Annotated in this window: 60 protein-coding genes (1 of these 60 cut by a window edge); 31 read left to right on the top strand and 29 right to left on the bottom strand. The window is 58.9% G+C overall.

Features of this window, described 5'->3' with window-relative positions:
• Positions 1-49: 49 nt before the first annotated feature.
• The 6 genes from M2394_RS18020 to M2394_RS17995 are packed head-to-tail and all read right to left on the bottom strand — an operon-like array spanning position 50 to position 5,757.
• A complete protein-coding gene (locus tag M2394_RS18020; RefSeq protein ID WP_259173371.1) occupies positions 50-1,078 on the bottom strand; it encodes a glycosyltransferase family 2 protein in 1,029 nt (342 codons plus the stop codon).
• Complete coding sequence (locus M2394_RS18015; RefSeq protein ID WP_259173370.1) at positions 1,075-1,959, bottom strand: hypothetical protein; 885 nt, start codon at positions 1,957-1,959, stop codon at positions 1,075-1,077. The genes M2394_RS18020 and M2394_RS18015 overlap by 4 nt, the downstream gene beginning before the upstream one ends.
• A gap of 32 nt (positions 1,960-1,991) precedes the next feature.
• Positions 1,992-3,764 (bottom strand): ABC transporter ATP-binding protein, encoded by a 1,773-nt coding sequence (locus M2394_RS18010; RefSeq protein ID WP_259173369.1) that lies wholly within the window; start codon positions 3,762-3,764, stop codon positions 1,992-1,994.
• A 4-nt stretch (positions 3,765-3,768) separates the two neighbouring features.
• Complete coding sequence (locus M2394_RS18005; RefSeq protein ID WP_259173368.1) at positions 3,769-4,893, bottom strand: DegT/DnrJ/EryC1/StrS aminotransferase family protein; 1,125 nt, start codon at positions 4,891-4,893, stop codon at positions 3,769-3,771.
• Positions 4,890-5,354, bottom strand: coding sequence for an acyltransferase (locus M2394_RS18000; RefSeq protein WP_259173367.1), 465 nt, complete (start codon positions 5,352-5,354; stop codon positions 4,890-4,892). Before M2394_RS18000 ends, M2394_RS18005 begins: the two co-directional genes overlap by 4 nt.
• Positions 5,347-5,757, bottom strand: a complete 411-nt coding sequence (locus tag M2394_RS17995; RefSeq protein WP_259173365.1) for an FdtA/QdtA family cupin domain-containing protein — start codon at positions 5,755-5,757, stop codon at positions 5,347-5,349. Before M2394_RS17995 ends, M2394_RS18000 begins: the two co-directional genes overlap by 8 nt.
• A 928-nt stretch (positions 5,758-6,685) precedes the next feature.
• On the opposite strand from M2394_RS17995, the gene M2394_RS17990 reads away from it, so the two are divergent.
• On the top strand, positions 6,686-7,018 hold the full coding sequence (locus M2394_RS17990) for a ComEA family DNA-binding protein (protein WP_259173363.1): 333 nt from the start codon (positions 6,686-6,688) through the stop codon (positions 7,016-7,018).
• A gap of 17 nt (positions 7,019-7,035) precedes the next feature.
• Here the strand turns inward: M2394_RS17990 and M2394_RS17985 are convergent, their stop codons facing one another.
• Complete coding sequence (locus tag M2394_RS17985; RefSeq protein WP_259173362.1) at positions 7,036-7,614, bottom strand: TetR/AcrR family transcriptional regulator; 579 nt, start codon at positions 7,612-7,614, stop codon at positions 7,036-7,038.
• Positions 7,615-7,746: 132 nt separating this feature from the next.
• Between M2394_RS17985 and M2394_RS17980 the strand changes: the two genes are divergently transcribed.
• Both M2394_RS17980 and M2394_RS17975 read left to right on the top strand, forming a co-directional pair.
• Positions 7,747-8,391, top strand: coding sequence for a GntR family transcriptional regulator (locus M2394_RS17980; RefSeq protein ID WP_178919911.1), 645 nt, complete (start codon positions 7,747-7,749; stop codon positions 8,389-8,391).
• A 14-nt stretch (positions 8,392-8,405) separates the two neighbouring features.
• Entirely contained in the window at positions 8,406-9,254 is an 849-nt protein-coding gene (locus M2394_RS17975) for a DUF1989 domain-containing protein (protein WP_259173361.1), read from the top strand.
• A 6-nt stretch (positions 9,255-9,260) separates the two neighbouring features.
• Here M2394_RS17975 and M2394_RS17970 read toward each other — a convergent pair whose 3' ends face one another.
• Positions 9,261-9,428, bottom strand: a complete 168-nt coding sequence (locus tag M2394_RS17970; protein ID WP_003172675.1) for a DUF2897 family protein — start codon at positions 9,426-9,428, stop codon at positions 9,261-9,263.
• A 110-nt stretch (positions 9,429-9,538) separates the two neighbouring features.
• Positions 9,539-10,903 carry an ethanolamine permease gene (gene eat, locus M2394_RS17965; protein ID WP_259173358.1) on the bottom strand — a complete coding sequence of 455 codons (1,365 nt, stop codon included), beginning with the start codon at positions 10,901-10,903 and terminating at the stop codon, positions 9,539-9,541.
• A 413-nt stretch (positions 10,904-11,316) separates the two neighbouring features.
• On the opposite strand from eat, the gene kdpF reads away from it, so the two are divergent.
• The 6 genes from kdpF to M2394_RS17935 all read left to right on the top strand — a co-directional run bounded on the left by kdpF (position 11,317) and on the right by M2394_RS17935 (position 19,340).
• A complete protein-coding gene (gene kdpF, locus M2394_RS17960) occupies positions 11,317-11,406 on the top strand; it encodes a K(+)-transporting ATPase subunit F (protein ID WP_003218754.1) in 90 nt (29 codons plus the stop codon).
• Positions 11,407-11,415: 9 nt separating this feature from the next.
• A complete protein-coding gene (gene kdpA / locus M2394_RS17955) occupies positions 11,416-13,110 on the top strand; it encodes a potassium-transporting ATPase subunit KdpA (RefSeq protein WP_259173354.1) in 1,695 nt (564 codons plus the stop codon).
• 11 nt (positions 13,111-13,121) lie between these two features.
• Complete coding sequence (gene kdpB / locus M2394_RS17950; RefSeq protein ID WP_178919915.1) at positions 13,122-15,179, top strand: potassium-transporting ATPase subunit KdpB; 2,058 nt, start codon at positions 13,122-13,124, stop codon at positions 15,177-15,179.
• A 111-nt stretch (positions 15,180-15,290) separates the two neighbouring features.
• A complete protein-coding gene (gene kdpC / locus M2394_RS17945) occupies positions 15,291-15,836 on the top strand; it encodes a potassium-transporting ATPase subunit KdpC (RefSeq protein ID WP_178919916.1) in 546 nt (181 codons plus the stop codon).
• A 125-nt stretch (positions 15,837-15,961) separates the two neighbouring features.
• Positions 15,962-18,613, top strand: coding sequence for a sensor histidine kinase KdpD (locus M2394_RS17940; RefSeq protein ID WP_259173352.1), 2,652 nt, complete (start codon positions 15,962-15,964; stop codon positions 18,611-18,613).
• Between the two features lie 37 nt (positions 18,614-18,650).
• Positions 18,651-19,340, top strand: a complete 690-nt coding sequence (locus tag M2394_RS17935) for a response regulator (protein ID WP_259173351.1) — start codon at positions 18,651-18,653, stop codon at positions 19,338-19,340.
• Between the two features lie 118 nt (positions 19,341-19,458).
• Here M2394_RS17935 and M2394_RS17930 read toward each other — a convergent pair whose 3' ends face one another.
• Positions 19,459-20,496 carry a patatin-like phospholipase family protein gene (locus M2394_RS17930; RefSeq protein ID WP_178926036.1) on the bottom strand — a complete coding sequence of 346 codons (1,038 nt, stop codon included), beginning with the start codon at positions 20,494-20,496 and terminating at the stop codon, positions 19,459-19,461.
• Positions 20,497-20,713: 217 nt separating this feature from the next.
• Between M2394_RS17930 and M2394_RS17925 the strand changes: the two genes are divergently transcribed.
• The 3 genes from M2394_RS17925 (at position 20,714) to M2394_RS17915 (ending at position 22,686) form a co-directional block, all read left to right on the top strand.
• Positions 20,714-20,992, top strand: coding sequence for a hypothetical protein (locus M2394_RS17925; RefSeq protein ID WP_010176194.1), 279 nt, complete (start codon positions 20,714-20,716; stop codon positions 20,990-20,992).
• Positions 20,993-21,036: 44 nt separating this feature from the next.
• Complete coding sequence (locus tag M2394_RS17920) at positions 21,037-21,798, top strand: CHAD domain-containing protein (protein ID WP_259173349.1); 762 nt, start codon at positions 21,037-21,039, stop codon at positions 21,796-21,798.
• A 90-nt stretch (positions 21,799-21,888) separates the two neighbouring features.
• Entirely contained in the window at positions 21,889-22,686 is a 798-nt protein-coding gene (locus M2394_RS17915; RefSeq protein ID WP_259173348.1) for an acyl-CoA thioesterase II, read from the top strand.
• Positions 22,687-22,689: 3 nt separating this feature from the next.
• Here M2394_RS17915 and M2394_RS17910 read toward each other — a convergent pair whose 3' ends face one another.
• From M2394_RS17910 to M2394_RS17895, 4 genes are all read right to left on the bottom strand, one after another.
• Positions 22,690-23,052, bottom strand: a complete 363-nt coding sequence (locus M2394_RS17910; RefSeq protein WP_010566540.1) for an Mpo1-like protein — start codon at positions 23,050-23,052, stop codon at positions 22,690-22,692.
• A 296-nt stretch (positions 23,053-23,348) separates the two neighbouring features.
• Positions 23,349-23,750, bottom strand: a complete 402-nt coding sequence (locus M2394_RS17905; RefSeq protein WP_259173346.1) for an immunity 50 family protein — start codon at positions 23,748-23,750, stop codon at positions 23,349-23,351.
• Between the two features lie 483 nt (positions 23,751-24,233).
• Positions 24,234-25,715, bottom strand: coding sequence for a methyl-accepting chemotaxis protein (locus tag M2394_RS17900; protein WP_259173343.1), 1,482 nt, complete (start codon positions 25,713-25,715; stop codon positions 24,234-24,236).
• A 96-nt stretch (positions 25,716-25,811) separates the two neighbouring features.
• Positions 25,812-26,618: a TatD family hydrolase gene (locus M2394_RS17895; protein WP_259173342.1), complete on the bottom strand. Its 807-nt coding sequence runs from the start codon at positions 26,616-26,618 to the stop codon at positions 25,812-25,814.
• Between the two features lie 236 nt (positions 26,619-26,854).
• Between M2394_RS17895 and M2394_RS17890 the strand changes: the two genes are divergently transcribed.
• From M2394_RS17890 to M2394_RS17880, 3 genes are all read left to right on the top strand, one after another.
• Positions 26,855-28,276, top strand: a complete 1,422-nt coding sequence (locus tag M2394_RS17890; protein WP_259173341.1) for a transglycosylase SLT domain-containing protein — start codon at positions 26,855-26,857, stop codon at positions 28,274-28,276.
• A 103-nt stretch (positions 28,277-28,379) separates the two neighbouring features.
• Entirely contained in the window at positions 28,380-28,814 is a 435-nt protein-coding gene (locus M2394_RS17885; RefSeq protein WP_178924956.1) for a DoxX family protein, read from the top strand.
• A gap of 260 nt (positions 28,815-29,074) precedes the next feature.
• Positions 29,075-29,383 carry a class I SAM-dependent methyltransferase gene (locus M2394_RS17880; RefSeq protein WP_259173340.1) on the top strand — a complete coding sequence of 103 codons (309 nt, stop codon included), beginning with the start codon at positions 29,075-29,077 and terminating at the stop codon, positions 29,381-29,383.
• Positions 29,384-29,387: 4 nt separating this feature from the next.
• Here the strand turns inward: M2394_RS17880 and M2394_RS17875 are convergent, their stop codons facing one another.
• The 3 genes from M2394_RS17875 to M2394_RS17865 are packed head-to-tail and all read right to left on the bottom strand — an operon-like array spanning position 29,388 to position 32,719.
• Positions 29,388-31,055, bottom strand: a complete 1,668-nt coding sequence (locus M2394_RS17875) for a Gldg family protein (RefSeq protein ID WP_259173339.1) — start codon at positions 31,053-31,055, stop codon at positions 29,388-29,390.
• A 15-nt stretch (positions 31,056-31,070) separates the two neighbouring features.
• Positions 31,071-31,796, bottom strand: a complete 726-nt coding sequence (locus M2394_RS17870; protein ID WP_259173338.1) for an ABC transporter permease — start codon at positions 31,794-31,796, stop codon at positions 31,071-31,073.
• Positions 31,793-32,719, bottom strand: coding sequence for an ABC transporter ATP-binding protein (locus M2394_RS17865; protein WP_178924962.1), 927 nt, complete (start codon positions 32,717-32,719; stop codon positions 31,793-31,795). Before M2394_RS17865 ends, M2394_RS17870 begins: the two co-directional genes overlap by 4 nt.
• A 270-nt stretch (positions 32,720-32,989) precedes the next feature.
• Here M2394_RS17865 and M2394_RS17860 point away from each other — a divergent pair, with 270 nt between their 5' ends.
• Both M2394_RS17860 and greB read left to right on the top strand, forming a co-directional pair.
• A complete protein-coding gene (locus M2394_RS17860) occupies positions 32,990-33,934 on the top strand; it encodes a hypothetical protein (RefSeq protein WP_259173334.1) in 945 nt (314 codons plus the stop codon).
• A 131-nt stretch (positions 33,935-34,065) separates the two neighbouring features.
• Positions 34,066-34,539, top strand: coding sequence for a transcription elongation factor GreB (gene greB / locus M2394_RS17855; RefSeq protein WP_178924966.1), 474 nt, complete (start codon positions 34,066-34,068; stop codon positions 34,537-34,539).
• Between the two features lie 45 nt (positions 34,540-34,584).
• On the opposite strand, the gene M2394_RS17850 is transcribed toward greB, so the two are convergent.
• The gene (locus tag M2394_RS17850; RefSeq protein WP_259173329.1) at positions 34,585-37,095 is read right to left on the bottom strand and encodes an ABC transporter permease; all 2,511 of its coding nucleotides are present in this window, start codon (positions 37,093-37,095) and stop codon (positions 34,585-34,587) included.
• A complete protein-coding gene (locus M2394_RS17845; RefSeq protein ID WP_259173328.1) occupies positions 37,095-37,778 on the bottom strand; it encodes an ABC transporter ATP-binding protein in 684 nt (227 codons plus the stop codon). Before M2394_RS17845 ends, M2394_RS17850 begins: the two co-directional genes overlap by 1 nt.
• 10 nt (positions 37,779-37,788) lie before the next feature.
• Between M2394_RS17845 and M2394_RS17840 the strand changes: the two genes are divergently transcribed.
• The 3 genes from M2394_RS17840 (at position 37,789) to M2394_RS17830 (ending at position 39,797) form a co-directional block, all read left to right on the top strand.
• Complete coding sequence (locus M2394_RS17840; protein WP_178924972.1) at positions 37,789-38,394, top strand: arylesterase; 606 nt, start codon at positions 37,789-37,791, stop codon at positions 38,392-38,394.
• 58 nt (positions 38,395-38,452) lie between these two features.
• Positions 38,453-38,746, top strand: coding sequence for a hypothetical protein (locus M2394_RS17835; protein ID WP_016972348.1), 294 nt, complete (start codon positions 38,453-38,455; stop codon positions 38,744-38,746).
• Positions 38,747-38,828: 82 nt separating this feature from the next.
• Entirely contained in the window at positions 38,829-39,797 is a 969-nt protein-coding gene (locus M2394_RS17830; RefSeq protein WP_176998262.1) for a L,D-transpeptidase family protein, read from the top strand.
• A 122-nt stretch (positions 39,798-39,919) separates the two neighbouring features.
• Here the strand turns inward: M2394_RS17830 and oprI are convergent, their stop codons facing one another.
• Positions 39,920-40,171 (bottom strand): outer membrane lipoprotei OprI, encoded by a 252-nt coding sequence (gene oprI / locus M2394_RS17825; protein WP_003172710.1) that lies wholly within the window; start codon positions 40,169-40,171, stop codon positions 39,920-39,922.
• Positions 40,172-40,783: 612 nt separating this feature from the next.
• Between oprI and M2394_RS17820 the strand changes: the two genes are divergently transcribed.
• On the top strand, positions 40,784-41,065 hold the full coding sequence (locus tag M2394_RS17820; RefSeq protein ID WP_003189869.1) for a GNAT family N-acetyltransferase: 282 nt from the start codon (positions 40,784-40,786) through the stop codon (positions 41,063-41,065).
• 65 nt (positions 41,066-41,130) lie between these two features.
• Here M2394_RS17820 and M2394_RS17815 read toward each other — a convergent pair whose 3' ends face one another.
• A complete protein-coding gene (locus M2394_RS17815; RefSeq protein WP_010211874.1) occupies positions 41,131-42,207 on the bottom strand; it encodes a 3-deoxy-7-phosphoheptulonate synthase in 1,077 nt (358 codons plus the stop codon).
• Positions 42,208-42,338: 131 nt separating this feature from the next.
• Entirely contained in the window at positions 42,339-42,773 is a 435-nt protein-coding gene (locus M2394_RS17810) for a PilZ domain-containing protein (RefSeq protein WP_178924974.1), read from the bottom strand.
• Here M2394_RS17810 and M2394_RS17805 point away from each other — a divergent pair.
• The 5 genes from M2394_RS17805 to cysB all read left to right on the top strand — a co-directional run bounded on the left by M2394_RS17805 (position 42,772) and on the right by cysB (position 46,701).
• Entirely contained in the window at positions 42,772-43,158 is a 387-nt protein-coding gene (locus M2394_RS17805; RefSeq protein WP_178924976.1) for a co-chaperone YbbN, read from the top strand. The genes M2394_RS17810 and M2394_RS17805 overlap by 2 nt on opposite strands.
• Positions 43,155-44,117 (top strand): putative 2-dehydropantoate 2-reductase, encoded by a 963-nt coding sequence (locus M2394_RS17800; RefSeq protein ID WP_259173313.1) that lies wholly within the window; start codon positions 43,155-43,157, stop codon positions 44,115-44,117. Before M2394_RS17805 ends, M2394_RS17800 begins: the two co-directional genes overlap by 4 nt.
• Before the next feature lie 16 nt (positions 44,118-44,133).
• Entirely contained in the window at positions 44,134-45,051 is a 918-nt protein-coding gene (locus M2394_RS17795; RefSeq protein WP_178924980.1) for a 5'-nucleotidase, read from the top strand.
• A 70-nt stretch (positions 45,052-45,121) separates the two neighbouring features.
• Entirely contained in the window at positions 45,122-45,622 is a 501-nt protein-coding gene (locus tag M2394_RS17790) for a universal stress protein (protein WP_178924982.1), read from the top strand.
• Positions 45,623-45,726: 104 nt separating this feature from the next.
• Positions 45,727-46,701, top strand: coding sequence for an HTH-type transcriptional regulator CysB (gene cysB / locus M2394_RS17785; protein WP_003189876.1), 975 nt, complete (start codon positions 45,727-45,729; stop codon positions 46,699-46,701).
• A gap of 107 nt (positions 46,702-46,808) precedes the next feature.
• Here cysB and M2394_RS17780 read toward each other — a convergent pair whose 3' ends face one another.
• Positions 46,809-47,291 (bottom strand): transcription elongation factor GreAB, encoded by a 483-nt coding sequence (locus tag M2394_RS17780; RefSeq protein WP_178924984.1) that lies wholly within the window; start codon positions 47,289-47,291, stop codon positions 46,809-46,811.
• Between the two features lie 5 nt (positions 47,292-47,296).
• Positions 47,297-47,665, bottom strand: a complete 369-nt coding sequence (locus M2394_RS17775; protein WP_176998255.1) for a hypothetical protein — start codon at positions 47,663-47,665, stop codon at positions 47,297-47,299.
• A gap of 132 nt (positions 47,666-47,797) precedes the next feature.
• Here M2394_RS17775 and earP point away from each other — a divergent pair, with 132 nt between their 5' ends.
• The gene (gene earP / locus M2394_RS17770) at positions 47,798-48,931 is read left to right on the top strand and encodes an elongation factor P maturation arginine rhamnosyltransferase EarP (RefSeq protein WP_259173307.1); all 1,134 of its coding nucleotides are present in this window, start codon (positions 47,798-47,800) and stop codon (positions 48,929-48,931) included.
• A gap of 49 nt (positions 48,932-48,980) precedes the next feature.
• A complete protein-coding gene (locus M2394_RS17765) occupies positions 48,981-49,553 on the top strand; it encodes an elongation factor P (protein ID WP_003172723.1) in 573 nt (190 codons plus the stop codon).
• 64 nt (positions 49,554-49,617) lie between these two features.
• Here M2394_RS17765 and M2394_RS17760 read toward each other — a convergent pair whose 3' ends face one another.
• The 4 genes from M2394_RS17760 to M2394_RS17745 form a co-directional block, all read right to left on the bottom strand.
• On the bottom strand, positions 49,618-50,634 hold the full coding sequence (locus M2394_RS17760) for an alpha/beta hydrolase (protein WP_259173304.1): 1,017 nt from the start codon (positions 50,632-50,634) through the stop codon (positions 49,618-49,620).
• Positions 50,635-50,662: 28 nt separating this feature from the next.
• Positions 50,663-51,082 carry an organic hydroperoxide resistance protein gene (locus M2394_RS17755; protein WP_178924994.1) on the bottom strand — a complete coding sequence of 140 codons (420 nt, stop codon included), beginning with the start codon at positions 51,080-51,082 and terminating at the stop codon, positions 50,663-50,665.
• A gap of 319 nt (positions 51,083-51,401) precedes the next feature.
• Positions 51,402-51,854, bottom strand: a complete 453-nt coding sequence (locus M2394_RS17750) for a MarR family winged helix-turn-helix transcriptional regulator (RefSeq protein ID WP_178924996.1) — start codon at positions 51,852-51,854, stop codon at positions 51,402-51,404.
• Between the two features lie 80 nt (positions 51,855-51,934).
• Complete coding sequence (locus M2394_RS17745; RefSeq protein WP_178924998.1) at positions 51,935-52,885, bottom strand: LysR family transcriptional regulator; 951 nt, start codon at positions 52,883-52,885, stop codon at positions 51,935-51,937.
• Between the two features lie 109 nt (positions 52,886-52,994).
• On the opposite strand from M2394_RS17745, the gene M2394_RS17740 reads away from it, so the two are divergent.
• The gene (locus M2394_RS17740; protein WP_178925000.1) at positions 52,995-53,744 is read left to right on the top strand and encodes a sulfite exporter TauE/SafE family protein; all 750 of its coding nucleotides are present in this window, start codon (positions 52,995-52,997) and stop codon (positions 53,742-53,744) included.
• Here M2394_RS17740 and M2394_RS17735 read toward each other — a convergent pair.
• On the bottom strand, positions 53,734-54,615 hold the full coding sequence (locus M2394_RS17735) for a LysR family transcriptional regulator (RefSeq protein ID WP_178925002.1): 882 nt from the start codon (positions 54,613-54,615) through the stop codon (positions 53,734-53,736). The genes M2394_RS17740 and M2394_RS17735 overlap by 11 nt on opposite strands.
• 70 nt (positions 54,616-54,685) lie before the next feature.
• Between M2394_RS17735 and M2394_RS17730 the strand changes: the two genes are divergently transcribed.
• Positions 54,686-54,892, top strand: coding sequence for a DUF1127 domain-containing protein (locus tag M2394_RS17730; RefSeq protein ID WP_256732950.1), 207 nt, complete (start codon positions 54,686-54,688; stop codon positions 54,890-54,892).
• Positions 54,893-54,937: 45 nt separating this feature from the next.
• A protein-coding gene (locus M2394_RS17725) for a winged helix-turn-helix domain-containing protein (RefSeq protein ID WP_259173302.1) crosses the window boundary here: on the top strand, positions 54,938-54,965 show its 5' portion. 1,205 nt of this gene lie beyond the right edge of the window; only the first 28 of its 1,233 coding nucleotides appear in the window; its start codon is at positions 54,938-54,940; its stop codon lies beyond the right edge, outside the window.

The raw sequence follows: 54,965 nt of genomic DNA, 5'->3' as shown, positions 1-54,965 counted from the left end.
AGATAGTGTTGCTTGTGTTGCAGTATAGCGTGGGTATGTTTCTGTATTTTTATGGTGTTTCGTTTGTTTGTGAGGTGAGTTTGTTTTGCTGGTTTATTAGAAATGCGTTTGCTCTTTTTACAATTAAGTCATAGTGTGACTGGTGGAGGTGTGTGTCTGAGGGCGACTTTGAACATGCTTGTGTGATAGAGCGTAAATTGGCAATAATTTTAAAAAGATAAAGATAGTATCCGATGTTTAGGAGTTTTTTCATTGGTGTGTTATTAAGTTTGTAGCAATAGATCCTGTTTTTCAGGATGAGTCTATCCAGCCAGTTTTTTTCATTGGATAACATGTAATCAAAGGCTTTCAGTTTGTCTAGGTCGAAATCGGATCCTCGAACAAGATAAGTTGAGCCTGAGGTGCGTCTGTAGTAAATATAGATTTTCTTTGCTTGAGCGAAAGTGACGTTTTCGTAAGAGTTCGCGATCTTCACGATCATCGGGAAATCTTCAGTAACGCTAAAGCCATTTATGAAGTTTGACAGTTCGTTATCTTTTAAGAACTTTTTATTGCAAAATAAACTAGGTGTATTGATGCTGCTGATCCCTCTCAGGCGCTCTATAAGCTTTTTTCCTTTATAGATGACGTCGGTCGCCAATATGTGAAAAATCGTCGAGCGTGACTCTTCAATTTTTCCGTCGATCAGCAGCAGCGGTAAACCTGAGAAAAAGTCGTTATTTTTTAGGGTTTCAACTTCTTTGAAAAGATCGATACAAGAATAAATATCATCGCCAGCTGTTATTTTAAATAAGTCGCCTTCAATCAGTGGCCAGAGCCGTGTGTAGTTGAAGCAGGTGCCTTTATTCGATCCGTCAGCCAAGACCTTGATATCGGTAAACAAATCAGTGTTTGCCGATATCCACTGATTTGCCAGCTCAACGGTCCTGTCTCTCGAGCCGTCATCCGCGATGATTAGGTTGAAATGATAAGCGGCGCCGAAAGTTTCGATTAAAAATTTAATGCTTTCAAGGTGTTCAATTATATACGATTCGTGATTGTAGGTTAGAACCGCAAAAGTGAATTTGTCCTTGTTCATGCAGTGTACCTTTGAAAACGCTTATGGAGTTTTTTGGCCAAAACTCGGTAGAGAAAAATGAAGGCGCTCAATCCCACCATCTTGAAGCCCAATAAAAAGAAGTCCACTTTCCACTTCAAGCTGTATTTTCCATCTGATAGTGATTCGCTGGCGATGCCTCTGCGTCCGAGGTCCAGAGAAAGATTATATTTTTCTAGAACGGGGGTAATGACGCTTGGAACCCATTTGCCCCTGCGAATTGCGCCCCCTAGTGTGTAGTTATAGACAAAGGTATCTTCTTTGTCGATTTTGGCACAATAAAATTGACCGCTCTCACCATAAGTTCGCGCGCTGCCGAAGAACTCCCAAGCCCATGGTGAGTCCAATTCGCCTGTGAAGTTCAAGAGTTGTTGAGTTCTCCACAGTCCGGGGGCCGAGTTTAGTCGGTAGTCGTTTCGCTCCCCAATTAACTCAAAATCTTCATGCTCTGGGGGGAGGCTGTTAGTACCCGGAATGTTGTTAAAATAAAAAACACTTATCTCAGTGTTTTTTTTCATTTCTTGAATGCACTGGGCTAATTTTCTTATGTTGACCGGTGCTTCGAGGATAAAATCGTCAAATAGCGTGATCACGAACGCTGTATCGACCAAGGATAGCGCTTTGCGCAGTCGCCATCCCCACGGCTTCTTGCCGTCTGACGCGCTAAGGTTCAGTGAGACTATTTGCAGCCCTTCAAAACTGAAGCTCTTGTGTTCCGTATTCAGGATGATCTTGCAGTCGCAATCCGGCCACATAGCTTTGAAGGCACTGAAAAACGGCAGCCATACATCTTCATAGTTATCGCATGAGTTGATGATGAGGGTGCAGTCGTTTTTGCTTATAGGGTTAGCGTTATGAGTCATGAAATCTAAAGCCTAAGATTGAGAGCCGATACTTATATGGACTTTTTCACGGAGGCGCCACATAGGGATTCGTAGGAGCCGCTCTTGACGATTACACCATTCTCTATTTCAACCACTGTGTCACATCCCTGGAGTGTGTTGAGTCGATGGGCTATGACGATCAATGTTATATCCCCTCCCAGTCCTTCTACGGCTCGCATAACCTCTTGCTCGGTTTTACTGTCAAGGGCACTGGTTGCTTCGTCCAGGACGATAACCTGTGCTTCTTTATAAAAGGCTCTGGCAATCGCAATGCGTTGACGCTGCCCTCCCGATAGAAAAACACCTCTCTCTCCTACCGGCGTATCGTAACCGTTGGCCCACGACTCGATAACCTCGGCCATTTGTGCTTTTTCCGCAGCCCGTCGAACGCGTTCAAAGTCTATGTCCTGATAAGGTATTCCGAAGGCGATATTTTCGGCCACAGAGGCGTCAGATAGGAATATGAGCTGAGGCACGTGTGCGATATTTGCCTGCCAGTTGCGACAATTGGAAGCTGTAACCTGCGTGTTATCTACCAGGAAGCTGCCTTCGGTGGGCGGTAACAGCCCCATCAACATGTCGAGCAGAGTACTTTTACCGCTTCCTGTTGCCCCGACCAACCCAATACGACCACCTTTTGGGATAGTGAGATTGATATCCTTAAGAACCCAGGGCCCGTCTTCACCGTAGCGAAACGATACGGCATTAAGAGACAGCGATTCATTGAAAGGTTGATGGACTCGTGGAGTGTCAGTGTCGGGTGGCGTGTCGGTTTCAGGAAGTAGGTCGAGCACATCGAGCAAGGAGTCATGGGCTCCTTTAATGCATGCCCACGCAGCGTAGGACTGTTGCAATACTGGCAGTAAACGTTGCGCTGCCAAGGCCAGTGCCCCAAGCATCGGTATCGAGGCTAATAAGCCTCCCGGTTGTTGTGCCAGCCAGTACGCGAACACGGCCACCATCAACATGCCAAACGATTCGATCGTATACCGCGGCGCGTTTGCGATAATTTGTATGTTGGCTTTGGCTCGACGCAATTTTGAATCGGCAGCGTCGAAGTCTTTCCGGTAATTCAACTGAGAAGAGTCGATGATAACGTCACGAATCCCCTCAAGGCTTTCGTTCAGCAACTTCAGGACTTTATCAGAGCTGGAGCTTACCTCAAGGCTGTCCCGGCCCAGTTGCTTTTTAGTCGCGAGAATGACGGCGATGTAAACGCTTCCAAAGCTGGCAAAAGCAAGGAAAGCAACAACGGGTTGAATGGCCAGCACGATGATAAGTATCGCGAGCATCATGAAGGCCGAGCTCGCTATTGTCAGCGTGGGGATGAGGTATTCGCGAACAACAGTGTCAACTTTGTTGAAAATAGCGGTGATGACTTCGCTGCTGTTTCGCGAAAGATGCATACTGTACGGTTGATGTATGACGGCTTTGTATATGCCTCCCGCCAAATCGCTCCCGACGGCGGAGCTAAAACGATTCTGGGCCCACATCAAAACAAACCGGCTCACCCCGGATAAAATAGCCGCCAGTGCGAAAATGACGGTAAGTGGTAGAAGTAATCCGTCCGCAGGATCTATACCCAGCGCAGTAAACATGCCGCTGGCCAACGGCTGATCCAATATTTTTTCTGGATTAATCAGCACGGCGAGAAATGGAACGATCGCGCCGATGCTCAGAACTTCTGCAAACGACGCGATGATCATAAGAACAAGGATGATTGATAGCTGTACCTTTCTCTTTAGTGTCAGGCACTTCCAGAGTCGTATTAACGATGCAATCATCAGCTCAGACTTCACTCGCAAAATTATTGACAGCTGCAATGACACATTCAACTTCTGACGGGGTCATGACAGGACTGATTGGCAGACTCAGCACTTGTTTGTGGATCGCCTCGGTAAGAGGGTAACTACGGCTGTCCCAGTTTTTATAGGCCTGTTGCTGGTGTGCAGGTAGTGGATAGTGAATGATTGTTTGGATCCCTTGGGCGAGCAGGTAGTCCTGAAGTTCATCGCGACGTTCACAACGGATAACAAATACATGCCACACATGGCTTTCCAAGGCTTGCACAGATGTGCCCATTGCTAGCGGTAGCGTTATACCCGGGTTGCGGATACCTTCCATGTAGTGTTGGGCTACGTCTCTACGACGCTGTGTCTGTTCATCCAAGTACTTGAGCTTGACGCTCAGCATGGCTGCTTGAATTTCGTCGAGACGGCTATTTACGCCTTGATAGAGGTTTTTGTACTTCTCGTGCGAACCATAATTTCGTAGCGCTTTCAGGGTTTCAGCCAGTTCATCATCGTCGGTTGTGATTGCACCGGCATCGCCTAACGCGCCGAGATTTTTCCCGGGGTAAAAGCTGAAGCCCGATGCATGCCCCCAATTCCCTGCACAACGACCATTTTGGCGGGCGCCGTGTGCTTGGGCGGAGTCCTCCAATACAAGCAGGTTGTTTCGCTGCGCCAGCGTCATCAACGCTGTCATGTCGCATAGTTGTCCGTAAAGGTGTACGGCCATGATCACCCGGGTTTTAGGGGTGATGGCTGCCTCGACAAGCTTAGGGTCCAAATTGTAGGTGGCTGCGTCCGGCTCCACTAAAACCGGTACCAACCGGTTTTCCGTAATGGCCAATATGCTCGCAATGTAGGTGTTGGCGGGGACGATAACTTCATCGCCTTCCTTGAGTTTGCCCATTTCCTTCCATGCGCGGAGTGTCAGGTTCAGCGCATCCAGGCCATTGGCAACACCAATACAGTGTTGACTGTGTGTATAGGCTGCGAATTGGGCTTCAAACCTGGAAAGTTCATTACCGCCAATAAACCAGCCTGAATCAATAACACGAGTGCAAGACTCGATTAACTCTTCGCGCATTAACGCGTTTATTTTCTTCAAGTCGAGAAAACTGATCATTTGTCAACATACCTGATGATTTTTGCGGGGTTGCCAATAACTACAGCCCGGTCTGGAACGTTCTTTGTCACTACGGCGCCGGCGCCCACCATTGCGTAGCGCCCCACTGTAATGCCCGGCAGCAGAGTGGCGTTGGCGCCAATGCTGGCCCCTTGCATGATAGTTATACCCGTGAATGTTTCAGGGTAAACCTTTGATCTTGGCATAGGGTCATTGGTGAACGTAGCATTAGGGCCTAGAAAAACATCGTCCTCGATGCGGGTGCCGTCCCACAAAAAGACGCCTGACTTTATGGTGACGTTGTTGCCAATCACAACATCACTCTCGATGAGGGTATGTGCGCAAATATTGCAATTGCTGCCAATGGCGGCACCTTCAAAAACAATACTGAATTGCCAGATTCGAGTAGCAGTCCCTATATTTTCACTTTTGACGTCCGCCAGCGCGTGAATCTTAGGCATTTTTCGCAGCCTCTAAGAAATATTCATAATTACGAATATAGTCCGATTCATCATAGTGTTCGCTGGCCAGTACTAATAGAATGCAGTCATCACTGAAGTCATGCATTTCACGCCATACCATGCTTTCGATCAATATTCCTTTTGTTGGATTTTCCATCCAGCATTCTTCGCGTACTAAACCATTATCAAGGACCATTCTAAGTTTTCCCATGACACAGATGGCAACTTGCTTTAAGTTGCGGTGCGCATGAAATCCTCGGCTAACGTCCTCAGCAGTACGGTAAATATAGTAGACACGTTTGATATCAAAGGGGATTGCCTTTTCCATGCCGATTTCGAGAGCTACCAGACCCCCTCTTTCATCACCTAAACTAGGAAAATCAATCCATTTGATTAAACTCATCTGTCTCATCCCACCATCTGCGATAATTTGACTTAAAATAAAAAGCGTCGCATTTTCAGGCCTTTAGCGGCTTTTTTAAGAAAATTCGAAAATTTCCAGACTACGCTAAGTGATCCTGAGGCACACGAAAAGTTTAGTGATTTGTCTGCTTGGGCATTGAGTCGGCGCCGCTCCAGCATCAAAAGATCAAGCTCTCGTAAAGGCGAACTGCCATGAGCCTCCACCGGATGGATGCCCCCCATAAGTCGCCCACGCATTCGGCGCTCATCTTCAAATGCGCTAGACGTTAATGGCGACACTGCTCTGGAACGGTACGTCGACGATTTACCGCCACGGCGTAGGGCCTGAAGCCAGTCAATCACAGGTCTATCCCAGATGCTCGGAGTCTGCTCCACCACGTTGGACCTGCTTCCGTTCAAGGCGGGCAATATACCAGATGCCACTATGCTCCAGTGAGTTGTTGAGCGCGCGCGGACCTCTTGCGTCAGCCTGTTTTGACAAACGCATCCATTCAGCTCGACTGTATCGGTAGACTCACCTGCGAGCCATCATCGCTCTGGGGCTGAAGCCTCGCCAGCTGAGAAGCGGGCTGCGTCTCTTCTTTGGAGCGGGCAGGTGAGTGCAGCAAATAAGTTTGTGGCATGGGGCCCTGTCCCGAGCGATGGACCACATGGTTCGGGGCCAGGGATTGTGCATTTCCTGTAACGTCGTTGAACCCTAAACAAAACTGAATTTATTGACAGGTACTTGCCTGAGCGGTCAGCAAAATAGCGCTTGGCTTTGTAGGTGAAACTTTGAAGATGGCGTTATGGCGTTGAATCATGCTTTGTAACATGAGGGTTTTTGACTTGGTTGATGTTTCATCTAACGTGGAAAAGCAGCTTCGGAAAAGCTGCTTTTCTCTTATCGATGTCATGGAGCGTCACCAATGAAAAACACCTACCTCTCTTCGTTGATCTTCGCCTTCCTCACCACTCTCTCCGTTGCGGCCACGGCAGCACCTTCCGTCAAACCCGAAGCCCCGGCCCCCATCACCGCCCAGCTCACCAAGGCCGACCAATCGGCCAAGGTCAACCTCAACGCCGCCGACGCCGAAACCCTGCGCCGTGACCTCTTCGGCATTGGTGCCGCCAAAGCCAAGGCGATCGTGGCTTATCGTGAAAGCAATGGCCCCTTCACGGCAGTGGATGAGTTGTTGGAAGTGAAAGGTATTGGCAAGGCGTTGCTGGAGAAGAATCGCGACAGGCTGGCAATCAAGTAAGCCACTCAAAAGGCCGGTCACTGACCGGTCTTTTCGTCCTCGAGGTTCAGCGCTTTCAAGCTGTCGCGCACCACATCCATTATCCGCGTTGTCATTTCCGGGCTCTCGACACTCCTGGCCAACACCAAAGCGCCTACCAGAGTCGACATCATCACCAAGGCTCGCTCATCACCACGGTCATCTCCCAGGGCCGTCTCGATCTGCTTGAGCCGGGCGCCAAGCACGGCATCTGTGGTCGCACTATGCTGGCCTCTGAGGCCTAGTTCCGAAGACATGGTCGGCAAAGGGCAACCCTCAGCAGGCGAAGTCAGGTGCCACTCCGACAGGTAGCTGTCGATAAACGCTTCCAGCGGGCGTTCCTGGCTGAACAGCCTGTCGCAATGGGCATCGAGTTCTGCCGCCGCAGCCTGCAGGGCTTTTTCGACCAGTTCATCCTTGGATTTGAAATGCGCGTAGAACCCGCCGTGTGTCAGGTTCAGCGCTTTCATCAATGGCTGCAAACCGGTCGCGCCAATGCCGTCGCGGCGGAAGCGCACGGAGGCTTCCTTGATGATGCGCTGATGGGTCTGGGCCTTGTGGTCTTGTGAGTAACGCATAGAAACGCCTCGGAAACGTGAGGGCAGTCTAACGGAGTTGAACCTTTTTACGCATCCAGCCTGCGTGCAAGGCGTTGGCATGAAAAGTGATTACGTCTAGGGATAGGATTGTTCAACAATCATGAGGTGGTCATGACGCTCAGTTTGTCGTTAGCCGACCAGATCGCCCTGGAGTTGCGTGCCGATATCATCGGCGGGCGACTACTGCCGGGGATGGCGCTGGTCGAGGTGGACCTGGTCAAGGTCTATAGCGCGTCGCGCAATACGATTCGCGAAGCGTTGCACCGTTTGGGGCAAGAGGGGCTCACCCGTTATGTGCGCAACAAAGGCGTCATGGTGCGACGGCTGGAACGGGATGAAGTGCGCGACCTGTTTAGGGTGCGCCGTACCCTGGAATTGCAGGCGATCGCCCAGAGCGACAGGCTTTCTGAAACACAGTGTGAACGCATGCAGAGCGCCATCGAAGCCACAACGTTGGCCCGAGAGCGGGAGGACTGGCGCGCCGTGGCGACCCACAGCCTGGTGTTCCACCAACACGTCGTCGGTTTGATGCACAGCCCGTTGTTCGATGAGTTTTTTGCCCAGGTCATCGCGCAACTGCGCCTGGTGTTTTGTGCCGCGCCCGATGAACAACGTTTCCAGTCGCCCTGGCTCGAGCGCGACCGTGAGATCTACACGCTGCTCGCCATCGGTAATAAACCTGCTGCGCAAGAGGCGATGGAGCTGTACTTGCACGATTCCGAGCGCCTTTCGCTGGCCCTGTTTGATCACCCTTGATGGAGGATTGCCCCATGTACAAAGACTATCCGGCCGCTTATCAGGTCAGTAAAGGTTCGGCGTTGCAGGTTGATACGGCGTTTTACGAACGCATACGTGACCGAAAGGACCAGCGCCAATTGATCGAGCAGTTCGAGGTGCCGATTCGCACGGGTAAAGCTTGGAAGGTGCCGGCCGGGCATGTGTTTCGGGTCACCACACCGGTGGGGCCTCAGGTGGGTGACTTCAACGTGTGGAACGCCAATGACCCCCGCGAGCGCCTATGGGCGGCGCGCACTCGCCAGTTGCAGGGCGCTCATGTCAGTACCCATGACCGTTTGTGGTCGAACCTGCCGTTTCTGCGTCCGCTGGTGACGATCACCGATGACAGCCTGGCCGGTTATGGCATCGACGAGCATGGCGGGCGGCTCCACGACCTGCTGGGCACCCGCTGCGATCCGTATGTGAACCGCATGCTCACCGGCGAAGACTTCCATCACCACTGCCACTCCAACCTGACCCGTGCAGTATTGCCCCACGGTTTGACGGAGTTTGATGTGCATGACGTGCTGAATATTTTCCAATGCACCGGCCTTAATCATGACGATATGTACTTCATGAAGGCGTGCCCGGCGCAGAAGGGCGACTACCTGGAGTTTTTTGCCGAGATTGATCTGCTGTGTGCGTTGTCCACGTGCCCGGGCGGTGATTTGTCGCTGCCGATGTGGGGGCCTGAAGCGCAGGACCCGCTGACGGTGTGCCGTCCTTTGGGGGTTGAGATCTACAGGTTGGAGGACGAGTTGCTTAGCGGCTGGAGCCAGCCAGAACGTGCTGCCTATAAAGGGCAGCACGGTTTGCATATTGCTAAAGCGGCTTGGGAGTGAACCGGCTCAGCGGTCCTGCGCATCCTTGGCATCCGCCTGGGCGTTGCGCTCGGCCACGCGCTTGCGTTGTTCGTCGGTGAGTTCCACTTTGTTGGCGCTGTCACGCAGCATCATCAAACCACCGACGATCGAACCGATCGCGACCACCATAATCAACCACGCATACCACGGCATAAGGCTCTCCTTGAGGCGGATTACCGTGGGAGAATTTTCCCACGGTAATAACTGCTTTGAGCAACAGGCTTTCTGAGTAGTTCATTGTAGGCCTGTTCCGCCTCGTTAACTCAGAGCCCGGTCAACATCGCATCCGCCGGCGCATCGGCGCGATCCTGTGCAGTCATTTGGAAGTAGACGAACCCCGCCAGCATGAAGCCGAGGAAGATCAGCCCGATCAGCGCGTTGAACCACGCCATGGCCACCAGGCACACCACCGCCAGCACCAGCGCAATGCCGGGCACGATCGGATAGCCCGGCGCCCGGAAGGTACGCTCCAGCAATGGTTCGGTCTTACGCAGTTTGAACAGGCTGAGCATGCTCATGATGTACATCACGATGGCCCCGAAGACCGCCATGGTGATCATCGCTGCGGTCAGCGTCATGCCGCCCAGGTTGATCAGGCCGTCGCTGTAGATGGCGGCGATGCCGACCACGCCGCCGGCGATGATTGCCCGGTGCGGTGTCTGAAAACGCGACAGTTTGGCCAGGAAAGGTGGCAAGTAACCAGCGCGGGCCAGGGCAAAAAACTGGCGCGAGTAACCGAGGATGATCCCGTGGAAGCTGGCCACCAGGCCAAACAGGCCGATCCACACCAGCATGTGCAACCAGCCGGAACTCTCGCCGACCACGGTTTTCATGGCCTGGGGCAATGGGTCATTGATGTTCGACAGGGTGCGCCAGTCGCCTACGCCACCGGCGAAGAACATCACCCCCATGGCCAGGAGCACCAGGGTGAGGATGCCGCTGATGTAGGCTTTTGGAATGGTGCGCTTCGGATCTTTGGCTTCCTCGGCCGCCATGGCCGCGCCTTCGATGGCCAGGAAAAACCATATCGCAAACGGAATCGCCGCGAACATCCCGGCAATTGCCGGGGCGCCGAAGGTGTCAGCGCCCGCCCAGCCATTCAGGGCAAAGTGGCTGAAACTGAAGGCCGGGGCAACCACGCCCATGAACACCAGCAGTTCGGCGACGGCCAGTACGCACACCACCAGCTCAAAGGTTGCTGCGAGCTTCACCCCGAGGATGTTCAGGCCCATGAACACGATGTAGGCACCCACGGCCGCGTGTTTCGGGTCCAGTGCCGGAAACTGCACATTCAGGTAGGCGCCGATGGCCAGGGCGATGGCGGGCGGGGCGAAGACAAATTCGATCAGGGTGGCGAGACCCGCGATCAGGCCACCTTTTTCGCCGAAGGCGCGACGGCTGTAGGCAAACGGCCCGCCAGCATGAGGAATGGCGGTGGTCAACTCAGTGAAACTGAAGATAAAGCAGGTGTACATCGCCGCGACCATCAGTGAAGTCACCAGGAACCCCAGCGTACCTGCCACGCCCCAGCCATAGCTCCAGCCGAAGTATTCACCGGAAATCACCAGCCCGACCGCAATGCCCCACAAATGCAGGGTGCCTAAAGTGGGTTTGAGTTGTGTGTTCATCGTGTTGCTCTCCCTGAACCGGTTGGAATGATTCAAGGTGTTGCAGTGGGCATGCCAGCCTGAGAATCATTGTCGTAAAGCGGTGCAACTGTCGCCAGTACGACGGTTTGGCGTTTGAAATTTTCCAGCGTTGCACCAGATAGGGGCGCTGGTGACTGAACGGGCGCCTTCGCGGGCAAGCCCGCTCCCACAGTGGAGCGCGCATATCCTGGTCAAACGCAGCCAGGTGTGGGAGCCGGGCTTGCCCGCGATGAGGCCCTCAAACTCACCATAAATCCCCCTGTAAACCCCGCATAAACCCACTCTTTACGCCGTCTTTACGCCCCACCCATACCCTCGCTCTCGTTCCTTTACGCCACTCCTGCCGACAATTGCCCCACACGCGGCAATCGCCGCAAAACGGAGAGACTTCCATGAGCGTTCTGGACGGGGTGTCACTGCTATTGGCCGTGGCGCTGTTCATTTATCTGCTGGTTGCGCTGTTACGCGCGGATCGGAACTAGGAGCGGGCCATGCACAGTTATGACTATTGGCTGATCATCGCCTTCTTTGCGGTGGTGCTGGTGCCGGCACCGTTCCTCGGGCGGTTCTACTACAAGGTGATGGAAGGGCAGCGCACCTGGCTCACGCCGGTGCTCGGCCCGGTGGAGCGCGCCTGTTATCGCCTGTCGGGCGTGGATGAGCATCAAGAACAAAGCTGGCAGAAATACACGCTGGCCTTGCTGGCATTCAACCTAGCAGGCTTTGTGCTGCTCTTCGCGATCCTGTTGTTCCAGGACTATCTCCCACTGAACCCGCAGAAATTGCCGGGCCAGGAATGGACCCTGGCCTTCAACACTGCGATCAGTTTCATGACCAACACCAACTGGCAGTCCTACAGCGGTGAGGCTTCCCTGAGCTACCTCAGCCAGATGGTTGGCCTGACCGTGCAGAACTTCGTCAGCGCCGCCACGGGGCTCGCCGTCCTGGTCGCGTTGTGCCGTGGGATTGGTCGCAAGTCCACCAAGACACTGGGCAACTTCTGGGTCGACATGACCCGCGCCACCCTCTATGGCCTGCTGCCATTGTGCCTGGTGCTGGCGTTGTACCTGGTGTGGCAGGGCGTGCCGCAAACCTTCGCTCATTACGTTGATGCCGTGACGATGCAGGGCGTGGATCAAGTGATTCCGCTGGGCCCGGCTGCCAGTCAGATTGCGATCAAGCAATTGGGCACTAACGGCGGTGGTTTCTTCGGCGTCAACTCGGCCCACCCCTTTGAAGACCCGACAGCCTGGGCCAACCTGTTCGAGCTGGCGGCGATCATTCTGATCCCGGTGGCACTGGTGTTTACGTTTGGCCACTACGTCAAAGACCTGCGTCAGAGCCGCGCGATCCTCGGCTGCATGCTGGCGCTGTTCCTGATCGGCGGTGCGACCTCGCTGTGGGCCGAGTACCAGCCCAACCCGACGCTGAATAACCCTGCCGTCGAGCAAACCGCACCGTTGGAAGGTAAGGAAGCACGCTTCGGTACCACTGGCACGGTGCTCTGGTCGGTGACCACGACGGCGGCGTCCAACGGCTCGGTCAATGGCATGCAGGACAGCCTCAACCCCCTCAGCGGCATGGTGGCGCTGGTCAACATGATGGTTGGCGAAGTGATCTTCGGCGGTGTCGGCGCCGGCATGTACGGCATGTTGCTCAATGTGCTGATCGCCGTGTTCCTCGCCGGCCTGATGATCGGCCGCACACCGGAATACCTGGGCAAGAAACTTCAGGCCAAGGAAGTGCAATTGCTGGTGGTGACCTTGCTGGTGATGCCGGTGGGCACCTTGGTGCTGGGTGCCATCGCCGCCAGTTTGCCTGGTCCGGCGGGCGCTATCAGCAACCCCGGTCCCCATGGTTTCAGCCAGTTGCTCTACGCCTACACCTCAGCGAGTGCCAACAACGGCTCGGCGTTCGGCGGCTTCAGTGCCAACACCACGTTCCACAACCTGATGCTGGGCCTGGGCATGTTGATCGGCCGCTTCGGCTACATCCTGCCGGTACTGGCGCTGGCCGGCAGCCTGGCGATGAAGAAGACCGCTCCGATTGGCCAGAACAGCTTCCCCACTCATGGCCCGCTGTTCGTGACGCTGTTGACTGTGACCATCTTGCTGGTGGGCGGCCTGACGTTCTTGCCGACCCTGGCGCTGGGCCCGATTGCTGAACACCTGAGCATGGGCTTCTGAGGGATATGAAAATGAATATGCCTGCAAAAAACGCAGCTCCCGTGCAAACCCAGGAGCCTGCCAAAACCGCCATCTCTGCCCTGTGGCGCCCTGCGCTGGTCCAGGCGTTCGTCAAGCTGGATCCGCGCCAACTGCAACGCTCGCCGGTCATGCTGGTGGTCGAACTGACCGCCATCCTCACCACCGTGTTGTGCTTTGTGCCCGACACAGCAGTGCCCACCTACGTTGCGGTGCAGATCGCCGTATGGCTGTGGTTCACCGTGCTGTTTGCCAACTTCGCCGAGGCCCTGGCCGAAGGTCGCGGCAAGGCCCGTGCCGACAGCCTCAAGGCCGGCAGCGAAGGCCTGAGCGCCCGGCGCAAGGAGGCCGATGGCAGCTTCAAGGTGGTGCCGGCCACCAGCCTGCGCAAAGGCGATGTAGTGCGCGTCGCCGCCGGGGAAATGATCCCCGGTGACGGCGAGGTCATCGAAGGCATCGCGGCGGTCAACGAAGCGGCGATTACCGGTGAATCCGCGCCGGTGATCCGTGAGTCCGGTGGCGACCGTTCGGCCGTCACCGGCAACACCCGCCTGGTGTCCGACTGGCTGCTGATCCGCATCACTGCCAACCCGGGCGAGTCCACCCTTGACCGCATGATCGCCCTGGTCGAAGGCGCCAAGCGCCAGAAAACCCCCAACGAAGTCGCGCTGGATATCCTGCTGATCGGCCTGACGCTGATCTTCCTGCTGGTGGTGGTGACCCTGCAGCCGTTCGCCCACTTCGCCAGTGGCAGCTTGCCGCTGGTGTTCCTGGTCGCACTGCTGGTGACGCTGATTCCTACCACTATCGGTGGTTTGCTGTCGGCCATCGGTATCGCCGGCATGGACCGTCTGGTGCGCCTCAACGTGATCGCCAAATCCGGTCGCGCGGTGGAAGCGGCGGGCGACGTGCACGTGTTGCTGCTGGACAAGACCGGTACCATCACCTTTGGCAACCGTCGCTGTGCGGCGGTGATCGCAGCGCCCGGTGTCAGTGGCCGGGACCTGGCCGAGGGCGCGCTGTTGGCGTCGTTGGCGGACGACACGGCGGAAGGCAAATCCATTGTTGAATACCTGCGCGCCTTGCACCCTCAGGCCGAACCGACCCTGGACCAGCTGACCTCCGTGCCGTTCAGTGCGGAAACGCGGTTGTCCGGCGTGGATTACCAAGGCCGTGTGTTCCGTAAAGGCGCCGTGGATTCGCTGCTGACGTTTATCGGCCAACAGCGTCGTGACCTGCTGCCCGCGCTGTCGCGTGAAATCGACAAGATCGCCCAGAGCGGCGGCACCCCGTTGCTGGTGTGTGCCGATGGCAAATTGCTGGGCGCGATCCACCTCAAAGACGTGGTCAAGCCCGGCATCCGTGAACGCTTCGCCGAGTTGCGCAAGCTGGGGATTCGCACCGTGATGGTCACCGGTGACAACCCGCTGACCGCCGCCGCGATTGCCGCTGAAGCCGGTGTGGATGACGTGCTGGCCGAAGCCACCCCGGAGAAAAAGCTCGCGCGCATTCGCCATGAGCAGAACGACGGCCGCCTGGTTGCGATGTGTGGCGACGGTGCCAACGATGCCCCGGCGCTGGCCCAGGCTGACGTCGGCATGGCCATGAACGACGGCACCCAGGCCGCCCGTGAGGCCGCCAACATGGTCGACCTCGACAGCGACCCGACCAAGCTGCTGGACGTGGTACAGATCGGCAAGGAATTGCTGGTGACCCGTGGCGCGCTCACCACCTTCTCTATCGCCAACGACGTGGCCAAGTACTTCGCGATCCTGCCGGCGCTGTTTGCCTCGATCTACCCGCAACTGGGCGTGCTCAACGTGATGCACCTGCAGAGCCCGCAGAGCGCGATTCTCTCGGCCATCGTGTTCAACGCCTTGATCATCGTGGTGCTGATTCCCCTGGCGCTGCGCGGCGTGCGCGTGCAGGCGGCGAGTGCGGCAGCGTTGCTGCGTCGCAACCTGCTGATCTACGGGCTGGGCGGGATCCTGGTGCCGTTCGTGGGCATCAAGGCCATCGACATGCTGCTGACGGCGCTGCACCTGGTGTAACCCTAACTCTCGTAGGAGCCGGCTTGCCGGCGATCGGTCCGACGCGGTGCAACTGACCCACCGCCATCGCCGACAAGCCGGCTCCTACAGATCTAATGTGAGGAAGTTGAAATGTCTAACATCATCCGCCCAGCCCTGAGCCTGCTGGTGCTCATGAGCCTGATCACCGGCGTTGCCTACCCGCTGGTGGTGACTGGCGTCGCCCAGGTGGCCTTCCCTGATCAGGCCAATGGCAGCCTGGTGCACGACGCCAGCGGCAAGGTGCGGGGTTCCAGCCTGATCGCCCAAGACTTTACCGGCGACACCTGGTTCCATCCACGCCCCTCGGCCGGTGCTTTCGCCACTGTTTCCAGCAGCGCCAGCAACTTGGGCCCAAGCAACCCGGCGCTGGCCACACGCATCTTCGACGATGCCAGCAAACAGTTGGTACCTGGCCAGGGGCCGGTGCCCCTGGTCTCGCTGACTACCTCCGGCAGCGGTCTTGATCCACACTTGCCTCCACAGGCGATTGCCTATCAACTGGCGCGAGTGGCCGCCGCACGGAATGTACCGGTGTCGACCCTGCAGCGGTTGCTGGATGAGCACATTGAAAGCCCGCTGATCGGGCCGCCGGTGGTGAACGTGCTGGCGCTGAACATGGCCCTGGAAAAGTTGTAGGCAGTGGCGCCGCCATCGCAGGCAAGCCAGCTCCCACAGGGGAATGCTTTCCCTTGTGGGAGCCGGGCTTGCCCGCGATGGCGGTCTGAAGCACACCCGATAAACACCTGAAGGAACCCCCGCGCATGAGCGACTCCGGCCGCGCCGATGCCCTGCTAGCCGAACTGCCACGGGACGGCCGTGGCCGGCTCAAAGTCTTCCTGGGCGCCGCGCCGGGTGTGGGCAAGACCTACGCCATGCTCCAGGCCGCCCACACTCAGCTGCGCCAAGGCGTGCGCCTGATCGCCGGCGTGGTCGAAACCCACGGCCGCGCCGAAACCGAAGCCTTGCTCGGCGGCCTGCCGCAACAACCGTTGCTGCGCAGTGAATATCGCGGCGTGATGCTCGAAGAAATGGACCTCGACGGCCTGCTCGCCGCCAAGCCCAAGCTGGTGCTGGTGGACGAGCTGGCCCACAGCAACGCCCCTGGCAGCCGCCATGAAAAGCGTTGGCAAGACATCCAGGAACTGCTGGCCGCCGGCATCAACGTGTTCACCACGGTCAACGTCCAGCACCTGGAAAGCCTCAACGATCAAGTGCGCGGCATCACCGGCGTACAGGTGCGCGAAACCCTGCCGGACTGGGTGCTGCAAGAGGCCGACGAACTGCTGCTGATCGACCTGCCGTCTCGCGAGCTGCTTGAGCGTCTGCGCGACGGCAAGGTCTACGTGCCCGAGCAGGCCCGCGCGGCCATCGAGGCCTTCTTCACCCAGACCAACCTGATGGCCCTGCGTGAACTGGCGATGCAAACCGCCGCCGCCCATGTCGACGACGACTTGGCCCAGGGCTATCGCCAACTCGGGCAGGCAGCACCTGCCGTGCGCGGGCGGTTGCTGGTGGGCGTGGATGGCGATGCGCAAGCCGAACGCCTGGTGCGTCACGCCAGCCGCGTGGCCCAGCGCCGGCATCTGCCGTGGAGCCTGGTGCATGTCGATAACGGCCGGGCGCGGGATGAGCAATCGCGCCTGCGCCTGCAGAACGCCCAGCAGTTGGCCGAGCGGCTGGGCGGTGAAGTGGTGTTGCTGCGGGCGGGGGAGGTGGCCAAGACGCTGATCCAGCACGCCGCCGAACGCCGCGCCAGCCTGTTATTGGTCGGGCAGTCACGGATGCGCTGGCGTCGGCGCCTGTTCGGCGGTGGTTTGGCCGCGCGCTTGTTGCGCAATGCCCGCGGCTTGGAAATCAACGTGCTGGACAGCGACGACATTCCCGCGCCGCCACGTTTGCCGGATGTGCGCGGGCTGGTCTGGTTCGACTACGGCCTGGCGGTGGTGGCGACCATCATCGCCGCCGCGTTGGCCTGGGCGGTGGCCAGTGTGCTGCCGTTGCCAAACATCTCGTTGGTGTTTCTTGCTGCCGTGTTGCTGGTGGCGGTGCGCAGCAGCCTGGGCCCGTCCCTGGTGTGTGCGGCGCTGTCGTTCCTGACCTACGATTTTTTGTTTATCCCGCCGAATTTCTCCTTCGCCATCCAGCGTGAAGAGGACGTGCTGACCCTGCTGTTCTTCTTGCTGATGGCGGCCTTGACCGGCAACCTCGCCGCACGCCAACGCCGGCAATTGCAGGCACTGCGCGATACCCAGGAAGAAACCAGCGAACTGCTCGACCTGTCGCGCAAACTCACGGCGGCCACCGACCGCCAGGCGGTGATCAGTGCCGCCGCCCATCATCTGGAAGGCTGGAGTGACCTGGACCTGTGCCTGGTCAACCGTGACGGGCAGGGCGGCTGGAAGGTCGAAACCGGCGCCGCATTGAACCTCACTGAAGCCGAGCGCGCCGCTGCCGATTGGGCGTGGCAGCACGATCAACCGGCCGGCATGGGCACCGGCACCTTGCCGTTCGGACGTTGGTGGTGGTGGCCGTTGTCGGGCGAGGAGGGGCCGCTGGGCTTGCTCGGGGTCAGCCCCAAACCGGGGCTGGAGTTGAGCGGTCAGCGTCGTCGTTTGCTCACGGCGTTGAGCCAACCGCTGGCCCAGGCACTGGCCCGGGCGCAGCTGGCGCAGGAGTTGGAGTCTGCGCGCCTGCACGGTGAAACCGAGCAACTGCGCAGCGCCTTGCTCGCCTCGGTGTCCCATGATTTGCGCACGCCGCTGACGGCCATGCGCGGCAGCATCGACAGCCTGCTGGCCCTCGGCGAGGCCATTCCGCTGGAGGATCGCCGCGAACTGCTGGAAGGCACCCGCGATGAAGCCGAGCGCCTTGATCGCTACATCCAGAACCTGCTGGACATGACGCGCCTGGGCCACGGCGCCCTGAAACTGGCACGGGACTGGGTCTCTCCGGGTGACATCGTGGGCAGTGCACTCGGCCGTTTGCGCGCCGTGCTGGCGCCCTTGCGGGTGAAGGCCGATGTGCCCGTGGCGTTGCCGCTGCTGTACGTGCACGCGGCGCTGATCGAGCAAGCCTTGGTCAATGTGCTGGAAAACGCGGCACGCTTTTCACCCGCCCAGGGCCGCCTGGAGGTGAGCGCCGGGGTGGCGGACAGCCAGCTGTTTTTCGCGGTGGCCGATGAGGGGCCGGGTATTCCTGAAGACGAGCGCGCGAAGATTTTCGACATGTTCTACACCGCCGCCCGGGGTGACCGGGGCGGGCAGGGTACCGGCCTCGGCTTGGCCATTTGCCAGGGCATGGTCGGTGCCCACGGCGGGCATATCAGCGTGGCTGATGGCATTGAGGGGCGGGGCACTTGCATCACCTTGTTCCTGCCACTGCCAACCCAGCCTGGCCTGGAGCGCGAGGCATGAGCTACCCTGTTTTCTTCACGGATTTTGATTGGACACCATGAGCCAGACCGCAACGATTTTGGTCATTGATGACGAGCCGCAGATCCGCAAATTCCTGCGCATCAGCCTGGCCTCCCAAGGCTACAAGGTGATCGAGGCCGGCACCGGCAACGAAGGCCTGGCGCAAGCAGCGTTGAGCAAGCCGGATTTGCTGGTGCTCGACCTGGGCCTGCCGGACATGGACGGGCAACAGGTGTTGCGCGAGTTTCGCGAGTGGTCGACGGTGCCGGTGCTGGTGTTGTCGGTGCGCGCCAGTGAAGTGCAGAAAGTCGAGGCGCTGGACAGCGGCGCCAATGACTACGTGACTAAACCGTTTGGCATCCAGGAATTTCTCGCCCGTGTACGTGCCCTATTGCGCCAGGCTCCGGCCGGGGAGACCCAGGAAGCCGCGTTGAATTTTGGCCCGCTGACGGTGGACCTGGCCTATCGCCGGGTGCTGCTGGACGGTGTTGAAGTCGCCCTGACCCGCAAGGAATACGCGGTGCTGGCGCAACTGGCGAGGCATCCTGGGCGCGTGATCACCCAGCAGCAATTGCTCAAGGACATCTGGGGGCCGACCCATACCGAGGACAGCCACTACTTGCGGATCGTGGTGGGGCATTTGCGTCAGAAGCTGGCGGATGATCCGACACAGCCGCGTTTTATCGTGACCGAGGCGGGGGTGGGGTATCGGTTGTTGAACGCATAGGTGTGTGGTGCCTGGCCTGACGCTATCGCCGGCAAGCCACCCCACATTCGAAGGTGGTATGCGATCAACTGTGGGAGCTGGCTTGCCTGCGATGGCGTCATCAGCAACACCGAAGTTCTCAGTGCTGCTCACTCTCATACCGATCCAAGGTATCACTGGCAATTTCCCGCCCCAAGGCAATCAACTCTGGCGCCTTATAGAACTCGAAAAACCGACACACCCGCTTTGGCACGTTGATCAACACATCAGGCGGGTAGCCAGCAATCTTGTACTGCGCCAAGGACGTCTGCATCACCTCGAAACTCTGGTTGATCAGGTCCAACAGTGATGCGGGCCCCACGTTGTCGATGATGAACGAACCGGTCGCCGACTTGGGCGCGCCGGCTTTTTCCGGCGCGGCGGCGGGTTGCTGGGATTCGGGCTCGGCCGATTCCAGCCACGGGTTGATCTCTGCCGCTTCAGCCTGCAAGGCTTCCTGTTCCAGCTTCATCAGTTGCTCGGCCTGCTTGCGTCGAAAGGGCAGGTGCGAGCCCAGGGATTTGGCCAGGCTGTTGAAGCGGCTCTTGAACGCAGGCGGGCGCTGGATCACCGGCAGGTGATAGTGTTTCTGGTTGGTGGCGTTGAGGTTGACCGCAATGATCAGGTCGCAATGGCTCGACACCACCGGCACGATCGGCAGCGGGTTGAGCAGTCCGCCGTCCACCAGCATGCGGTTGCCTTGCATCACCGGCGTAAACAGGCTGGGGATGGCGGCCGAGGCGCGCATGGCCTGGTGCAGGCAGCCTTCCTGGAACCAGATCTCCTGCTGGTTGGTGAGGTCGGTGGCGACGGCGGTGTAGGGGATACGCAGTTCTTCGATGTTGATCTCGCCGACGATCTTGCGGATCTGCCCGAAGACCTTCTCGCCACGAATCGCCCCCAGGCGAAAACTCACGTCCACCAGGCGCAGCACATCCAGGTAGTCGAGGCTTTCAATCCAGTTTCGATAATCCTCCAGTTTGCCGGCTGCGTAGATCCCGCCGACCACGGCCCCCATGGAACAACCGGCGACACAGGCGATGTCATAGCCGCGCCGTTCGATCTCTTCGATCACTCCGATGTGGGCGTAACCTCGGGCCCCTCCGGAGCCCAATACCAAGGCAACACGTTTTTTCATGGTCCATGTCCTCCCCAAGGCAGGTGCCCACAATGCACCCATTGAGGGGGCGCCTTCAATCTTCGCCTGGGGCGGTAATATTTTTGCTGGCGGGGCGCGGTGCTCGGGTATGCTCTGGCGATAGACGCTTTTGATTTGGGGCTGACAGACAAGGCACTTTTTCTTGTAGGCAACGTCTACAACGTACGACTGTTTTTCTTTATTTGAGGTGTCATCGATGAAAGCCTGGATGTGTGTGCCTGTGATCGTGTTGGCCCTGGCCGGTTGTGCCGGGAAAACCGCGTACCGCGACAGCTGCGGCACGCAACTGGATGCCGCGTGGCATGAACTGGACCTGGCCAAGGCCGAAGGCTTTGCCGGCACTGTGAGCTACTCTAAGGCCTTGTCCTTGCTGACCGGTGCCAAGACCCAACAGCAATTCGAAGCGTTTGAAGGCTGCTCCAACAAGGCCGAGAAAGCGCGGTTCTATATTCGTGAGTCGCGCGCCGGGCGTTGACCTTTCGCCGTGATCAGGGATCTTCATCGTCAGGGGAGGAAGGGATGTCAGCGTTGGTCGATCAGTTAGTCGCTCAGGTCATTGGCCTGGAAGTAGGGTTACTGAGCTGCCAGGCTCGCCTCGCCGCCGTCACCGACGATGAAGCCTTGCACGACCTGCGCACCACCGTGCGGCGGCTGCGCAGCCTCCTTCGCCCATTGCGCGGGCTGCCGGGTGTCGAGCAGCTTGAATTGGCGGCCAGTACCGTCGGCCAGATCACCACGCCGCTGCGGGACCGAGAGGTCCTGGCGGCGTATCTGCATCAGCACGGCCATCACGCGGCGGCAGACCGGCGCTTGCGCTTGCAACCCGATGCGTATCGGCACGTGGCGCAAAGCCCGGAGTTGGCTCACCTGCTGCTCATCCTGGATGCCTTCCCGCGCTTTCTCCGTGCCTCTGAGCATCAAAAGCTGCTCAAGGGGCTGCGCCCACGCATCGAGAAACGCTTGGCCAAGCAATGGCAGAAACTCGATGAAGCACTCAAAGACCCAGATCACGATCGCCACCGCCTGCGGTTGCTGATCAAGCGCGTGCGCTACGCCGCCGAAGCCTATCCCGAGCTGGACAAACTCCCCGCCAACGCCATGTCCCGACTGAAAAAAGCCCAGGGCGCCCTCGGTGATTGGCATGACTGCTGGCAGTGGTTGGCTCAGGCCCAGCATCAACCGGACCTGCAGCCCTGTGTTGCGACCTGGCATCGCACCATGGCCAAGGCCGAAGGGCGGGCCGACAGGGTGCTGGAAAAGCTCAGCGCCGATTGTTTCTGAAGCGGTCCGGTTTTTGGCCGGAATAGGCGCTGTATCGCAAGGGCGCGATGGTTAACATCCCCCCATCTGTTTAGCTGATGTGAGGTCGCCATGCGCTTTAGTGATTTGCTCGACGCTGCCCGTCGCAACCCGCTGGATGTCACCATCCCCGCCGAATGGGCTCAGGGGCGCGCAACCTTTGGTGGCCTGGTCGCCGCACTGCAATACGAAGCCCTACGCGCCAAGGTGCCGGATGGCCGGCCTTTGCGGTCATTGGCCGTGACCTTTGTCGGCCCGGTGACAGCGGATGTTCCCGCCAGTTATCAGGTTGAAGTGTTGCGCGAAGGCAAGGCCGTCAGCCAATTGTTGGGTCGCGTGGTGCAGAACGGTGAAGTGGCGACCCTGGTGCAAGCCAGCTTTGGCGCATCCCGCGAGTCAGAGATTGATGTGGCCAGTGAAGCGCCGCCGACCTTCAAGCATTGGGATGAATGCCAGGAGCTGCCGTACATCAAGGGCGTGACGCCTGAGTTCATGAAACACGTGGCAATGCGTTGGAGCGTCGGCGGGCTGCCGTTTACCGGCAATAAATCTCGCGACATGGGCGGCTGGGTGCGCTTGCGCGGCGACGTGAAGGAAGAGCCGTTGACCGAGTCGCATATCCTGGCCCTGGTCGACGCCTGGCCCCCGGCCTTGCTTCCCCATCTGAAAAAGCCCGCGCCCGGCAGCACCCTGACCTGGACCATCGAGTTCATCCAGCCCCTGCAAGACCTGACGACCCTCGACTGGTGCCAGTACTACGTCAACATCGAGCACGCCCGTGACGGCTACGGCCACGCCGCCGCCGCACTGTGGAGCCCGACCGGCGAATTGATCGCCATCAGCCGCCAGACCGTGGTGGTGTTCGCCTGAGGCTCAGTGCCGATGGCGCTGCCGCCAGGCGCGCCACCAGCCACCGCTCAATACAAAGCGTGGGAAGGTCACAAACTGCTCGACCACCAGGCGCTGCACCGCATCTTTACGATCACTGAACGGCTCACTGGCCTGGGCTTCCAGGCTGTGGCCATGGCGCTGCAACGCCAAGCCGGCCAGGATGCCGACCACGCCAACAGCGAAACTCGCCAGGCTCAGGCTGAACACGCCCGACACAATCAACAGAAACCCGATGATGAACAGCGGCACGGCAATCAGGTGCAACGCCAGGTTGGTCGGGTGTTGATGGTTTTGTGGGTAGTTACGCCATTGCCAGGCGGGGAGATTGGGGTGACGTTTGCCCATGATGGTGAATCCTCTGTCCGTTGAAACATATTGGACAGAGTTTAGGTGGGGTGGGGCGGGTGGGCGAATTGGGGATGGCTATGGGCGTTATAGAGAGGCGTTTTTCATGCCCAAGTGACGCAGTCATGGTCGTCCATATGGATTAGAAACGTGAGGTGGGTATCTGTTAACCAGAATGGGTGGCCGGTTGTTTCACCCAAGAGAGATGTAACGTCTAGCGCATTGCCGACTTGCCAGCCTCTGTATTTTGAGTCGCATACCAACAGAATTAGATTGTTTTCGCTAAAGAGTGCTTTTTAAAAGTCCTCATCATTGCCTCTGATGTAAACATTTGGGTTGATCAATGAAATGTCCTTAGAGTTGAATTCGATTAAAGAGTGTTTGTTGGCGGCTTTAAAGTGAAGTTGGCCATCTTTTTTTGTTATTTCTACTGCGAAAGTATCTCTGTTTGGTATGTTGAGTATTTTTAGATCGCTAATTTCATAGCAGTCAATGCCGAGCCTGCAGACGTTGTAGTCCTTGTCTTTCCATTTTTCCGGTAGGACGTCCGGGAACTCAGGTATGTCAAATCCAATTCCCAGCCTCGGTCGGTCATTGTCTATTTGTAGCGATAATAGAAAAATTTCACCTATCTCGACAGGTTGACTGAAGATTTTTTCAAAAAATATAGTGTTCTCTATTTCATTCCAATATTTCATTATTTCCCTCTAAGGTAATATTTTGTTTTTGTGCCGATAACGTTTCCGTTTCGGGTTGCTCAATAGGTGTTAAGTGGAAGTGTGTCGTTTGGTCTTCAACTTAGTTTCCAGCAACAGAGGCATGTCTGCGGCGTGGTTGACTGAGTTCAATGCGCGCGAATAGCAGGCGACCGTCTGTTGGTGATACTCCGATATGCTTTGATGAACGCCATTCAGCTCATGTTCTATTAGGGCAATGTGGGAAGCGTCGGTCATGCGCGATGCCTCCATATGGGAGAGGCGTCTGAGACAGCCCTGCCCATCAGGGCACTAACGAAAAAATTCATCTGCAATCCTTCGCACTGTTTGATCAGGCGAAGGACTTTGCAGAGGTTTATAAGGGAAAGAAGCCGGCGTTATTCGCCAGGAATGCTAGGAAGATTCGCGAAAGCCTCGGGTAAACCGAGGCGTTGGTGTAAGGGATGGATTACAGGTTAAAAAGCCTTACAGCTTCAATTGCCCAATCGCTTTACTCAATTCCCCAGCCAACGTTGCCAGCTCATTACTGGTCGTCGCCGAGTCCACGGTCTGCTGCACGGTATTCTCGGTGACATCACGGATGCTCACCACCGCGCGGTTCATCTCTTCGGCGACGTGGCTCTGCTGTTCGGCGGCGACGGCGATCTGGGTATTGCTTTCACGCATCTGCGCGACCGCTCCGGTGATTTCGGCGAGTGCGGCGCCGGCTTCCTGGGCTTGCTGTACGCAATCGTCGGCCTTGAACGAGCTTTCCTGCATGAAGTCCACGGCATCGCGGGTGCCGGCTTGCAAGGCCGAGACCATGCGGGTGATTTCGTCGGTGGAGCTTTGCACGCGCTTGGCCAGGTTGCGCACTTCGTCGGCGACCACCGCAAAACCACGACCCATTTCCCCAGCGCGGGCAGCTTCGATGGCGGCGTTGAGGGCGAGCAGGTTGGTCTGCTCGGCGATGCTGTGGATCACCCCGACCACGCCGTTGATCTTCTGGCTGTCTTCGGCCAGTTTCTGGATCATTTCGGCGGTCTGCTGCACACCGGTGGACAGGCCGGCAATCGAGCGTTGTACGCGGGTGACCACCTCCTGACCGCTGCCGGCAAGGGTGTCGGCGGTCTGGGACAGGTCGCGGGTGGCGCCGGCGTGTTGGGCGATGTGGTAGACGGTGGCCGTCATCTCGTTGATCGCGGTGGCGGCCTGGTCGGTTTCGCTTTGCTGGCCGAGCATGCCGTGCTGCACCTCGTTCATGCTGCTGGCCAGGCGTGCGGCGCCGTCGTCGAGTTGCTGGGCGGTGCGCGCCACGGTGCTGACTACCCGCTGGTAGCCGGCCTGCATGGCATTGAACGCGGTGGCCATCTGGCCGACCTCATCCTTGCACGCCAAGGGTACACGCGCCGACAAGTCGCCGGTTTTCTCCACGTGCAGCATCACGTCCTTGAGCGTATTGAGCTGGCTGAGCAGGAAACGGATCAGCAGTTGTGAGGCGCCGAGCATCGCCAGCATCAGGATCGCAACGGCGACGGCGTAATTGGCAAAACGATCACTGAACACCTGGCTCAGGCTGGGCGCGTAGGCCAGCACGGCGAGATTCTGGCCGTCTGCCCGGTTGATCACTTCAGCACCCAGCAGCGGATTTTCACCCAGCAACGGCATGGGGTTGAGCTCGACCCAGCCGCTGGCGCTGCTCAGGGCTGACAGATCTTGATCGGCCAGGTGTGGGGTTTGGCCACGAGTAAACGTCAGCCAGTGTTCGCTTTTGGGGAGCGCTTTTTCGGTCGGCCAGGCAGCGAGCAATCGCCCTTGAGCCTGCGCCGAGGCCTGGGACGCATCGCTGCGTGCCTGTTGTTCGAGCTGCACTGCGTACAACACCAGCAGCAATGTGGTGATGAAAGCGACCGCGTTCACGGCCCAGAATTTGTATTTCAGCGAGATATTGCTAAGCCAGGCACCCATGGAAGGTTTTCTCTGATAGCGGAAACAGCATTGGCAAGGTGCCATTATTGTGCCGCTACTCAGAAAACCGGTTTTGACATGGGTCAATGCGCCGCATCAATCCACGCTGGGCAGCCCAAAAAAGCGGCGGGCGCAGGCGGTGCTGTGCTGGGCCAGGTCTTCCACGCTTTCGTGGCGATGCAGAGCCACTTCGCGCAGTACTTCCACCAGATACGCCGGTTCGTTACGGCCGTTTTTCGGCTTGGGACGCAGGGTGCGCGGCAGCAGGTAAGGGGCATCGCTTTCCAGCATCAGGCGGCCCCGGGGAATTTCCCTGACCAGGGGGTGTAGGTGCGTCCCACGGCGTTCGTCGCAGATCCAACCGGTGATGCCGATATGCAAGTCGAGGTCGAGGTAGCTGAACAGCGCCTGTTGTTCCCCCGTGAAGCAATGCACCACGGCGGCGGTGAGGTGGTCGCGATAGTCCTTGAGGATCTCCAGCAGGCGCTGATTGGCATCGCGCTCATGGAGAAACACCGGCAGCTTCAGCTCGACGGCCAGGGCCAGGTGTTCTTCAAGGACTTTTTCCTGTTGAGGGCGTGGGGAAAAATCACGGTTGAAATCCAGCCCGCATTCGCCCACTGCCCGCACGCGAGGTTCGCTGAGCAAACCGCGCAAACGTTGGGCGCTGTCGCCGTTCCAATCGCTGGCGGAATGAGGGTGGATACCGGCCGTACTGAACAGGCGCTGGCCGCTTTCGTCGAGTTTCACGCTCAGTTCCAGGGCCTGTTCGCTGCCATCGACACTGGTGCCGGTGAGCACCAATTGTTGCACGCCGGCAGCATAGGCACGCTCGAGAACAGCCTGGTGCCTCTCGTCGAAACTGGGGTTGGTCAGGTTGACGCCGATATCAATGAGTTGCATGGTGCTACCTCCGCCTGCGGTCGGAAAGCATATCAGAGCTGTAGATTTATAAGAAAATCGAAGAACTACAACGAGTTATAGCTGTCTTTGAACGTCGCAAGTGACATTGCGTTTGGCTGACTGCCTTACCCTGTGCCACCGTTGCGCGCCTTGCCAGCGCATAAAGCGCTCTGTTTCTGACACCCAGCGTCTCGTTTTTCGCGAGGGCGTTGGCCAGTATTCTTTCCGGAGAGCGGATGATCCGACCCTCGGCGTTGCTTATGTTGTGCCTGACGTTATCGCTGCCCATGGTGGCGGTCGCGCGTCTGGACGGGCCGCTGGAAGTGACCAAGCCCGGCAAGGTGCGGGACCTGGCGCAAATCCGCTCCAGCCGCACTCTACGCGTGCTGGTCAACCAGAGCCGCAACAGCTCCGGTGAAATCCAGGGCCAGGCCATTGGTATCGAATACCACCGCCTGCGTGCGTTCGAGCAATACCTGAACGGCCACGCCCGTGATGGCGAAGAAATTTCCCTCAAGATCATTCCCAAGGCCAAGGATCAACTGCTGGGTGCGTTGGCCCGTGGTGAAGGCGACCTGGTAGCCCCCGGTGAGTTGCTGGATGTGAAGGCGGCGCACAAGATCAGCACCAGTGACCCGATCGCCAGCGATGTGCCCTTGTGGTTGGTGGGCGTCAAGGGGGAACGCCGGTTCACCAAGCTCGAGCAACTTTCCGGGCGTACCCTGGCGCTGACCACCGGCAGTGCGGCTGCGGACGCAATCAGCCAGGTCAACCAGAAGCTGGCCCTGCACAAGCAGCCGCCGGTAAAGGTGGAATGGGTCGACCCGACGCTGGCCGTTGAAGACGTGCTGGAGATGGTACAGGCCGGAATCTTTCACCTCACCATTGTCGAAAAACCGATAGCCGAGCGCTGGTCGAAGATCCTGCCCAAGCTGCGCTTTGACCGGCAGGTGGCGATCAGCGAGCCGGGCGACGAGTATTGGTTTGTCCGCCAGGACGCTTCGATGCTGCGGGCCAGCATCGACCGTTTCCTCAAGACGTATCGAACGCCGTCCGACCAGGATGTGGCCTTTCAACGCATCTACCGTCGCCTCTACCAGGTCCGCAACCCCTTGGCCCGGGCCGACCGCCAGCGCCTGGAAAAATTGCGCCCGGTCCTGCAGAAGCATGCCCGCGAGCAGGGCATGGACTGGCTGAACCTGGCGGCGCTGGCCTTCAAGGAGTCGGCGTTTGACCCGGGGGCGCGTAACAGTGGCGGACCGACCGGCCTGATGCAGATCACGCCGTCCGCAGCGCAGCGGGTAGGGGTCAACAATATCGAAAGTCTCGACAGTAATGTGCAGGCCGGTGCGCGCTACCTGGCGATGATCAGGCGCAAGTTCTTTGCCAGTCCCAAGCTGAACGAGCGTGAGCGCATGGCGTTTGTACTCGCCGCCTACAACATGGGGCCAGAGCGCGTGCAGGGTATGCGCGCAGAAGCCCGGCGCCGAGGGCTGAACCCCAATCAGTGGTTCTTCCAGGTCGAGCGTATTGCCATGGAGCAAGTGGGGATGGGCGGCGTCAGCTATGTTAATAGCGTGAACAAGTACTACTTGGCGTTTGATCGGGAGCGGGAGTCCCTGGAGCCGCCAGCGCCGAAAGTCGCCTCACGTAAGTAATCTAATTTGTCGATATGAATTAGGCATTTTTTCGGCTTTTATCATTGTTTAATCTGATTAATATAGCGGCCAACCCAACCCTACTTTGAAAAGGATTATCCCCATGAGCCCACTGATCAAAAGCATCCTGTCCACTCGCGCTGGCTATGGTCTGACGATTCTGCGCATTTTTGTCGGCATCATCTTCGCTGCCCACGGTTCGCAAAAACTCTTCGGCTGGTTCGGTGGCTACGGCCTCGCAGGGACTGCGCAGTGGATGGAAAGCATCGGCCTGGCGCCCGGTACCCTGATGGCGGTGTTGTCCGGTGGTACGGAGTTCTTTGCTGGCCTGGCATTGATCATTGGTCTGCTGGCTCGCCCTGCGGCGTTGGGTCTGACCATCCTGTCGGTGGTGGCGATCTTCTCTGTGCATATTCACAACGGCCTGTTCATGGCCAACAACGGCTATGAATTCGCCCTGGCCTTGCTTGGCGGCTCGCTGGCGGTATTGCTGGAAGGGGCGGGCAAGTTGTCTGCGGACCGTGCCATCAGCCACTGACACCTGCAGAAAAACCTGAAAAAGCCCGCCATGAGCGGGCTTTTTCGTCTCTCGGGATTCTTGACACTGGCCCACCGGCTTCTCTAGGATGCTGCTCATGCGCCGATTTAAACAGCTAATTGCGGGGCGCCAGCGGGACTCAATGCAGTCCTGACAGAAGCATGCACTCACCCCGAGGCAGGTTTCGAAATACCGCTAAAGCGCTGGTTCGGTGTTGCCTCTCACCTGCCCGCAGACTTTTGAGGCAGAGACACGACACGATGAATGCACTACGCCCCCTGATACGCCTGGCCCCGATCACCGCGGACCTGACTCAACGCAATCCTAAAATCCTGCTGGGTGGCAAGCACCAGCCGACGCTGTTGCGTTACCTGGACGGCTGGCCGCGTCGCAGCGGACGCCCTTCGGCCTTCCTGATCCAATTTGTGGAAGCGGGTGATTCTCTGGCCCGGTTTGCCAACAACAGCTTTGACCTGGCTGTGATCCAGGCCCCCAGCGCCTATGCGGCAGACGAAGTGATTGGACACTTGGTGCGCATCGCGCGCCAGGGGCTGATTGCCCGTCGCTGAGGGGTCAGTCAAAAGCCACGGGTGGCAAAGTGCGGCGACGGTTCTGGTACAGGAGCAGCGCCCAGGCAATCAGGCACAGCACCAGCGGTACGGCCGCGATCAGTACCAGCTTGATGATGAATTTCAGGCGCTGCAGTTCGGCGTAGGCCTCGACCTTCAAACCGTGCAATTCCATGGGCAAACGCAGCCGTTCTTTGTTGAGTGCTTGCAGTCGGGTGCTGATGTCAACCGACTGGGGAGTGAGCGTCACGGCTTGCGGGTGCAGCGTCTGCCACTCCCGTTCCGTTCGCTCAAGGCTTAGTTCCAGCTCACCCGCCTTTTCTCGGTAGTGTTGTTCAGCGGCCGCCCCCATGGCTTTCAACACGTGCAGTGTGTGGCCTGTCATTGATCGGGGGCGGATATCGGCAAGCGCTTCGGGAGCGGCCAGGTTGTCCAGTATATTGAGGGCAAACCTTATGTTGTCGTTGTTGCCTGGGTCATTCAGGGCGTCACTGAGCATGTCGGCGTCAGCCACGACGACGGCATGAATCTGCGAAGCTTTCTGCAATCCGGCAGGCAGTCCGCCGATACCGTCCGTGAATGCAGAGTAGGCCGGCCCCTCGATACGCGCGGCGATCACTGCGCGCTGGGCTTCGGGAGAGGCTTTATCGGCGGGCACGCTAATCCCAGCGATCACCCATCGGGATTGCGCTGAACCCTGGAGCAGCGGAGTGAAGCGGGTGCGGACTTTCTCGGCGCGCGCGAGTGCGCCAACGCTCGACATTGTCAGCGCGTTGACCCTTCCACTGCTGATGTCGTTGGCGTTTGTCGCTTCGCGAGGCAGCGCCAACAGGCCTTGGGGGATGGTATAGGTAGTGTCGACGAGTATCCCGTCCGTCTGCAGATGCACGCCCCAGCCAGCCAGCATTGAGCCGAACCTGGTCGGTGCGCCGCTTGACGGTTCGGTAAACACCACTATTTTGCCGCCGCCCAATACAAACTGATCGATCGCATACAGGGCCCGATCAGGCAGTTTTTCCGGATGGATGACCATCAACGTCTTGATGCCTTGAGGCATGCGCTCAAGGTGCGGCGCCAACTCCATGACATTGAAATGTCCCCTCAATTGCGTCAGCAGGCGCCCAGCGGATTTATTGATGGATACCCCTGAGAGCAGACCCACCGACCTGGGGTCGGGGTTTGACAGGTTTTGCAGCAAGTGGCCGATTTCATACTCGAGCAATGCTTCGCGATCACTGCTGAAGGCTTCGATACGTTGCGCGCTCTGGCCGGCGCGGGTGCCGATAAGCCCGAATAAACCGTACTGGTCGTCGAGGCCAAACAACCCTGCCTTGTAGGCATCTTCTGAAAAAGGAGCAGGGTGAATGATGTGCAGATTGATCCTGCCCGACGCCGCTTTTTCGTATTCCTTGAGCAGGTCCTCCACTCGCAGGCCAAAGCGTTTCTCAATGCTGCTTCGTTTGGGGTGCAGTTGATCGTTGAAAAAATACAAATCCACCGGACCCTCGAGCGTTGCTGCCAATTGGTGTGCGGCAGGCGACAACGTGTAAAGTTTTTCCTGTGAGAAGTCCCACCGAATATTCGGAATCTTGCCTATCCACACTAAGTTGAACGCCAGAAACAGCAATAGGATGACGATCAGTGTGATACCTGAGCGAAGAGCGGAATGCATAGCGTGCTTTCCTTGTCAGCGGTTTTTAGCGTTAAGCGTGACAGTCGCCGCAAATAGAAAGGCCAAGATCATGCTGATGAAATACAAAGTGTCATGCAGGGTAAGTTTTCCATAGCCGACAGTGCCAAAGCGTAATAGGGAGTCCAGGGTAGCCAGGCTATCGATCAACCAGATGGGGGCCTGGTGTTCAAGTGCGTCCAGGATTGAAGAAAGCGCGCAGGCCACAAGTAACAGGCAGATCGTCAATATGAAGATAACGGTTCTACGATGGGTCAAGGTGCAGATGAAACAGCCTACCGACAGATAACTCCCGGCCAATAGCCAACTGACCATGTATTGCGAAAAAATAACGGTGTTGTCCGCAGTGCCCAGCAAGTTGGCAGCTATTACGACAGGGAATGTCAGTGATAAGGCGATTGCGCTGATTACCCAGCCTGCCAGGAACTTTCCGATGACGTGCTCTGCCGGTGTAATGGGCAAGGCTTGCATCAACTCGAAAAAGCCGCGGTTGCACTCATCGGCCCATAACTGCATCGACAGTGCGGGTATCAACCACAGGTAAAGCCAGGGGTGAAACCGGAAGAAGGCCTGTAAATCGTTGCTTTCCTGTTCCAGCCACTGGTTTGTCAGTAGGCCCAACGCAGCAGATAACGCCAGGAAAACCGCGACATGCAGGTAGGTGCCTGGCACGCAGGCATAACGGATGAGTTGATGCTTGAAAATGACGGATACCTGTTTCAAAGCGGGCTTCCTTGACTCAGGTGATTAACGACATCGCTCAGGCGCCCGGGCTCCAGGCTGACCGCTGTTATGTTCCATCCCCGGCTGGCGATAAGTGCATTGATGGGTGGATAGATGGCATGCCCAGGCATGGCGAGCACGGTGACCGTACCCGGCGCGAGTCGGTTTTCTTCGATACCCGCGACGCCGGGTAGAACCGCCAGGGCCAACAGGTCAAGCGGGGTGTCACAGGCCAGGGTGATGGCTTGGGAGTGGCGAGAGTTGCGTTGCAACTGGGCCAGCGGCGCGTCGGCAACCAGGTGCCCGTCTGCGAGTACCAGGGCGCGGGTGCAGAGATTGGCCAGTTCGTCGCCATGGCGAGAGGTGACAATGACTGCCATTTCTTCGGCCAGGGATCGGATAAGCGTCATCAGCTTGAGTTGTTGGGTCGGCGTCAGTCCTGCGGTTGGCTCGTCAAGCAGCAACACCCTGGGATCGTGGAGGATGGCCTGGGCAATGGCCACCTTGCGTTTCAAGCCGAACGAAAGCGTGTTGATGGGGTAATCGAATACCGGCCATAACGCCAGGCGTGACGCTGCCATGTCTACGCGTCTGCGATGTTCCGCGCCCCTGAACCCGTGCACAGAGGCGATGAAGTTTAGAAAACCGTTGACTGACAGGGTGCAATGACAGAGGCCTGTATCAAGTTGGTAGCCAATCTGTTTCTTGGCTTGAACGGGATGGGAGCCGATATTGAATCTTTCGATTTTTATATGGCCGGTGGTGGGCTTCATGACCCCCGCCATCAAGTTCAGGAGTGTGGTTTTCCCCGCGCCACTACTGCCCAGCAGGCCTACACACTCTTGATGTTCAATGCAAAATGACAAGTCGCTGATTGCACGCTTCATACCCAGGGTTTTTGTCAGGTTGCTTATTTCTATCATTGTTCTACCAGGTGGGTGGGCTAGAGCATTTTAAGGGTGTAGGAAAAGTTGAAATATTGGTGATTTTCTCACGCGCAGTAGTGAGTGGTTTCGAATGAGAGTACGTTCAATTATTTGGCTTGAAAATGTACGTTGGCTTTTATAAGACAAGTCCTACGCTTGATTTGGATGTTCGCTGAAACAATTGAATTGCTCTGATGTTTATGGCGTGTCGATGATTTATCTGCTGTTTATGTAATGTCGCCCTTTTTACAGTGAGGCCTGTTTGTCATGATGCTTCTACGTACTCTTGTTCTTGAACGTGGTGGTCAAGATGCCCCCGTCAACGGTGCTTTGCTCTGTGGGTTTGCGGTTGCCCAGACCCAGTCCAACTATCTTGCCTATAGCCTCGACGAGGAGTTGGAACCGGGCAGTTCCAGGGTTTACATCGCCATGCTGCGCAAGAAACTCGAGCGGTATTTTTTAAGTGGGGTGGACTCCCGGGAAGACCTGCAAGTCGCCATGCAGGTGTTTAAACACATTCTCATGGTGGCTGCCGGATCAGGAGGCAAAGCGGGAGGTGTCGAGCCCCCCGTCCCGTATCACTTTATTGATTTGAAAGGCTGCAAACTGCCACCGGCGAGGCCTGAAGATCATCATTCGGTGATCATCAAGAAAGCCTTGGTAATGAAAGTGGTGACGTTGGGCATGTCCGCTCCTGTGCTGCCGGCGATCGAGAGTGCTTCGTTGATCGTGCCGTCCATTCGCTTCTCTTCACAAATGACCGCGGCCACCAAGGATGCAAGCGCGCCGGAATCCGCGCCGCAGCAACCTCCTGCGTTACCCACTGAAGAAGCGCCGCAGCCCGCCGACGTCGCAACGGCGCCGTTTGTAGAGCCGAAAAATATCGCGCAGATGGATCAAGCCGTGTTGGTTGAAGTCGACAGCACGCTGAGCAGCCTTGCTCGAGTTGCCCAGGAACTGACACAGCAGAAGCTTGCGATTACCGAGCGCGAGTCGATGCTGGAGCAGTGGCAGGCACGATTGCAGCAGGAGCAATCGCATGTTGAGAACGGCGCACGTGAGCAGGAGCAACGCGCAGCTGAATTGGATGCTCAAGCCTTGGCGATCAACCAGAAGGCTCAGGAACTGGCGCGAATGACGACACAGTTATCGCAACTGCAACTGAGCCTACGAAGTGTGCTGGGTGAACTGGATCAGTCTCTGCAGGCTTGAGGCGGCTCGGAACTGTTCAGCGGCCTGGCTACTTTCCTCGGTTCATTTATCATCAACCCCAGCCCGCCGACGCCAGGGCAAGAAGCCCTGGCGGATCGGCACCGTTGGACTTTGCCTGGGGATGCACGCGTTTGAGTACCAAGCTGATTACCAAAGAAGGTCATGAAGCGCTGAAAAAAGAGCTGGATTACCTGTGGCGCGAAAAACGTCCGGACACCACCCGCAAGGTGACTTGGGCAGCCTCCCTGGGGGATCGCAGTGAAAACGCCGATTACCAGTACAACAAGAAGCTGCTGCGCGAGATTGATCGGCGTGTGCGCTACCTGCGCAAACGCCTGGAAGACATGCGGGTCGTGGAGTACATGCCCGAGCAGGAGGGCAAGGTGTTTTTCGGCGCCTGGGTCGATATCGAAAACGAGGCGGGTGACACCAAGCGCTTTCGCATCGTCGGGTATGACGAGATTTATGATCGGATGGATTACATCTCCATCGACTCGCCCATGGCCAGGGCCTTGCTGCGCAAGGAGGTGGACGATGAGGCCATTGTGCAGACCCCCGGCGGCGAGGTGTGCTGGTGGATCACCGGTATCGAGTATGTGAAGTAACCCTTGATGGCCCGCGCACTGAAGAGTGCGCGGGCCATCATCGTTTCAACCTTCGCGCAGCACCGTCAGCGGGCTGGCATTCAACGCTCGGCGTGTGCCGAATACACCGGCCCCCCCGATCAGCACCGCTCCGATGACCGGCAACAGCAATAGCCACGGGTGAGGGTGCCAGGCCAGGTCAAAGGCGTAGCGGTACAACACCAGCGTCACCAGTTCAGTGCCCAGTGCGGCCAGCAGGCCGCTGACCGCACCCAGCAAACCGAACTCGATGCGCCGCGCCTTGACCAGCAGCTTGCGTTCGGCGCCCAGTGCCCGTAGCAGCGCACCCTGGCGGATCCGTTCGTCCAGGGTGGCCTGCAAGCCGGAGAACAGCACGGCCATCCCGGCGGCCAACACGAACAGCAGCACATACTCCACCGCCAGGGTCACCTGGGCGAGGATGCTGCGCAGTTGTTCCAGCAGTGCCTCGACCTGCAGGATGGTTACCGCCGGGAAGGCCCTGGAGAGGTCGACGATCTGTTGGTCATGGCCTGGCGCCAGGTAGAAGCTGGTGAGGTAAGTGGCCGGCAGGTCCTTCAAGGTGCCCGGCTGGAAAATCATGAAGAAGTTGGGCTGGAAGTTGTCCCAGTTGATGGTACGCAGGCTGGTCACCCGCGCTTCGCGGTTTTCCCCGCCCACGGTGAAGACCAGGTGGTCGTCGAGCTTGAGCTTGAGGCTCTCGGCGACCTTGGCCTCCACCGACACACCAGGTATTTCATCGCCCGGCTGCTGCGACCACCAGGAACCGGCTGTCACGACGTTGCCCGGTGGCAGGTCGGCGGCCCAGGTCAGGCTCAAATCGCGTTGCACCGCACGATCGCCGCTGGAGTCCTTGCTGACGATCTGCTGTACCGGCTCGCCATTGATGCTGATCAGCCGGCCCGGCACCACTGGATACAGTGGCGCCGATTGCGCTTGCACCTCCAGCAGGCGGGCGCCAAAGGCGTCCTTGTCGGCCGGCAGGATGTTCAGGGCGAAATAGTTGGGCGCGTCCTTGGGCAACTGGTTCTGCCAAGTGTCGAGCAGTTCGCCGCGCAATAAGGCAATCAACCCCATGGACAGCAGGATCAGGCCAAACGCCAGGGATTGGCCTGCCGCTGCCAGTGGGTGGCGCAGCAATTGGCCAAGCCCCAGGCGCCACGGCAAGGAGGCGCGCGCCAGCAGCCGTCGCAGGCTTTGCAACAGCAGCAGGAGCAAGCCGCCGAGAATCAGCGCGGCGATGACACCACCGCCCAGTAGGGCGAAGGTCAACACCAAGTCGAGGCTCAGGCGCCACATGATCAGGCCCAGGGCGAACAATGCCGCACCGTAGACCATCCAGGTGCTGGACGGGATTGGCAGCAGGTCGCGGCGCAACACCCGCAACGGTGGCACGCGGCCCAGCGCGGCCAGTGGCGGCAGCGCGAAGCCGGCGAGGGCGACCAGCCCGGTGCCGATGCCCGCGACGGCGGGCAGCAGCCCACCCGGTGGCACATCGGCTGGCAGCAGATCGTGCAGGAAATAGAACAGGCCAAATTGTGCCAGCCAGCCCAGCAGTGCGCCGGCGAGGCTTGCCAGCAGGCCCAGCACGGCCAGTTGCACGCTGAACAACAGCATGGCTTCGCGCCGTGACAGCCCGAGGCAGCGTAGCAAGGCACTGGCATCGAAGCGTCGGCTGGCGAAGCGGTTGGCGGACAATGCCACGGCCACCCCAGCCAGCAGCACTGCGACCAGGCTGGCCATGTTCAGGTAGCGTTCGGCCTTGCCCAGGGCGCCGCCGATCTGTTGGTTGCCGTCGCGTGAATCCTGCAGGCGCTGGTTGGCGGCAAGCCCTGGCTTGACCAGGTCGCGGTAAGTTTGCAGTGCTGTACTGCCCTGAGGTGCGCGCCACAGTTCGCGGTAGCTCACGCGGCTACCCGGCTGGACCACGCCGGTGGCGTCCAGGTCCGACAGGTTGATCATCACCCGTGGCGTGAGACTGTAGAAGTTGCCGGCTCGGTCGGGTTCGTAGGTGAGGATACGGGCCAGGCGCAGGGTCTTCATGCCGACATCAATGCTGTCGCCGACCTTCAGGTTCAGCGCCGTCAGCAGTCGTGCTTCCACCCAGGCTTCGCCGGGCTTTGGGCCGCCGCCAGGCGTTTCGGCCCCATAGGGTTCGGCGGCGCTTTTCAGTTCTCCACGCAGCGGGTACTGCTCGTTGACGGCCTTGATGCTCGACAGCTGAATGCCGCTGTCGGCAGCGATCACACTGGAGAACTCGACGATGCGTGCGTGATCCAGGCCCAGCTCGGTCCCGGATTTGATTTGCTCGGGGCGAGCGGGCGAGCTGCCTTCCAGCACCAGGTCGGCCCCCAGGAACTCGGTGGCGCGCAACAGCATGGCGCCGTTGAGGCGCGCCCCGAAGTAACCGATGGCAGTGCTGGCGGCCACAGCCACCAGCAAGGCGAAAAACAGCACGCGCAATTCACCGGCGCGGGCGTCGCGCAGCAATTGGCGCATGGCAAGGCTGAACAGGCGCAACAGCGGCAAACGTGCCATCAAGGCTCCAGGGGCGCGACCATCAGGCCGGCTTCAAGGCGGATCAGGCGTCGGCAACGGTGGGCCAGGCGCTCGTCGTGGGTGACCAGCACCAGGGTCGTGCCGCTCTCTTTATTGAGTTCGAACAGCAGGTCGCTGATGCGCTCGCCGGTGTGGCTGTCGAGGTTGCCGGTGGGTTCATCGGCAAACAGCACGTCCGGTTCGGCAGCAAACGCCCGCGCAATCGCCACCCGTTGTTGCTCTCCACCGGAAAGCTGGCGCGGCGAGTGGGTCAGGCGTTGCCCCAGGCCCACGCGCTCAAGCAGGTGCCGGGCGCGCTCGCGGGCGTCCGGGCGGCCGTCCAGCTCCAGCGGCAGCATGACGTTTTCCAGGGCGTTGAGGCTGTCGAGTAACTGGAAGGATTGAAAGACGAAGCCGACGTGCTCGGCACGGATGCGCGCGCGCTGGTCCTCATCGAGGGTACTCAAGGCCTGGCCGGCGAGGGTGACTTCGCCGCTGCTGGGCAGGTCGAGGCCGGCCAGCAGGCCGAGGAGGGTGGATTTGCCGGAACCGGAACTGCCGACGATGGCCAGGCTGTCGCCCTTGTTCAGTTCCAGGCTCAGTTCGTGCAGGATAGTCAGTTCACCTTCCGCGCTGGGAACCACTTTGCTAAGGTTCCGCGCGGTGAGAATGCTTGCGCCCATGGAGAATCCGATGCGAATGTGGTTTTTGAGTGCTGGCCTGGCCTTGATGTGCATGGCCCAGAACGCAGCGGCGGGTACAGTCCTGATCGTTGGCGATAGTATCAGTGCCGGTTTCGGCCTGGATACCAGCAAAGGGTGGGTTGCACTGCTGGAGCAACGGCTCAAACAGGAAGGTTTCGACGATAAAGTGGTCAATGCTTCCATCAGCGGTGACACCAGTGCCGGAGGCCTGGCGCGGCTGCCGGCGGCACTTGCAGAGCATAAACCCGAAGTCGTGATCATCGAGCTGGGCGGCAACGATGGCCTGCGTGGCCAGCCACCGGCGCAATTGCAACAAAATCTTGCTTCGATGATTGATCGCTCCAAAGCCATCGGCGCCAAGGTGTTGTTGCTGGGGATGCAGTTGCCACCCAATTACGGCCCGCGCTACACCCACGCGTTTGCCGAAGTCTATGGCACCCTGGCAACGGAGAAAGACGTGCCGCTGGTGCCGTTTTTCCTGGACGGCATCGGTGGCCATCCGGAGTTGATGCAGGCCGATGGGCTGCACCCCGCCGTCGGTGCCCAGGGCAAGTTGCTGGAAAATGTATGGCCGTCGCTAAAACCGCTGCTATGACGCTTTTCTACCGGCAGGCTTTCGGCTAAGGTGGCGCCCCCCCGATCTGGAGCCCCCGATGTCGCGTCCTGCCTGGTCCCTGTTCAACTACCAACTGATCGAGCCTGACGAGCAGTTGGATCTGTTCGCCTGCCAGGAAGTCCGGGTGCATCTGGTCGCGCGTCAACTGGAGCTGGGTGGCTCGATTGACCGCACGCTCTGCGGGACGTTGCTGCCGGCCCAGCCGCGCTGGTCATCGGTGGATCGCTCGATCTTCCAGGACCAGCGCCTGTGCCCCCTGTGCCGGGCGATTCTCGAGTCCCAGAAGCGCGGCACGCCGCCGATCTGGCCGGAGCTGCGCTTCGAGCTGTAACGCCGCCTGCGGGGTGCTTGAAGCTCGCTTCGCGTATACAATCAACTTTTCCCTACCCGTCGTTCTGCGAAGGATTTTCCGGATGTTGTCGCGCCTTTCCGTCGTTACCTGCTGCCTGTCTCTTGCTGCCCTTTGCGCCGCAGGTTCGGCAGCAGCCTTGCAGTTGCCTTTGCCGCCGCCAGGTGAAGATATCGTCGGTCAGGTCCAGGTGATCAAGGCCAAGTACGAAGATACCTTTGCCGACCTTGGCACCACCTATGACCTGGGTTATTCGGAGATGGTCGCGGCCAACCCGGGCGTGGATGCCTGGTTGCCCGGCGCGGGCACCGAGATCGTGCTGCCGACCCGCTTCATCCTACCGCCCGGCCCGCGCGAGGGCATCGTGATCAACCTGGCGGAGTACCGGCTCTACTACTTCCCCAAAGGGCAGAACGTGGTCTACACCTTCCCGTTGGGCATTGGCCGTGAGGGTTGGGGTTCGCCGATCGCCCACACCAGCATCATCGCGAAGACACCGAACCCGACCTGGACGCCACCGGCTTCGATCAAGGCCGAGCACGCCGCCAATGGCGATCCGCTGCCCAACGTGGTGCCTGCCGGTCCGGACAACCCGCTGGGCCCGTTCAAGTTCACCCTGGGCACGCCGGGCTACCTGATCCACGGCTCCAACATGAAATTTGGTATCGGCACGCGTACAAGCCACGGCTGTTTCCGAATGTTCAACAACAATGTGCTGGAAATGGCAGGCATGGTGCCGGTCGGTACATCGGTGCGCATCATCAACGATGCGTACAAGTTCGGCAGCAGTGGTGGCAAGGTGTATCTGGAAGCGCATACGCCGCTGAATGATGATGGCACGCCGTCGGTGGTCGACAAGCACACGGCCGTCATCAACGCGCTGCTCAAGCGTGAAGACCTGGCCAATAACCTGCGGGTCAACTGGGACCAGGTGCGTGATGTGGTCGCGGCTGAAGACGGGTTGCCCACGGAAATCGGTGTGCCGGGCGCAGCTTCGGTCGCCGCCAGCGCACCGATCGACCTGCAGCAGTAACGCTGTTCGATCAACAGCCCGCTACGGCGGGCTTTTTATTACCCGCGATCCAGGTACAAACGCGAGGCAATAAAAAAGCCGACCCATAAATGGATCGGCTTGATAACAACCCCGAGGGATTATTACTTGCGGCTAGCTTTTTCAAGCATGCGCAGAGCGCGCTCGTTAGCTTCGTCAGCAGTCTGTTGTGCTTTTTGAGCAGCAGCCAGAGCTTCATCAGCTTTACGGTAGGCTTCGTCTGCACGAGCCTGGGAGCGAGCTGCTGCGTCTTCAGTTGCAGTCAGACGAGCTTCGGTTTCTTTGGAGACGCTGCTGCAACCGGTAGCCAGAACTGCGGCCAGAGCCAGAGCAGAGAATTTCAGAACGTTGTTCATCGTGTTCCCCTTCAAGGACTTTCTATTAAGTGGCTACTTTCTCAGAGTGAGCTGATAGCCGGCGTACATACTACTCATTACTTGTAGTAAGTAAACTGACGTAGCGCAAGAAGCAAAAAAAATTCTTGCGCCGAATCTATTTTGGCTAATCTTTTGGAGGTTTGTATAAAAACCGTCCAATTTTTTTCATCTTGCCGGGAACTGGATCCAGCCTGAGAGGTCCGGCCGGCATGTGTTAAGCCCGGTAGGTAGGTGAAGATTTATATATCGACGCTGACACTTAGGGTTGGCCTGGCTTTACCTTGCCTGGCATCTTTTGCGCATGTAGAGGTGACTTTAAGAGCGGCAGTTCGTCTCAAGCTTCAACTGCCGGCAATGTTCAGGCTATCGGTCATCGATTGATCGGAGCCCTTTGTGTAACCTCCAGCGGCAGGGGATGACAAGCGCGCCTTGAGCTATTGCTGTAATGGTGCCTACTATTCCCTACGTGCTGGTTGTGAGCGCTATAGGTTTTCTCGTTGTCGAAACCGGCACGGGGTGGCGTAGATGTTCCTTCGCCGGAAAAACATCGGTAAGGTAGGGGTCGAAATACAAGACCCGCGAGGAGTAGTGATGAGCGAGGCGTTGTCCATCCACCATGACCAGGCTGGTCATCAGTTCGAGACCAATGTGGACGGTCATCGTGCCTATCTGACCTATATGGACCTCGGTAAACAGACCCTGGATATCTATCGGACCTTCGTGCCCAACGCACTGCGAGGCCGTGGCATTGCAGCGGCATTGACCGAGGAAGCCCTGAAGTTCGCCGAAGAGGCCGGCTACACGGTGATTCCTTCGTGCTCTTATGTCGAACGCTACATGGAGCGCCATCAGCGCCATGCTGCCAAGCTGTAAGGCTTGAGACAGCACCCTGAAAAACGCCGGGCATTGCCCGGCGTTTTTGTGTGCGCAGCGTGTACTCAGGTGCGTTTGCGCTTGGGCAGAACGTCCTTGAGCTTGGCGTGCATGCTGCGCAGGGTGTTTTCGGTGGCAGACCAGTCGATGCAGGCGTCGGTGATCGAGACACCGTACTGCAAGTCGGCCAGGTCTTTTGGAATCGCCTGGCAACCCCAGTTCAGGTGGCTCTCGACCATCAGGCCGATAATCGACTGGTTGCCTTCCAGGATCTGGTTGGCGACGTTTTCCATCACCAGCGGTTGCAGGGCCGGGTCCTTGTTGGAGTTGGCATGGCTGCAGTCGACCATGATGTTCGGCTTGATCTTGGCCTTGTTCAACGCCTGCTCGCACAGCGCAACGCTGACCGAGTCATAGTTGGGCTTGCCGTTGCCGCCGCGCAGTACTACGTGGCCGTAGGCGTTACCTTTGGTCGTGACGATGGACACGCCACCTTCCTGGTTGATCCCCAGGAAACGGTGCGGGCTGGAGACCGACTGCAGTGCGTTGATCGCCACGGTCAGGCCGCCGTCGGTGCCGTTCTTGAAGCCCACGGCCGAGGACAGGCCGGACGCCATTTCACGGTGGGTCTGGGATTCGGTGGTACGGGCGCCAATGGCCGACCAACTGATCAGGTCCTGCAGGTACTGCGGGGAGATCGGGTCGAGGGCTTCGGTGGCGGTGGGCAGGCCCATCTCAGCCAGGTCCAGCAACAGTTGGCGACCGATATGCAAGCCATCCTGGATCTTGAACGAGTCGTCCAGGTACGGGTCGTTGATCAAGCCTTTCCAGCCGACGGTGGTGCGCGGCTTTTCGAAATAGACGCGCATCACCAGGTACAAGGTGTCGGACACTTCTGCCGCCAGCACCTTGAGGCGCTCGGCGTATTCGTGGGCGGCCTTGAGGTCGTGGATCGAGCAAGGCCCGATGACGACGAACAGGCGGTGGTCGGTGCCGTCGAGAATGTCACGGATGACTTCGCGGCCCTTGGTGACGGTCTGCAGGGCAGCGTCGCTCAGGGGGATTTCGCGCTTGAGCTGATCGGGCGTGATCAGGGTCTCGTTGGATTCGACGTTTAGGTCATTGATCGGTAAATCAGCCATCGTGTTACTCGTCAGGGTCACGGGTGCCGGCCGCCAGCCATCCCCGTGCGGCGGAGCACAGCATGATTTGAATGCAGGGGGAAGGAACCTTAGCGCGTAACACGGGCCCGCGACAATGGGCAAAGCCCGCTTTAATCCAGCGCTGGCGCCACAAAGGCTTCGTGGGAGAACTCGCCGGCATGGCGCGAGACCCACTCCCGAGCCAGGGCTTCGAGTTGCTCGGGGGTGGGATCGGCGTCTTCATGCTGGCGGCAATAGCGCTCCATCCGGCATGCTTGCTCACCCATCCGCGCGCCGAACAGGGCATGCTCATCGGTAAACGACACGCCGACGCGGTAGCCGTTTTCTACCTTGCGGCACCACGCCACATAGCCTGGGTAGCGCGCGCTGGCGCCCAATGAGGGGATGTGCAGATCAACCGCCGTGCCTTCGCGCCAGGCACGTGGCCAGTGACAGGCGATACCGCCCAGGCCGATAGTGTGCAGGCGTTGGCGGGGGAGGGCAGGTGAGGGACGTTGGATTAACTCGACAGCGACATCATCAGGGTGAGGTAAAAAACGACCCATGTACACGGACTCCGAGCACCGTCCAATTGACGGCGGTGGCAGCAGTATAGTGAAGGAACTGGAATTGACCGACCTGGATATTGACCAGCAATTGCTGGGATTGCCAGGTATTTCGCTCGTGGTGTTCACCAGTGCGGGGTGTTCCAGTTGCCGTTGGGCGCGCCGGCAATTGCCAGGCTGGCATTTGCCGGTGGATCGCGTGTGCTGGGTGGATGCCGGGCACAACGGCGGTGCAGTCGAACGCTACCAGATCTTTCATTTGCCCGCGTTGTTCCTCGTGTGCGAGGGTCAGTTCCTGGGGCAATTACAGACATGCCTTACGCCGTCCGACCTTACCGCCGCCCTGAACCAGGCACTCACCCGTACACCAGAGGATTTGCCATGACTGCAGTTGCACCCAAGTCACCCCGCATTGGCATCATCGGCACCGGCGCCATCGGTGGGTTCTATGGCTTGATGCTGGCGCGTGCCGGGTTCGATGTGCATTTTCTGTTGCGCAGCGAATATGCGGCGGTCAGCGAACACGGTTTGCATCTCAACAGCACCGTGCACGGGGCTCTGCATTTGCACCCGGTGCAAGCCTATGCCCACGCCGCCGACATGCCGCCATGCGACTGGCTGCTGGTAGGCACCAAGTCCACCGGCAATGTGGACCTGGCGCCGACCATCGCCCAGGTCGCGGCACCGGATGCCAAGGTGGTGCTGTTGCAAAATGGCCTGGATGTAGAAGACAGCCTGCGTGAGCACCTGCCGGCCTCGCTGCATCTATTGGGCGGTCTGTGCTACATCGGCGCGCACCGCTCCGGCCCTGGCGTCGTCGAGCATCAAGCGTTGGGCCGGGTCAATCTCGGCTATCACAGCGGCACGGCAGCCAATGATGAGTTCCGGCAGAAAGCCATTGTCGAAGAGGGCGCTGCGCTGTTTCACACGGCAGGCATCGAGTCCCAGGCCATGGCCAACGTGCATCAGGCACGCTGGCACAAGCTGGTGTGGAACGTGCCTTATAACGGTCTCTCTGTGTTACTGGGCACGGGCACGACCGCGATGATGGCGGATGAGTCCAGCCGCGAACTGATCCAGGCGCTGATGGCTGAAGTGGTACAAGGTGCCCACGCCTGTGGCCATGAAATACCTGCGAGCTACGCTGAGCAGATGTTCGCCATGACCGAGACCATGGATGACTACCTGCCGAGCATGTACCACGACCACGTGCACAAGCGCCCGCTGGAATTGGCCGCCATTTACGCGCGACCACTGGCCGCCGCCAAGGCCGCCGGTTGCGAATTGCCGCGCATGCAGGCGCTTTACCAGGCCTTGAGTTTTATTGATCGGCATAACCGCTGAGTCGGAGGGATGCGCCATGGCGAAAGGATTGGGCGACAAGTTGGTGCTGGCGATTTCGTCACGGGCGTTGTTCGACCTCAGTGACAGCCACAAGGTCTACCTCGCGCAAGGCGTCGAGGCTTACCGCAAGTACCAGATCGATCACGAGGAGGAAACCCTCGAGCCCGGTGACGCCTTCCCGCTGGTCAAGAAACTGCTCAGCCTCAATGCCAGCCTCGGCCGTGCCCGAGTCGAGGTGGTACTGGTGTCGCGCAACAGCGCCGACACCGGCCTGCGCGTGTTCAATTCGATCCAGCATTACGGCCTGGATATTTCCCGGGCGGCGTTCGTCGGCGGCCGCAGCCCCTATCCTTATCTCGCCGCCTTTGGTTGCCACCTGTTTCTTTCCACCCACGCTGAAGACGTGCGCAGTGCACTGGATGCCGGTTTTGCCGCGGCAACGATTCTCTCGGGCGGCGCACGCCGGGCCTCGAGCGAGGAACTGCGCATTGCGTTCGATGGCGATGCGGTGTTGTTTTCCGATGAGTCCGAGCGTGTCTACCAAGAGGGTGGGTTGGCCGCATTCCAGGCCAGCGAGCGGGAGTCGGCGCGCCAGCCTTTGCACGGCGGTCCGTTCAAAGGGTTCCTGGCAGCGCTCAACCTGTTGCAGCGTGAGTTCCCCGACGAGGCCTGCCCGATCCGTACCGCGCTGGTGACGGCGCGCTCGGCGCCGTCCCATGAACGGGTGATTCGCACCTTGCGCGAATGGGATATTCGCCTGGACGAATCCTTGTTCCTGGGCGGGCTGGAAAAATCTGCATTTCTGGAGGCGTTTGCCGCCGATGTGTTTTTCGATGACCAGGCCGGTCATTGTGAGAAAGCCAGGGAGGTGGTTGCCACCGGGCATGTGCCCCACGGCATCAGCAACGAGCTCAAGCTCCAGTCGCCAAGCTAAGTCAGTCGAACTCGGCGAGGCGCTGCTAAGCTCATTTCATCTCCGCCATCCTGGCCTTCCAGGGGGTTCTATGATCCGTTCGATGCTGTACGCCACAGACCTGGGTCTGTATGCGCCTTATGTCATGCAACATGCCCTGGCGCTGGCGCGAACGTTCAAGGCGGATTTGTACGTGATTCATGTGGTGGAGCCGATCGGACTGTTCGCCGAATCGGTGTTGCAGAGCTACCTTGATGAGAAGGCCTTGAGTGAATGGCAGACCCAAGGGCTGACCACGGTCATGGCGACAATCGAACAGCGGGTGCTGGACAGTTTTCGCGAGGAGTTGGGGGAGGGGGAGCAAGACTTGAAGTTGATCCGTTCGGTACGGGTGATCCAGGGGGATCCGTGCGAGGTGATTCTCGACCAACTGCGCAAACTTTCGGTCGACTTGCTGATCGTAGGTAGTCATAGCCATGCGACCGCTGCCGCTACACCGTTGGGGCGCACCGCCGCCCGGGTGTTGCAGTTGTCTACGGTGCCGGTGTACCTGGTGCCTTCGTTGCAGCGCCGGCGCAGCGACGATACATGAATGGTAATAAACGATAAAAAGTTCTAGATTTATCCATCTAACCTTTAATATAGTTATATACCGTCGCTGATACCCGTGGCGTCTATCTGCTTTGAGGGATACATATGAAGCTTCAACAACTGCGCTACATCTGGGAAGTGGCGCACCACGACCTCAACGTTTCCGCTACCGCTCAAAGCCTCTACACCTCGCAACCCGGTATCAGCAAGCAGATCCGCCTGCTCGAAGACGAGCTGGGTGTCGAAGTGTTCGCGCGCAGCGGCAAGCACCTGACCCGTGTCACCCCGGCCGGTGAACGCATCATCACCACCGCTGGCGAGATCCTGCGCAAAGTCGAAAGCATCAAGCAGATCGCCCAGGAATTCTCCAACGAGAAGAAAGGCACCCTGTCCATCGCCACTACCCATACCCAGGCACGTTATGCGTTGCCGCCGGTGATCCGTGATTTCATCAAGCAGTACCCGGATGTGGCGCTGCACATGCACCAGGGTTCGCCGATGCAGATCGCCGAGATGGCCGCCGACGGCACCGTGGATTTCGCCATCGCCACTGAAGCCCTGGAGCTGTTTGGCGACCTGGTGATGATGCCGTGCTACCGCTGGAACCGTTGTGTTGTCGTGCCGCAAGGTCACCCATTGGCCAAGCTGCCGAAGCTTACCCTGGAAGCCTTGGCTGAATACCCGATCGTGACCTACGTGTTCGGTTTCACCGGCCGCTCCAAGCTCGACGAAGCCTTCAGCCATCGCGGCCTGACGCCCAAGGTGGTGTTCACGGCTGCCGACGCCGACGTGATCAAGACCTATGTGCGCCTGGGCCTGGGCGTGGGCATCGTCGCCAAGATGGCGGTCGACACCAACCTCGACAAAGACCTGGTGGTGCTCGATGCCAGTGAACTGTTCGAATCCAGCGTGACCAAGATCGGTTTCCGCCGTGGCACTTTCTTGCGTGGCTTCATGTGCGATTTCATCGAGAAATTCGCGCCGCACCTGACCCGTGAAGTCATGGCCAAGGCGATCCAGTGCCACAACAAGCAGGAACTGGAAGAACTGTTCGATGGCGTGGAACTGCCCGTCCACTGATAACACCTTGTAGGAGCCGGCTTGCTGGCGATGACGATGGCATGGCGGGCAAATAAATCGCCGGTCACACCGCCATCGCCGGCAAGCCGGCTCCTACAGGGGGATCACTATTTGGCCTCGGTAATCGCAAAGAACTGCCGGGCGCCCGCCACCAGAATCTCGACCTCATCCCCTTCGAACTTGCCCAGCAAGCCTTTGCCCAGGGGCGAGCGCGGGGTGATGACGGTCACCGGTTGCCCCACTACGTCCACTTTCAAACCCGCTGCATCGGGGGCCAGGAACAGCCACTGTTGGCGACCGTTCTCGTCCTCGAGGCCCAGCAGTGCGCCGATTTCGATTCCCCGCTGATCATCGTACGCGCGCAGTTGCAGGTTCTGGCACAGCGTCAGTGCCTGCTTGATCTCTTCGACGCGCCTGGCCTGTCCGGCTGCGAGATAGGAGGCTTCCAATCCCAGCGTGTCGTACTTGTTTTCCGCGATGTTCTCTTCGTGGGTCGCGGTTTCGTAGGCGGTCTGCGCGGCGCGTTGGGCGATATCGAGGTCGATGCTGAGCTTTTCCAGGATCAACTGGAGGACGGCGTGTTTATTCATGGTCATCAATCGCAGAATTGCAGGACATTGGCTCGGGTCTTTTCGTTGGGGGCGTTCTGGTCCTGTTGCAGCCAGAACTGGCATTTGGGGTTGGACAGGTTGCGCGCATTGCTGCGGGCCTGGTCCAGGGCTTGCTGTTGTTCCTGCTTCTGCAGGTTCTGTTGATACTGCTCGAACATGCGGTTCGGCGGCTCGGCTGGCGCAACCGCCGGCTTGCCCAATTGCTGCACTGCCTGGGCCACCGGTGCCAGGCTTTGCGGGAACAGGTAGCGAGACGCCAGCCAGGTGCTGAGCACGATGGCGACAAACCCCAACCAGACGCCAAACGCGATAGCGACACTGAGCTTGAACAGCGACAACGGACGATCAGACATGACGGCCTCCTGGCAGGCATTTGCGGCGTGGCGGCGATTGTCGCACAGCCACCGTGCAGAATAATCGCGATCAAGCCTTCTGCATCGGGGCATTTATGCGGACAATCGAGCCTTTGATCGTTGGAGCCCGGAATGAAAGCCCGCTGGGATATTTTTTGCAGCGTCGTCGACAACTACGGCGACATCGGCGTGACCTGGCGCCTGGCCCGGCAACTGGTGGTGGAGCATGGTTGTGACGTGCGCTTGTGGGTTGATGACCTGCGGGCCTTCGAGCGCATGTGCCCGGAAATCGATGTGCAGCGGGATACGCAATGGCAGGAGGGCGTTGAAGTGCGCCACTGGCCGGCTGAATGGCCCGGGACCGCGTCCGCCGATGTGGTCATTGCTGCATTCGCCTGCCAACTGCCTCCCGACTATATGGAAGCCATGGCTGCGCGCGAACGTGCGCCGTTGTGGATGAACCTGGATTACCTCAGCGCCGAAGACTGGGTGGTGGGGTGTCATCGCCTGCCATCGGTGAAGTTCAAGGGCGTGCAGAAGTACTTCTTCTTTCCCGGTTTTCGTGTGGGAACGGGCGGTTTGTTACGTGAGACGGGCCTGTTGGAGCAGCGTCAGGCGTTTCAGCAAGATGGCGCCGCGCGTCAGCAATTCCTGCAATCCTTGGGCGTGTTTCCTGCGCCGGATGCGCGTTTGATGTCACTGTTTGCCTATGAAAATGCAGGGCTCGCCAGTTGGCTGGACGTGTTGGCGACGGACGGGCGCGCCACTCATCTGCTGGTTCCGGAAGGGCGCATCCTGGGTGATGTGCAGCGCTGGCTGGGCGTTGAGGGGCTGGTAGCGGGCGATATCCACGTGCGCGAGGCCCTGACCGTGCAGGTGCTGCCGTTCGTGCGCCAGGAACAATACGACCGTCTGCTGTGGAGTTGCGAGTTCAACGCGGTGCGCGGTGAAGACTCGTTCGTGCGCGCCCAGTGGGCCGGGCGCCCGCTGTTGTGGCACATCTATCGGCAGGACGAAGACATCCACTTGGACAAGCTCGATGCGTTCCTGGCGCTCTATACCGCTGCGTTATCCCCGGCCGCGAAGGCTGCACTGATCGCGCTCTGGCAAGCCTGGAACACGGAGGGCGATATGGCACAGCCGTGGAAAATGTTGCTGGAACACTGGCCGGAGGTGAGCCTGCACGCGCAATCGTGGTGTCTGGAACAAGGCTTGCAGGCCGATCTTGCGACGGCGCTGGTACAGTTTTATGAAAGTTGGATATGATACGCCACCTTGAATTTTGTAAATCCCATCCAAATTTCGGATATATGCAATGAAAACTGGTAAAGAACTGAAACCCGGTACAGTGATCCGTCTCGAAAACGACCCTTGGCTGGTTCAGAAAGCTGAGTTCACCAAGTCTGGTCGTAACAGCGCAATCATGAAGACCAAGCTGAAGAACCTGCTGACCGGTTACAAGACCGAGATCGTTTACAGCGCCGACGACAAACTGGACGACGTGATCCTCGACCGCAAAGAAGCGACCCTGTCCTTCATCAGCGGCGACACCTACACGTTCATGGACACCACCGACTACACCATGTACGAGCTGAACGCTGAAGATATCGAAGCCGTTCTGCCGTTCATCGAAGAAGGCATGGAAGACGTTTGCGAAGCTATTTTCTTCGAAGAGCGCCTGGTTTCCGTAGAACTGCCGACCACCATCGTGCGTAAAGTGGCCTACACCGAAGGTTCCGCTCGTGGCGACACTTCGGGCAAGGTCATGAAGCCAGCCAAGCTGAGCAACGGTACCGAGCTGCAAGTTGCCGACTTCATCGAAATCGACGACCTGATCGAAATCGACACCCGTGAAGGTGGTTCGTACAAAGGTCGCGCCAAGAAGTAATTCTGGCCCTGCCGATACGATAAAAAGCCCGACCTAGAGTCGGGCTTTTTTGTGGACGTCACTTTTACTTCAGGTGCTGCTTGAGCTCATCCGCGGCTTGGAGCAGGGCTGAACGGACTGCCGGTACCTGGCTGACCACGTTGAGCAAACCGTAGTCGTGGATCATGCCGTTGTAGCGTACGGCGGTCACCGGCACACCGGCTGCGTCCAGCTTGCGGGCATAGGCTTCACCTTCGTCACGCAGCACGTCGGCGCCGGCGGTCTGGATCAGCGCGGGCGGCAGGCCCTTTAGCTGGTCCGTGGTGGCCCGCAATGGCGAGGCGTAGATCTCGGCGCGTTGCTTGGCATCGGTGGTGTAGTTGTCCCAGAACCACTTCATCATGTTCCGGGTGAGGAAGTGCCCTTCGGCATATTGGTTATAGGACCCGGTGTCGAAGTTGGCGTCGGTCACCGGCCACAGCAGCAACTGGAACTTGATCGCTGGCGTGCCCTTGTCCTTGGCCATCAGGCTGACCACCGCCGCCATGTTGCCGCCGACACTATTGCCCGCGACCGCCAAGCGCTTGCCATCGACGTTGATCTCTTTACCGTGCTCGGCCACCCATTTCGTGGCGCCGTAGGCCTGGTTGATCGCCACCGGGTAATGCGCTTCTGGCGAAGGCGTGTAGTTGACGAATACCGCCGCCGCCCCCGAACCCACGACCAGGTCCCGCACGAGGCGTTCATGGGTCGGGTAATCCCCCAGCACCCAGCCGCCGCCATGGAAGAACATGAACACGGGCAATGTGCCCTTGACCCCGGCCGGACGCACGATGGTCAGGCCCAGGGGCTTGCCATCGACCTGGATGGTCTTCTGGCTCACATCCGCCTGTGGCAGCGTCAGCCTCACACCGGCCTGGGCGCCGGCCAGTACGGCACGGGCGTCCTGTGGTGTCAGTTGCTCCATCGGTTTACCGGTACCTGCGTTCAACACATCCAGGAAGGCCTGAGTGTTGTGCTCGACATCACCGGTTGCAGCAAACGCGCTGGTGATGGACAGGGCGAGCAGGGTGCCGGTGAGCGCTTTACCAATTGTGTTCATTGTTCTCTCCAAGGGCGGCCGAGTTCATTTAGACGGTCACGTGCAGGCGTACATCGACGTTGCCACGGGTGGCGTTGGAATACGGGCACACCTGGTGGGCAGCATCGACCAGGCTTTGCGCGTCGTCCTGGGCCAGGCCCGGCAGATTGATGTTCAGGTCGATGTCAAGACCGAAACCACCAGGGATCTGGCCGATGCCGACGTGGGCAGTGATCGACGCGTCATCGGGGATTTTGCGTTTGGTCTGGCTGGCGACGAACTTCAGTGCGCCAATAAAGCAGGCCGAGTAGCCGGCGGCGAACAGTTGCTCAGGGTTGGTCGCCTGGCCGCCAGCACCGCCCAGTTCTTTGGGGGTGGTGAGTTTGACGTCGAGGATGTTGTCGCTGGAAACAGCACGGCCATCACGGCCGCCGGTGGCGGTGGCTACTGCGGTATAGAGAGTTTGCATGGTGTCGTCCTCTTGGTTTTTAGCGCTAAATGTTTGCGCGCTAAGTAGTTGGTGAGGCGAATGTATAGCGCTAATGTTTTGCGCGCAAGATAAATTTACAAATTATTTTTGTGAGCGACTGTCAGTCAATGTGGGAGGGCGCTAATGAAATTTGCTGCAACCGATTCTTGTAGTGAGCGGGCTTGCCCGCGCTGGGTGGCGGAGCCGCCCCAAAACCAGTCATCCAGCTCTACCTGGAAGAATGCGGAGGCCGGATTGAGGCGGCTTCGCCACCCAGCGCGGGGCAAGCCCGCTCACTACAGGGGGAATGGCAATGGGTCTAGATGGCGTTCTGCAGATTGCTCCGCAATGCAACGAGATCTGCCTGCAGCTTAAGTAATTGTTCCAACTCCAAACCGCTGGCGCCGAGTATGCACTGTGGAATGCCCATAGCCTTGTCCTGCAAGGCGCGGCCGGCGTCGGTCAACTCCACCACGACAACCCGTTCATCTTCACGGCTGCGGGTGCGGCTGAGCAGGCCTTCGGCCTCCAGCCGCTTGAGCAGTGGGGTCAGTGAGCCCGGGTCGGTCAGCAGTCGGCTGCTGATTTCGCCGACGGTCAAACCGTCTTCTTCCCACAAGACCATCATGGCCAGGTATTGCGGGTAGGTCAGGCCAAGGGCTTGCAGCAGCGGTTTGTAGACCTTGGTCATCAACAGCGATGTGGAGTGCAGGGCAAAGCACAGCTGGTTGTCCAGCATCAGTGATTCGCATGGGGCAGGGTTCTTGCTCATGGCGGTGCCTCGAAAAAGCGTGTCTGGGCTGGAATCTAGCGGCCAAATCTTTAATGCGCCAGATAATTCTGTCTGCCCGGTCAGACCAAGCCGCTTTGCAGCGCCAGATCCCAAGGCGGCACAGGGCTGAAACGTGACTTGAGGTATTCCAGCAGCAAGCGACTGCGGGCGTTGGCCTGTTGTTCCAGGCGCAGTGCGTAGATTCCTGTGGTTTCCGGGCTGGGCAGGCCGTTTTCGCAGAACAGCGGCAGCAATTCGCCGCGTACCAGGTATTCACTCGCCAGCCAGGTGGGAAGGTGAGCGATGCCCAACCCTGCCAAAGCGCCCGACAGCAGCGCCTCGGCATTGTTGGCGCTCATGCGGATACGTTTTGGGCGATAGGTGGCGCGGCGCCCATCCAGTTCGAAGCGCCAGGCGAACATTGGCGCCAGCCCATCCCAGTCCAGGCCGTCGTGGTCGCTGAGTTCGTGCGGATGAGTGGGTGTACCGCGGTTTTTCAGGTAAGCCGGGCTGGCGCAGGCGATGCGCACGATACTGGCCAGGGGCGTGGCAATCAGTCGGGTGTCGACGATATGCCCGGCGCGCAGCACCAGGTCAACCTTGCCCAGGTGCGCGCCCTGCATGTCCACAAAGCTGTCGATCAGGTGCAGGTGCACATCCAGGCCTGGGTACACATTCAGGAAGTCGGCAATCACCGGGGCGAGGTGCCGCCGACCAAACGCCGCCGGTGCATCCACACGAATCAAACCTTCCGGCGCATGGCTCAAGGACACCGCCTCGGCCCGTGCCAATTGCAGTTCGCTGACGATCCGCCGCGCACGCTCGGCAAAGGCCAGGCCTGCCGGTGTGGGCACCACCGCATGGGTGCTGCGCTGGAACAACTGGCTGCCCACCGAGTTTTCCAGGCTGTCGATACGTCGCGCCACCGCTGAAGGTGTCAGCGGATGGCGGCGCGCAGCCGCAGAAAAACTGCCGGTTTCCAGCACATCGAGGAACAGACCCAGTTGATCGGTCAGGGCATTAGGATTCATGGAATATACGCTTATGCGAGATTGGCACAGCCATTGTGCGTTGCTGTGCGTTTCCGCGCCAGAGCCGACTGCGTAGCATGCAAGGCCTGGGCTTCTGGAGTAATGAGCGGTGTTGGATTTGGCGATGTACCTCTTATTGGGCGCGGCTCTGGGCACGGTCGGCGGGCTGTTTGGCATTGGTGGCGGGTTGATTGCAATCCCGGTGCTGGGCGTGTTGTTTGGCCTGGATCAGCAGCTTGCCCAAGGCACGGCACTGGTCATGGTGGTGCCTAACGTGATGCTGGCCCTGTGGCGTTATCACCAGCGCAACCGCATCGAACTGCGCCACGCACTGCCATTGGGCGTGATGGGTTTCAGCTTTGCCTGGCTCGGTTCTATCTGGGCCGTGGGCCTGGACGCGGGGGCCATGCGCGTCGGCTTTATTGCGTTTCTGCTGACGCTGGCGGCCTACAATCTGCTGCGCATGTTCACGCGCAATGCGCCGCCCACCGCGCAGATGCGCTATTCCTGGCCTTGGCTGGGTGTGTTGGGCGCGGCCTCGGGCTCCATGGGCGGCCTGTTCGGCGTGGGCGGTGCGGTGGTTGCCACGCCGGTGCTGACCAGCGTGTTTGGCACCACCCAAGTGGTAGCCCAAGGCCTGTCCCTGGCGCTGGCGTTGCCCAGTACCGGCGTGACTCTGGTGACTTACGCCTGGCACCACGAAGTGGACTGGATGATCGGTGTACCGCTGGCCGTCGGCGGCCTGTTGAGTATCAGTTGGGGCGTGAAAGTGGCCCACGCATTGCCGGAACGCGTGCTGCGCGGTTTGTTCTGCGGCTTCCTGGCGGTTTGTGCGGTGATGCTCACCTTCAAAGTTTGAAGCCTTCGAGGATGTATTCGGCCAGGCATTCGGTGATCGGCGAAGTCATTGCCGGGTTGCGCAACAAACGCAGGTTCACCGACGGCAATGGCGGGAATCCTTCTTCGCTGCCCAGAATGCGCAGGTCTTCGGTCACCAGGCTTTCCATGCTGACCGTGACAGCCAGGCCTGCGCCGACCACCGCCTGGATCGCCGCGCCATTGGAGCTGTGGTAGGCCAGGCGGTAATCACGCCCCACCGCATCGAGCGCGGCGCGGGTCCACTGGGTGCAAAAACTGTCCAGGCCGGAAATGGCCAGCGGCAGAGACTCATGTTCTTCCACGCAAAAGCACGGCGCCGCCACCCAGACCATGCGCTCATTGCGCAGCAGTTCGCCGATTTCACTGCCGGGCTCGCGGCTGATGACGGTCAGTGCCAGGTCCCGCCGCTGCATCAACACCAATGACGACTCACAGTGCATCTCGATCTGGATCAACGGGTACGCCTTGGAGAACCGCTTGAGGATGCCCGGCAGGTAGCGCATCACGTAGTCGTCCGGCGTGCCGATGCGCACCAGCCCCACCATATGCGGCTCGCGCAGCGTGTTGAACACCTCGCTGTGCAATTTCAGGATGCGCCGCGCATAGCCCAGCAGCACCTGGCCTTCGGGCGTGAGCCGCACCTGGCGGCCGTCGCGCTCAAACAGCTTGCGCTGCAGCACGTCCTCTTCCAGGCGTTTCATCTGCATGCTCACCGCCGATTGCGTGCGGTTGACCAGTTCTCCCGCGCGGGTGAACCCGCCCTGATCGGCGATGGCGACGAAGGTGCGCAGCACGTCAGTGTCGATGCTCGGGTAGCCTGACAATTGATCAATCTCCGAGATGTATTGCATAAAAAACATTCGTTGGATTGATCATAGTGCCAAGCACACACTGGCGTCATCCCCACTGGAGGGCGAAAAGATGAAAGGTCAAACCGGGTTTGTGTTGATGGCGAAACGTCCGTTTTCCGGGCTGTTTCACACCGTGGCGCGCTGGCAGGCGCTGCACCATGAGCGCCAGATGCTGGCGAGCCTGAGCGACGAAGCGCTCAAGGACATCGGCCTCAACCGTGCCGATGTAGAGCAAGAGCGTCACCTGCATTTCTGGGAAGACCCGCTGCGAAAATGATCGCGGATGCAGTAGGGTAGTCGGCGAGCCCACACGGAGACCCCCATGCCTGCCGACCTGTCATTTTCACTCA

Source organism: Pseudomonas sp. BIGb0164 (genome assembly GCF_024810135.1).
GTDB lineage: Bacteria > Pseudomonadota > Gammaproteobacteria > Pseudomonadales > Pseudomonadaceae > Aquipseudomonas.
Note: the sequence above shows the minus strand (reverse complement) of the source record. Positions and strands in the feature narration are given on the sequence as shown.

Bases quoted from the DNA above. Each gene is read 5' to 3' on its own strand.
- M2394_RS18020 (WP_259173371.1), bottom strand. From the start codon at position 1,078: ATGAACAAGGACAAATTCACTTTTGCGGTTCTAACCTACAATCACGAA.
- M2394_RS18015 (WP_259173370.1), bottom strand. From the start codon at position 1,959: ATGACTCATAACGCTAACCCTATAAGCAAAAACGACTGCACCCTCATC.
- M2394_RS18010 (WP_259173369.1), bottom strand. From the start codon at position 3,764: ATGATTGCATCGTTAATACGACTCTGGAAGTGCCTGACACTAAAGAGA.
- M2394_RS18005 (WP_259173368.1), bottom strand. From the start codon at position 4,893: ATGATCAGTTTTCTCGACTTGAAGAAAATAAACGCGTTAATGCGCGAA.
- M2394_RS18000 (WP_259173367.1), bottom strand. From the start codon at position 5,354: ATGCCTAAGATTCACGCGCTGGCGGACGTCAAAAGTGAAAATATAGGG.
- M2394_RS17995 (WP_259173365.1), bottom strand. From the start codon at position 5,757: ATGAGTTTAATCAAATGGATTGATTTTCCTAGTTTAGGTGATGAAAGA.
- M2394_RS17990 (WP_259173363.1), top strand. From the start codon at position 6,686: ATGAAAAACACCTACCTCTCTTCGTTGATCTTCGCCTTCCTCACCACT.
- M2394_RS17985 (WP_259173362.1), bottom strand. From the start codon at position 7,614: ATGCGTTACTCACAAGACCACAAGGCCCAGACCCATCAGCGCATCATC.
- M2394_RS17980 (WP_178919911.1), top strand. From the start codon at position 7,747: ATGACGCTCAGTTTGTCGTTAGCCGACCAGATCGCCCTGGAGTTGCGT.
- M2394_RS17975 (WP_259173361.1), top strand. From the start codon at position 8,406: ATGTACAAAGACTATCCGGCCGCTTATCAGGTCAGTAAAGGTTCGGCG.
- M2394_RS17970 (WP_003172675.1), bottom strand. From the start codon at position 9,428: ATGCCGTGGTATGCGTGGTTGATTATGGTGGTCGCGATCGGTTCGATC.
- eat (WP_259173358.1), bottom strand. From the start codon at position 10,903: ATGAACACACAACTCAAACCCACTTTAGGCACCCTGCATTTGTGGGGC.
- kdpF (WP_003218754.1), top strand. From the start codon at position 11,317: ATGAGCGTTCTGGACGGGGTGTCACTGCTATTGGCCGTGGCGCTGTTC.
- kdpA (WP_259173354.1), top strand. From the start codon at position 11,416: ATGCACAGTTATGACTATTGGCTGATCATCGCCTTCTTTGCGGTGGTG.
- kdpB (WP_178919915.1), top strand. From the start codon at position 13,122: ATGAATATGCCTGCAAAAAACGCAGCTCCCGTGCAAACCCAGGAGCCT.
- kdpC (WP_178919916.1), top strand. From the start codon at position 15,291: ATGTCTAACATCATCCGCCCAGCCCTGAGCCTGCTGGTGCTCATGAGC.
- M2394_RS17940 (WP_259173352.1), top strand. From the start codon at position 15,962: ATGAGCGACTCCGGCCGCGCCGATGCCCTGCTAGCCGAACTGCCACGG.
- M2394_RS17935 (WP_259173351.1), top strand. From the start codon at position 18,651: ATGAGCCAGACCGCAACGATTTTGGTCATTGATGACGAGCCGCAGATC.
- M2394_RS17930 (WP_178926036.1), bottom strand. From the start codon at position 20,496: ATGAAAAAACGTGTTGCCTTGGTATTGGGCTCCGGAGGGGCCCGAGGT.
- M2394_RS17925 (WP_010176194.1), top strand. From the start codon at position 20,714: ATGAAAGCCTGGATGTGTGTGCCTGTGATCGTGTTGGCCCTGGCCGGT.
- M2394_RS17920 (WP_259173349.1), top strand. From the start codon at position 21,037: ATGTCAGCGTTGGTCGATCAGTTAGTCGCTCAGGTCATTGGCCTGGAA.
- M2394_RS17915 (WP_259173348.1), top strand. From the start codon at position 21,889: ATGCGCTTTAGTGATTTGCTCGACGCTGCCCGTCGCAACCCGCTGGAT.
- M2394_RS17910 (WP_010566540.1), bottom strand. From the start codon at position 23,052: ATGGGCAAACGTCACCCCAATCTCCCCGCCTGGCAATGGCGTAACTAC.
- M2394_RS17905 (WP_259173346.1), bottom strand. From the start codon at position 23,750: ATGAAATATTGGAATGAAATAGAGAACACTATATTTTTTGAAAAAATC.
- M2394_RS17900 (WP_259173343.1), bottom strand. From the start codon at position 25,715: ATGGGTGCCTGGCTTAGCAATATCTCGCTGAAATACAAATTCTGGGCC.
- M2394_RS17895 (WP_259173342.1), bottom strand. From the start codon at position 26,618: ATGCAACTCATTGATATCGGCGTCAACCTGACCAACCCCAGTTTCGAC.
- M2394_RS17890 (WP_259173341.1), top strand. From the start codon at position 26,855: ATGATCCGACCCTCGGCGTTGCTTATGTTGTGCCTGACGTTATCGCTG.
- M2394_RS17885 (WP_178924956.1), top strand. From the start codon at position 28,380: ATGAGCCCACTGATCAAAAGCATCCTGTCCACTCGCGCTGGCTATGGT.
- M2394_RS17880 (WP_259173340.1), top strand. From the start codon at position 29,075: ATGAATGCACTACGCCCCCTGATACGCCTGGCCCCGATCACCGCGGAC.
- M2394_RS17875 (WP_259173339.1), bottom strand. From the start codon at position 31,055: ATGCATTCCGCTCTTCGCTCAGGTATCACACTGATCGTCATCCTATTG.
- M2394_RS17865 (WP_178924962.1), bottom strand. From the start codon at position 32,719: ATGATAGAAATAAGCAACCTGACAAAAACCCTGGGTATGAAGCGTGCA.
- M2394_RS17860 (WP_259173334.1), top strand. From the start codon at position 32,990: ATGATGCTTCTACGTACTCTTGTTCTTGAACGTGGTGGTCAAGATGCC.
- M2394_RS17850 (WP_259173329.1), bottom strand. From the start codon at position 37,095: ATGGCACGTTTGCCGCTGTTGCGCCTGTTCAGCCTTGCCATGCGCCAA.
- M2394_RS17845 (WP_259173328.1), bottom strand. From the start codon at position 37,778: ATGGGCGCAAGCATTCTCACCGCGCGGAACCTTAGCAAAGTGGTTCCC.
- M2394_RS17840 (WP_178924972.1), top strand. From the start codon at position 37,789: ATGCGAATGTGGTTTTTGAGTGCTGGCCTGGCCTTGATGTGCATGGCC.
- M2394_RS17835 (WP_016972348.1), top strand. From the start codon at position 38,453: ATGTCGCGTCCTGCCTGGTCCCTGTTCAACTACCAACTGATCGAGCCT.
- M2394_RS17830 (WP_176998262.1), top strand. From the start codon at position 38,829: ATGTTGTCGCGCCTTTCCGTCGTTACCTGCTGCCTGTCTCTTGCTGCC.
- oprI (WP_003172710.1), bottom strand. From the start codon at position 40,171: ATGAACAACGTTCTGAAATTCTCTGCTCTGGCTCTGGCCGCAGTTCTG.
- M2394_RS17820 (WP_003189869.1), top strand. From the start codon at position 40,784: ATGAGCGAGGCGTTGTCCATCCACCATGACCAGGCTGGTCATCAGTTC.
- M2394_RS17815 (WP_010211874.1), bottom strand. From the start codon at position 42,207: ATGGCTGATTTACCGATCAATGACCTAAACGTCGAATCCAACGAGACC.
- M2394_RS17805 (WP_178924976.1), top strand. From the start codon at position 42,772: ATGTACACGGACTCCGAGCACCGTCCAATTGACGGCGGTGGCAGCAGT.
- M2394_RS17810 (WP_178924974.1), bottom strand. From the start codon at position 42,773: ATGGGTCGTTTTTTACCTCACCCTGATGATGTCGCTGTCGAGTTAATC.
- M2394_RS17800 (WP_259173313.1), top strand. From the start codon at position 43,155: ATGACTGCAGTTGCACCCAAGTCACCCCGCATTGGCATCATCGGCACC.
- M2394_RS17795 (WP_178924980.1), top strand. From the start codon at position 44,134: ATGGCGAAAGGATTGGGCGACAAGTTGGTGCTGGCGATTTCGTCACGG.
- M2394_RS17790 (WP_178924982.1), top strand. From the start codon at position 45,122: ATGATCCGTTCGATGCTGTACGCCACAGACCTGGGTCTGTATGCGCCT.
- cysB (WP_003189876.1), top strand. From the start codon at position 45,727: ATGAAGCTTCAACAACTGCGCTACATCTGGGAAGTGGCGCACCACGAC.
- M2394_RS17780 (WP_178924984.1), bottom strand. From the start codon at position 47,291: ATGAATAAACACGCCGTCCTCCAGTTGATCCTGGAAAAGCTCAGCATC.
- M2394_RS17775 (WP_176998255.1), bottom strand. From the start codon at position 47,665: ATGTCTGATCGTCCGTTGTCGCTGTTCAAGCTCAGTGTCGCTATCGCG.
- earP (WP_259173307.1), top strand. From the start codon at position 47,798: ATGAAAGCCCGCTGGGATATTTTTTGCAGCGTCGTCGACAACTACGGC.
- M2394_RS17765 (WP_003172723.1), top strand. From the start codon at position 48,981: ATGAAAACTGGTAAAGAACTGAAACCCGGTACAGTGATCCGTCTCGAA.
- M2394_RS17760 (WP_259173304.1), bottom strand. From the start codon at position 50,634: ATGAACACAATTGGTAAAGCGCTCACCGGCACCCTGCTCGCCCTGTCC.
- M2394_RS17755 (WP_178924994.1), bottom strand. From the start codon at position 51,082: ATGCAAACTCTCTATACCGCAGTAGCCACCGCCACCGGCGGCCGTGAT.
- M2394_RS17750 (WP_178924996.1), bottom strand. From the start codon at position 51,854: ATGAGCAAGAACCCTGCCCCATGCGAATCACTGATGCTGGACAACCAG.
- M2394_RS17745 (WP_178924998.1), bottom strand. From the start codon at position 52,885: ATGAATCCTAATGCCCTGACCGATCAACTGGGTCTGTTCCTCGATGTG.
- M2394_RS17735 (WP_178925002.1), bottom strand. From the start codon at position 54,615: ATGCAATACATCTCGGAGATTGATCAATTGTCAGGCTACCCGAGCATC.
- M2394_RS17730 (WP_256732950.1), top strand. From the start codon at position 54,686: ATGAAAGGTCAAACCGGGTTTGTGTTGATGGCGAAACGTCCGTTTTCC.